The organism is Streptacidiphilus sp. PB12-B1b, from assembly GCF_014084125.1.
GTDB lineage: Bacteria > Actinomycetota > Actinomycetes > Streptomycetales > Streptomycetaceae > Streptacidiphilus.
Genome location: NZ_CP048405.1, coordinates 1,136,799 through 1,193,119, shown reverse-complemented (window position 1 = coordinate 1,193,119; position 56,321 = coordinate 1,136,799). Strand labels below are relative to the sequence as shown.

The following is a 56,321-nucleotide window of genomic DNA, read 5'->3' as shown; positions in this document are numbered from 1 at the left end:
GAACGGCTGCGGCAGCCAGTAGCCCGGTGCGTCCGGGCACCCGCCCGAGCGTACGAAGGCAGGCCCCGATGAGCAGCAACCACCCCTCCCCCCACCGCCGCAGGCAGAAGCCGCAGGCGGGCCGCCGCGATCCGCGCCGACAGCGCCGGCTGACCGGCAAGGGCGTACTGCTGCGGCGGATCGCGCTGGGGTGCGGGCTGGTGGTGGTGCTCGGCTGCGTCGGCGGCTGGGGCTACGTGTCGTACCTGGACAGCAACATCCGGCACGGCGCGCTGAGCTTCGGCGACCAGGGCGAGGAGCAGCCGGACGCGGCGGGCGACATGCCGCTGAACATCCTGCTGATCGGCTCCGACACCCGGGACACGGCGGCCGACCTGAGCCTGGGCGGTTCGCGCTCGTCGGTGAACGGCCCGGCCCACGCCGATGTGGAGATGCTGCTGCACGTGTCGGCGGACCGCAGCAACGCCTCGCTGATCAGCATCCCCCGGGACACCATGGTGGACATCCCGGCCTGTACCGATCCGGCGACCGGTCGGCACTATCCGGAGGCGCCGCACGAGCAGATCACCGACAGCCTGGCGCACGGCGGTCCGGGCTGCACCGTCTACACCTGGCACGAGTTGACGGGCATTCACATCGACCACTACATGATGGTCGACTTCAGCGGCGTGGTCAGCATGGCCGACGCGGTGGGCGGGGTGCCGGTGTGCACCACCGCCAACGTCGCCGACCCGTACTCGCATCTGCGGCTGACCAAGGGCGACCATGTGATCAAGGGCGTCCAGGCGTTGGAGTGGCTGCGCTCACGGCACGGCTTCGGCGACGGCAGCGACCTCTACCGCACCCAGGTGCAGCACATGTATCTCACCTCGCTGATGCGGCAGTTGCGCTCGGCCGGGACGCTGACCGACCCGGCCCGGATGCTGACCCTGGCGGACGCCGCCACCCGGGCGCTGACGGTGGACGACGGCCTCGACAGCGTCAGCAAACTGCTCTCCCTGGCAAGCCAGTTGAAGGGCATCCAGCCGGACCGGCTGACGACCGCGACCATGCCGTACGCGGCCGACCCGTCCAACCCGACGGCCTGGGTGATCCCCAAGCCGGGCGACGCCGAGGAGTTGTTCGCCATGGTCCGGGGGGACGTCCCGCTGGACGCGCACGGACGCATCCCGGCGCAGGCCGCGCCGTCGACGTCCGCCGATCCGCAGCCGCCGGTCCCGGCCCTCGCGCCGGGGGGCGTCCGGATCACCGTGGAGAACGGCAGCGGGGTGCCGGGCCGGGCGGCGCAGCTGACCGGGGTGCTGCGCGGGCTGGGCTTCACCCTGGCCCGCAACGGCCTGAACGCGCCGATGCCGCAGCACTACACGACCGTCCGCTACGACCCGGCCGACCCGCAGGGGCGGGCCGAGGCGGTCGCGGTGGCGGACGCGCTGCACCTGCCGCCGAGCGCGCTGCGGCCCTCGCCCTTCCACCGGCGGCCGGTGCTGGTGATCGGCTCGGACTGGCCCGCCGGGGAGACCTTCCCGGTGATCGCGCCGCCCTCGGCCGGCGCGGTGCCGACGTCCGCGCCGCAGCAGAGCGGCAACCAGGCCAAGTGCGCCCGGGTGAACCCGGTCTACAGCTGGTGAGCAGGGGCCGCCCGCAGCCCCGTACGCGGGCTGCGGGCGGCCTCCCGGCCGGTCCCGGTCAGATGTGGACGGTCGCCGGGGGCACCGGCGTGGGCCGGGCGGTGCTGGCGATGACCCGGCGGGCCAGCGAGCGGGGGCTGGTGAGGAAGCCCCAGCCCCAGGACATGTGCATGGTCACCAGGGCCACCGGCAGCTGCGCCCGGGCCGCCGGGCCGAGCCCCCGGCCCTCCCGCAGCGAGCCGGCCAGGATCGCCGCCAGGTAGCCGCCGGGGGCCAGCAGCAGCCAGGGGCTGAGCGCGGCGCCGCCGACCAGGCCCAGGCCCACGGCCAGCACCGCCGCCGGGGGCGCCAGGTAGCGCAGGTTGACCGAGCCCCGGTGGTAGCGGGTGACCACCCGGCGCCAGCGGCCGTAGTCGCGGTACTGCCTGGCCAGCGCCCGGACGGTGGGGCGCGGCCGGTAGGTGACCCGCAGCTCGGGGGTGAACCAGATCAGCCCGCCGTCCTGGCGGATGCGGTAGTTCAGCTCCCAGTCCTGGGCGCGGATGAACTCCTCGTTGTACCCGCCCTGCTTCTCCAGCACCTCGCGGCGGAAGACGCCCAAGTAGACGGTGTGCGCGGGGGCGGCCTGGCCGCCGGTGTGGAAGGCCGCGTTGCCCACGCCGATCTTGGACGTCATGGCGGCGGCGACCGCCTTCTCCCACTCGGTCTCGCCCTCGGCGTGCATGATCCCGCCGACGTTGACCGCGCCGGTCTCGTCCAGCAGCCGGACGGCCGTGGCGATGTAGCCGGGGGTGAGCAGGCCGTGGCCGTCGACGCGGACGATCACCGGGTAGCGCGAGCCCTGGATGGCCGCGTTCAGCCCGGCGGGGGTGCGCCCGGTCGGGTTGGGCACGGTCCGGACCTCGCGGGCGGTGCCCGCGGTCTCGGCGACCAGCGCCGCGGCGATCTCGTCGGTGTCGTCCCCGGAGGGGCCGAGCGCGATGACCACCTCGACGGCCGCCGGGTACTCCTGGTCGAGGATCCGCTGGACGGACTCCCGCAGGTGCCGCGACTCGTTCAGCACCGGCATGACCACCGACACGGCGGGAGGTGTCGGGAGCGGCGCCCCACCGGGCGCCGAGGAGGTGGGGATGGCGTTCATATGCAGGAAACCGTACCGCCGGTGGCCCAGGGACGCCGAACCGGCCCGGCCGGGGACAGCACGCTCCGGCACCGGTGCTGCGGCCCGCGAAGTTTACCGGCGCGTTCACCGGAGTGCACCAACTCGGCAACAGGCCGCCCCACGGGCGGGTCGGCGTGGCTTGACCCGGCGCGGACAGGGCATTCTCGGCTGCATGAGCACGTACAGGGGTTCGCGGCAGGCCGGGTTCGAGCAGCGGGACGGGGCCGGGAGCGGCAGAGCGGTCGACGGCGGTGCGGTCGGCGGGGCGGCGGTCGGTACCGAGCCGCCGCTGCCGCCCGAGCTGAGCCCGCGGCTGCGCGAGCTGCGGGCGCAGGAGGAGCGCGCCGAGGAGGCCCGCACCGACCCGCGCAGCCTGCTGCCCGCGGCGCGGCGCCCGGAGCCGCAGCGGCGGCTGCCGGAGCCCCCGCTGCCCCGGCGGCTGAACCCGCGCGGACCGGACGCCGCAGGCCCGGCGGGCACGGGCGGCGGCACGGCCGGTACCGGCGGCAGGACCGGCACGGGCAGCACGAGCAGCACGAGCGGCACCGGCGGCAGGACCGGTACCAGCGGCGTCGGCGGCTCCGCTGCGGCCCCGGCCCGGGCGGACCGCCCGGCCACGGGCGGCGCCGCACGCACGGGCGCCGCCGCGGGGGCGGCAGCCGTGGCACCGGGGGCGGCCGGGCCGGGCCGTCGGCGCTGGTCGCGCCGCCGCCGGCTGCGCTTCACGCTGTTCCTGCTGGTCACCGCACTGCTGCTGGTGGGCGCGGGGGCGTACGCCTGACCGGTGCTCAGCCCGGGTGCCGGACCAGCTGGTTGGAGCCAATGGAGTTGGCGATGGCGAAGCTGACCGTGCCGGAGCGGTAGCGGTCGTCGGACCACTCGATCGGGCGACCGGCGTGCGTGGTGGTGACCCGGCGGATGCGCAGCAGCGGGCCGCCCCGGCGGATGCCGAGCAGTTCGGCGTCCTGGGTTCCGGCGGCGACGGCGTCGATGACGTGCTCGCCGTAGGCGAAGATGATGCCGATGTCCTCGTAGAGCGCGTGGACCACGGATTCGCAGTCGGCCGGGATGCGCTCCACCGCCTCGGCCACCCAGAGCGGGTAGACGTTGCGCTCGACCAGGACGAGCTCGCCGTCGAGGCCGCGCACCCGGAGCACCTGCAGCACGTCCTCCCCCGGTGTGATCATCAGCCGTTCGACGTCCTCCGGGGTGGCCGGGCGTCTGTGCTGGTCGATGACGTGCCCGCTGGCGACCCGGCCCATGGCGCGGGCCCACTGGGCGAAGCTGCGCAGCTCGGCGAAGCTCTGGCTGCGGCGGTTGCCCAGGACGACCCGGCGGGCCCCCTGGCGCGAGCCGATGCGGCCCTCCGCGGTGAGGGCGGCGACGGCCTGACGGACCGTCCCCCGGGAGACCTCGTACCGGGCGGCGAGCTCGCTCTCGGTCGGCAGGGTGCCGCCGACCGGATACCCGCCCCGGTCGATGGCTTGGCGCAGTTCCTCGGCGATCTCCTCGTGGCGTGCGGCCACAGTAGGACCTCCTGGTCGGACGGACCCGGTGCGCGAGGGGCCGCGCGGGGCGGATTGTGCACAGTCCGGTCGCATGCGGAGCGAGACGCACAGGGCGCCCCAGCAGCGGGTGGGCAGAGCGGACGAAGCGGCGTGATCGTACCGTTATCCGGAGCGCCTAGCGAAACCCGGACCAAACCGATGGGATACCGACGGGCAAAGGAACGCAGTTGTAAACGCTGTGTTCACCATCCCGTCACCCGACTCGGGCGTACTGTCATCAACTTGTCCGAACAAGTAGTCCGAGGGTTCTCCCCCTCGGCCCCTCCTTCAGACGCCCTTCCTTCAGGAGCCATCGTGACCTCCTCCCGTTCCCGGGCCGCTGCCCTCACCGGCTGCCTGGTGGCCGCAGCGCTTACCCTCAGCGCCTGTGGTTCCGCGACATCCAGCACGACGAGCACCGCCAAGGGTGGTGCGAGCGCCGCGACGGCCACCTCCGCCGCCCAGTTCGGCGGAATGGACGCCCTGGTGAAGGCCGCGCAGAAGGAGGGTCAGCTCAACGCGATCACCCTCCCGAGCAACTGGGCCAACTACGGCGTGATCATGGCTGCCTTCACCAAGAAGTACGGCATCAAGATCAACGACGAGAACCCCGAGGGTTCGAGCCAGGACGAGATCAACGCGATCACCACCCGCAAGGGCCAGGACCGCGCCCCCGACGTGGTCGACATCGGCAGCGCCTTCGCCTCCAGCGGCGCCCAGCAGGGCCTGTTCGCCCCCTACAAGGTCGCCACCTTCGGCGACATCCCGGCGGGCCAGGCCGACCCGAACGGCGAGTGGTACAACGACTACGGCGGCTACGTCTCCATCGGCTGCAACGCCTCCAAGGTCAAGTCCTGCCCCTCGACCTTCGCCGACCTGCTGAACCCGGTCTACAAGGGCGAGGTGGCCCTGGACGGCGACCCGACGCAGGCCAACGCGGCCTTCTCCGGCGTCTTCGCCGCGGCCCTGGCCAACGGCGGCAGCCTGGACAACATCCAGCCCGGCCTGGACTACTTCTCCAAGCTGAAGAAGTCCGGCAACTTCAACCCGGTCCAGGCCACGCAGTCCACCGTCGAGTCCGGCGAGACCCCGATCACCATCGACTGGGACTACCTCAACGCGGGCTACGCCTCGGCGTTCAAGTCCAAGGGCATCAACTGGGTCGTCACCGTCCCGGCCGACGGCGTCTACGCCTCGTACTACAACCAGGCCATCAACAAGTGGGCGCCGCACCCGGCCGCCGCCCGCCTGTGGGAGGAGTTCCTCTACAGCACCGAGGGCCAGAACGACTTCCTCGGCGGCTTCGCCCGCCCGGTCGAGTACGCGGCCCTGCAGAAGGCCGGCACGCTGAACGCCGCCGCCAACGCCGCGCTGCCCACCGTCTCCGGCACGGTCAGCTTCCCGACCCAGGCCCAGATCACCGCGGCCAAGGCCGTCGTGGCCTCCGGCTGGGCCAAGGCCATCGCGGGGTGAGCACCATCGACCCGATAGCCCCCGCCGGGGCCGCAGGGTCGGACCGCCCCCGCCGCCGCCTGCGCAGCTCGCTGCGCCAGGCGGCGGCGGGGCGGCTCGCCGTCCTGCCGCTCATCCTCTTCGTTGCCGTGGCCTTCGGCGTGCCCGCGCTGGCCATGGCCTACGGCGCGTTCACGACCTACGCGCCCGGCCAGCCCACCAGCTACACCGGTGGCAACCTGTCCGCCTCGCTCTCCGGCGGCTACCTGACCGCCCTCGAGGGCAGCGTCAAGCTGTCCGCGACCGCGGCCCTGATCGCCACCGTCGCCGGGCTGCTGCTCGCCCAGGCCGTGGTCACCTCGCGCTTCGAGGTGCTGCGCCACGTCGTGCTCAGCGCCTCGGGCGTGCTCGCCAACTTCGGCGGCGTGCCGCTGGCGTTCGCGTTCGTGGCCACCCTGGGCAACGCCGGCGTGCTCACCACCCGGCTGCACCTGACCGGCGCGGGCTGGTCGCTGTACACGTTCTGGGGCCTGGTCCTGGTGTACCTGTACTTCCTCATCCCGCTGATGGTCCTGTCGGTGATCCCGTCCCTGGACGGGCTGCGCCGCCAGTGGCGCGAGGCCGCCCAGAACAACGGCGCCAACCTGGTGCAGTACTGGCGCTTTGTGGCCCTGCCGGTGCTGGCGCCGTCGCTGCTCGGCGGCTTCGTGCTGCTGTTCGGCTCGGCGTTCGCCGCGTACGCCACCGCCGCCGCGATGGTCGGCGCCTCGGTGCCGCTGATCACCCTGCAGATCGCGGACGCCCTCAACGGCAACGTCTCCGCCAGCGCCAGCAACGTCGCGCTGGCCATGAGCCTGGACATGGTCGTCATCTCGGTCCTGGTCATGGCCCTGTACCTGCCCCTGCAACGCCGGAGCGCCCGATGGCTGGTGTGACCACCCTGCCCGACCCGACCACCGCCGCCCCCGGGCGCAGCCGCCGCAAGTCCCCCCGCGAGGCCGTGCGCCGCCGCCCGGGCCGCGCCGCGATCATGATCATCGCCGCGGTGTACTTCGTCGGCCCCCTCCTCGGGTCCTTCGTGTTCACCGTGGACGACCCGGTCAAGGGCTTCAACCTCAGCGCCTACACGCAGATCTTCAGCGTCAGCGGCCTGTGGCCCGCGCTGCAGCTGTCGCTGCTGCTCGCGGTGGCCACCATCGCCCTGGTGTTCCTGCTGCTCATCCCCACCGTGATCGCGGTGCGGCTGGGCACCCCGCGGCTGCGCTCGGTCGTGGAGTTCGTCTGCATGCTGCCGCTGGTGGTGCCCTCCATCGCGCTGACCTCGGGCATCAACATCCTGCTGCGCTGGGGCACCGACAACCTCGCCTCCACCCCCTTCTGGGACACCCTGCTGGCGATCCAGAACGCGAACTTCCCGGTGGTGCTGCTGCTGGCCTACGTGGTCATGGCGCTGCCGCTGGCGTTCCGCACCCTGGACGCGGGCATGCGCGCCCTGGACGTCCGCACGCTGCTCGAGGCCGCCCAGAACAACGGCGCCGGTCGGGTGCGCGCGATCGTGCTGGTGATCCTGCCGAACCTGCGCGGCGCCATGCTCAACGCCGCCATGCTCACCCTGGCCCTGGTCCTGGGCGAGTTCACGGTCTCCTCGATCCTGGGCTACACCCCCTTCGCGGTCTGGATCGTCAACGGCAACTCCGCGGGCGACGGGCCGGTCACCACCGCCGTCTCCCTGGTCAGCATGGTCCTCACCTGGGCCGTCCTGCTCGCCCTCTCCGTCACCGGACGCCGCAAGTCCGGCGCCACCCCCGCCTGAATCAAGGGAGCCACCCCTCATGTCCAATGCGGCCCCCACCGTCGCCTCCGTCATACCACCCGCCACCGACAAGAGCGCCACCGTCGAGTTCCGGCAGCTGCGCCGCAGCTTCGGCCAGGCGACCGCGCTGGACGGGCTCGACCTGACCGTCCGCCCGGGCGAGCTGCTCGCCCTGCTCGGCCCCTCGGGCTGCGGCAAGACCACCGCCCTGCGGATGCTGGCCGGCTTCGAGACCCCCGACTCCGGCGAGGTGCTGCTGGACGGCAAGGACATCACCGGCGTGCCCGCGCACCAGCGCGACGCCGGGATGGTCTTCCAGTCCTACAGCCTCTTCCCGCACCTCAACGCCCGTGACAACGTCGCCTTCGGGCTGCGGATGCGCGGCACCGGCACCGTGGAGCGCCGCAAGCGCGCCGACGAGCTGATGGAACTGGTCGGCCTGCCCCAGCACGGCGACCGCTACCCGCACCAGCTCTCCGGCGGCCAGCAGCAGCGCATCGCCCTGGCCCGCGCCCTGGCGCTGCGCCCGCGGGTGCTGCTGCTCGACGAGCCGCTGTCGGCGCTGGACGCCAAGGTCCGGCTCAGCCTGCGCGAGGAGATCCGCCGGCTCCAGCAGGAGCTGCGGATCACCACCCTCTTCGTCACGCACGACCAGGAGGAGGCGCTGTCCATGGCCGACCGGGTCGCGGTCATGCACAACGGCCGCCTGGAGCAGTGCGCCACCCCGGCCGAGCTGTACGCCAGGCCCACCACAGCGTTCGTCGCGGAGTTCGTCGGCACCATGAACCGGATCCCCGGCCACATCGCGCACGACCCCACCGTCGTCTCCGTCCTCGGCCAGCGGCTGCCCGTCGACGGCACCCCGCTCGCGGTCGACACCGACGTGGACGTCCTGGTGCGCCCGGAGAACCTGCTGCTGGAGGCCGGCGGCAACGGCTCGGCCGTGGTCACCGGCAGCACCTTCCTGGGCGCGGTCACCCGGCTCACCGTCCGCCTGGCCGACGGCTCGGCGCTCAAGGCCGACCTGTCCACCCACGACGCCGCCGCCCTGCCCGCCGGCAGCCCGGTCACCGTCCGCCTCCCGGAACGCCCCGTCCTGGTGGACATCCGCACCGCGGGCTGACCCCGCACCGGACCCGCCACCGACACCCCGACAGAAAGCAGCGCCCCGTGCCCACCCGCACCGCCGCCACATCCCGGACCCTGCACGCCGTCCTGTTCGACATGGACGGCACCCTCGTGGACACGGAGGAGCTGTGGCGGCATGCGGTGGAACGGGAGGCCGAGCTGCTCGGCCTCGAACTCGGCGAGGACGACGAGCAGCACATCCTCGGCCGCCCGGTCGACCACACCGCCGCCCACCTGCACCGCGCCAGCGGCACCAGCCGCTCGCTGGACTCGGTCGCCACCGCCCTGGACCGCCGCTTCACCGGCCTGGTCGAGGCCCAGGTGGTACCGCTGCCCGGCGCGCTGGAGCTGCTGGACGCCGTCCAGGCCGCCGGGCTGAAGACCGCCCTGGTCTCCGCCTCGCCGCGGAACGTCGTGGACACCGTCCTGGACGCCCTCGGCCGGCGCCGCTTCAGCGTCTCCTTCGCCGCCGGGGAGACCGCGCAGACCAAGCCCGCGCCCGACCCCTACCTCGCCGCCGTCAACGCCCTGGAGCTCAGCGCCGACTGCTGCGTGGCCGTCGAGGACACCCCGGTCGGGGTCGCCTCCGCCGAGGCCGCGGGCTGCTCCGTGCTGGCCGTGCCCTCCGCCGCCGCCATCCCGGCCGCGCCCGGCCGGGTCGTCGTCCGCAGCCTGCTGGACGTGGACCTGGCGCTGCTGCGGACCCTCGTCGCGGGCGGGTGAGGACCGAAGGGAGCGTCTGCCACCATGCCCTACCTGTTCCTGGCCCTGGCGATCTCCAGCGAGATCTGCGCGACCGTCTCGATGAAGTACAGCGAGGGCTTCACCAGACTGCTGCCCAGCATCGTGGTGGTGGTGGGCTACGTCTTCTCGTTCGCCATGCTCAGCCAGGCACTGAAGCACATCCCGGTGAGCACCGCGTACGCCATCTGGTCCGGGGCGGGCACGGCCGTGGTGGCCGCCATCGGCTTCTCCTTCCTCGGCGAGGGCCTGAACACGCTGAAGGTGGTCGGGATCTCGCTGATCATCGCGGGCGTGGTGGCGCTCAACCTGGGCGGCGCCTCGCACTGACGTGCGGGGCTTGGGCGAACAGCTGAACGATTGCCATACTCCTGTGCCAGCAAGGTCCATGGCGGTGCTGATCCGCGGCGGTGCCGGTCCGCAGCGGTGCCGGTCCGCGGCGGTCCGCGACCGCCGTGGCGCCGGGCGGGACCGCCCAGGCCCTGACGGAAGGCATCCCGCAGCCCATGACGCCCCCCAGCATCACCCTCGACGGCAGCTCGCTCACCGCCGCCCAGGTGACCGCCCTCGCCCGCAGGGCGGCCCGGCCCGCCGTCGACCCGGCCGCGCGCGAGCGGATGGTGCGGGCCCGGGCCGCCGCCGAAGCCGTCGTCGCCCGCCGCCGGGTCTACGGCCACACCACCGGCGTGGGCGCCAACCGCACCACCGACCTGCCGGACGGCACCGCCGCCGACGGCCACGGCATGCGGCTGCTGCGCAGCCACAGCGGCGGCATCGGACCGCTGGTCCCGGTCGAGCAGACCCGGGCCATGCTCGCCGTCCGGCTGAACCAGATACTCGGCGCGGGCTCCGCGCTGTCCGCCGCCGTCGCCGACCGGCTCGCCGAGGCGCTGGCCTCCGGCCACGTGCCCGTGGTGCACGCCCTGGGCTCGGTCGGCACCGCCGACCTATCCGCCCTCGCCGAGCTGGGCCTCACCCTGGCTGGTGAGCAGCCCTGGCGCAAGGACGCCGACGAGCCGCTCCCCGGCCCCGCGCCCGCCCCGATCACCCTGGACGGCTGGGACGCCCTGCCGCTGATGTCCAGCAGCGCGTTGACCACGGGCCAGGCGGCCGTCGCCCACACCGACCTGCTCGCCCTGCTGGAGCGCCTCCCGGCGGTGGCGGCGCTGTCGCTGGCGTCCGTCCACGGCTCGACCGAGCCGTACGCGGCCGTGGTGCACGCCCGCCGCCCGCATCCGGGGGCGATCCGCACCGCCGCCCGGATGCGCGCCCTGCTGGAACCGCCGGCCTGGACCCCGCCGCTGGTCCAGGATCCCTTCGGGTTCCGCTGCCTGCCGCAGGTGCACGGCGCGGCGCTGGACGCGGCGGACGCCCTGGAACGGGTGCTGGACGTCGAGATCAACGCCGCCGCCGAGAACCCGCTGCTGGCGCTGGCCCCGGCCGACTACCACCACCACGGCGGCTTCCACCAGGCGTCCCTGGCGCTGGCGCTGGACCAGCTGCGGCTGGCCGTGCTCGGCACCGCCCAGCTGTCCGCCGCCCGGCTCGGGGTACTGGTCTCGCCCGCCTTCACAGGCCTGGCGCCGTTCCTCGCGCACGACGCGGACGGCAGCAGCGGCATCATGATCGTCGAGTACGCGGCCCAGTCCGCCCTCGCCGAGCTGCGCGGCGCGGCGCAGCCGGTCACCCTCGGCCACGCGGTGCTCTCGCGCGGCGTCGAGGAGCACGCCAGCTTCGCCGCCACCGGGGCGCGGCGGCTGCTGGAGGTCGTCGGGCAGCTGCGGCTGGTGCTGGCCTGCGAGCTGCTGGCCGCCGTCCGCACCCTGCGGATGCGCGGCGCGGTGCTGGACCCGGCCACCGACCTGGGCAGGCTCCAGCGCGACGCCGCCGCCGTCCTGGACCCGGACACCGAGGACCGCAAGCTCACCGCCGACGTCGAGGCGGCGGCGCGCCTCCTCGACCGATGGGTCTGACCGGCCCCCGCCCGCTACGATTCCCCGGTCGGTCGCACACCTGAACCAGCGGCGCGGCCCCGCGTCCGTACGTCCGTCCGGGCCGTCGGCAGCACGAATTACCGGCACCGCGATCCACCGGCACCGCGCTCCACCGACAGCACGAACCACCGAAAGGGAACCAACCCATGGCGAAGGGCTCCCCGCCCGCCGCGGGCCTGCCGCAGCGTCCCTCCCCGCGCTGGAGCCCGTCCTCGCCGGTCCCGGCCCGGCTGGCCCGGCGCTGGGGCCCGGCCGCCGGGGAGTGGGCCGTCGGCCTGGCCGTCGCCCTGCTGTTCACCTGGTGGGCGCGCACCGTCGACGACAACCCGGTGGTCCGCTCCGGGCAGATCGCCGGGCTGGCCGCCCTGCAGTTCCGGCTCGCCGTGCTGGGCATCCCGCTGCTGGCGCTGGTCGGCTGGGCCGTGGTGCGCGGCGGCGCCCGGCTCCGGGAGTGGGGCGTAAGGCTCGGCGCGGCCGGCGTCGCCGGGCTGGTCAGCGGATTCCTCGCGGGCGGCCAGGTGTTCATGCTGCGCGGCACGCCCTGGCCGATCAACGGCCTCGGCGGGGACACCGGCAGCCTGGACTACTGGGCCCAGTCGGTGGTCCGCACCGGAACCTTCCACAACGTCTACTCGCCGGGGATACCCCACCTGGTGGCCTGGCTGGCCGAGCAGTTCTACCACGGCAACGCCGGGCTGGTCTTCAAGCCGCTGCTGATCGTGCTGACCGCGCTGACCTGCCCGCTGGTGTACCTGGCCTGGCGGATGGTGCTGCGCCCGCTGCCCGCGCTGGGCGTCGCGGTGCTCTGCGGGGTGTCCCAGTACATGCCCTACAAGCAGTACAGCCCGCTGATCCTGCTGCTGCTGGTGCCGGTGATCGCCAAACTGGCGCAGTGGCTGCGCGGCTCGCCGGCCTTCACCGCCTGGGGCGCGGTGCTGCGCGGGGCCTGGCTGGGCGTCATGCTCGGCGTGCTGTTCATCACCTACTCCGGCTGGCACGTGTGGTCGTTCCCGGGCGCGGTCGTCCTGGTGCTGGCGCTGTTCCCGTGGCGGCGGGCCGGCGGGCGGGTGCGCGGGCTGCTGCTGCTCGGCGGCACCGCCGTGGCCTTCCTCGCCATCGGCGGCGACTACACGCTGAAGATGCTGGGCGCGAGCAACACCAAGGACCTCTGGTGCTCGCAGATCACCCTGACCCAGCCCGCCTACCTGGGCGAGCTGCCGTTCTCGGCGGTCAACTGGAACCAGCCGGGCGTCTTCCCCAACGTCGTCGGCACCTTCGCCGGCCTGGACTTCTGGACGGTCGCCATGATCGCCGGGCTGGGCCTGGCGGTCGCCCTCGGGCTGCGCCGCCCGGCCGTGCTGGGCCTGGTGGCCTGCTTCGGCGGCTCCTGGCTGCTGCGGTTCGGCTTCGCCGAGCGCATGGTCAGCGACCAGAACATCCGGCTGTTCCCGCACACCACCTTCGAGATCCAGTACACGCTGACCGCGCTGGCGGTCGTCGGCTGCGTCCTGGTCGCCGAGCGCCTCGGCGACCTCACCCGGGCCGTCGCCGCGCTGGCGTCGGAACGCGCCGCGGCCACCCCCGGCCTGCCCGCCCTGCCCCGACTGCCCGCCGTCCGCTTCACCGCCGTCGGCGCGCTGCTGGCCCTGCTGCTGGCCGGCGGCATGGCGGCCTCCGCCATCACCGACCAGTACCTGCCGGCCCCGCCCAGCGAGCACACCGGCGGCAGCCTCGCCTGGGCCGCCCACCAGCTCCGCAAGCCCGACGGCGCCTGCCCCCGCTACGCCCACAACGGCACGTGCACCGCCCCGCCCACCCCGCCGGAACCCCCCATGCCCACCACCGGCACCATCATCTGCCACCAACTCTGGGACGAGTGACGCGGACGACCCCCGGCATCGTGCCGGGGGTCGTCCTTCGTGCGGGGCGAAGCCGTGGCTACGGGAGGTTGCGGGCCATGACGATGCGCTGGACCTGGTTGGTGCCTTCGTAGATCTGGGTGATCTTGGCGTCGCGCATCATGCGCTCCAGCGGGTAGTCGCGGGTGTAGCCGTAGCCGCCGAGGAGCTGGACGGCGTCGGTGGTGATCTCCATGGCGGCGTCGGAGGCGAAGCACTTGGCGGCGGCGCCGAAGAAGGTCAGGTCGTTGTCGCCGCGCTGGGAGCGGGCGGCTGCCGCGTAGGTGAGCTGGCGGGCGGCCTCCAGCTTCATCGCCATGTCGGCGAGCATGAACTGGATGCCCTGAAACTCGGCGATGGCCTTGCCGAACTGCTTGCGTTCCTTGACGTAGCCGGAGGCGTAGTCGAGGGCGCCCTGGGCGATGCCGAGGGCCTGGGCGGCGATGGTGATGCGGGTGTGGTCCAGGGTCTTCATGGCGGTGGCGAAGCCGGTGCCCTCGGCGCCGATGATGCGGTCGGCGGGGATGCGCACGTTGTCGAAGTAAACCTCGCGGGTGGGCGAGCCCTTGATGCCGAGCTTCTTCTCCGGGGCGCCGAAGCTGACGCCCTCGTCGCCCTTCTCGACCACGAAGGCGGAGATGCCCTTGGAGCGCTTCTCCGGGTCGGTCACGGCCATGACCGTGTAGAACTCGCTGACACCGGCGTTGGTGATCCAGCGCTTGACGCCGTTGAGGACCCAGGAGTCGCCGTCGCGCACCGCGCGGGTCTTCATGCCCGCCGCGTCCGAGCCGGCGTCCGGCTCGGAGAGGCAGTACGAGAACATGCCCTCGCCGCGCGCCAGCGGGGCCAGGTACTTCTGCTTGAGCGCCTCGTCGCCGGAGAGGATCACCGGCAGCGAGCCGAGCTTGTTGACGGCCGGGATCAGCGAGGAGGACGCGCAGACCCGGGCCACCTCCTCGATGACGATGACGGTCGCCAGGGCGTCCGCGCCCGCGCCGCCGTACTCCTCGGGGACGTGGACGGCGTGCAGGTCGTTGGCGAGCAGCGCGTCGAGCGCCTCCTGCGGGAATCGGGCCTGCTCGTCGACCTCGGCCGCGAAGGGCCCGATCTTCGCCTCGGCGAGGGAGCGGACCGCGTCGCGGAGCATCTCGTGCTCCTCGGAGATCCGGAAAAGGTCGAAGTCTGCGGAACCGCTGGACGCCACGCGCCTCACCCCAGGTTATCTACTGTTAAGTAACATTCGGCTACATCTGAATTCTAAAGCTTCCGGGCCCTCCGCCGTCGCGTGACGTGCACAACAGGCCCCGGAGCCGGGCGTACGATCGCAGGGCCGGTCGCCCCGATCACCCGGCGTCACCGCCCGGCGGAAGGGACAGCAGCCATGAGGATCACCGTCATCGGCACCGGCTACCTGGGGGCCACCCACGCCGCCTGCATGGCCGAACTGGGCCACGAGGTGCTCGGCCTGGACATCCTGCCGGAGAAGGTCGCCGCGCTGTCCGCCGGGAACGTCCCGATGTACGAGCCGGGGCTGGAGGAGCTGCTGCGCGGCCACCTGGCCGGGATGGAGGGCTCCACCGGGCGGCTGCGGTTCACCACCTCCTGGGAGGAGGTCGGGGCGTTCGGCGAGGTCCACTTCGTCTGCACCAACACCCCCCAGCGGCGCGGCGAGTTCGCCTGCGACATGTCGTACGTGGAGTCCGCCTTCGACCTGCTGGCGCCGCACCTGGACCGGCCGGTCCTGGTCGTCGGGAAGTCCACGGTGCCGGTCGGCAGCGCGGACCGGCTGGCGCTGCGGCTGGCCGAGCGGGCACCGGCCGGGGAGGCGGCCGAGGTCGCCTGGAACCCGGAGTTCCTGCGCGAGGGCTACGCCGTCGAGGACACCCTGCACCCCGACCGGCTGGTCATCGGCGTCCGCAGCGACCACGCCGAGGAGGTGCTGCGCGAGCTGTACGCGCCGCTGCTGGAGCAGGGGACGCCGCTGGTGGTCACCGACTTCCCGACCGCCGAGCTGGTGAAGACCGCCGCCAACTCCTTCCTGGCGACCAAGATCTCCTTCATCAACGCCATGGCCGAGGTCTGCGAGGCGTCCGGCGCGGACGTCGTGCAGCTCTCCGGGGCGCTCGCCTACGACGCCCGCATCGGCGGCAGGTACCTCAATGCCGGGCTGGGCTTCGGCGGCGGCTGCCTGCCCAAGGACATCCGGGCGTTCATGGCCCGGGCCGGGGAGCTGGGCGCGGACCAGGCGCTGACCTTCCTGCGCGAGGTCGACTCGATCAACATGCGGCGGCGCTCGCGGATGGTGGAGCTGGCCCGGGAGCAGTGCGGCGGGGGCTTCCTCGGCCGCCGGGTCGCCGTCCTCGGCGCGGCCTTCAAGCCCGACTCGGACGACGTCCGCGACTCCCCCGCGCTGAACGTCGCCGGTCAGATCCAGCTCCAGGGCGCCCAGGTCACCGTCTACGACCCCAAGGCCATGGACAACGCCCGCAAGCTGTTCCCGTCGCTCTCCTACGCCGACAGCGCCCTGGAGGCCGCCGAGGGTGCGCACGTGGTGCTGCACCTCACCGAGTGGCAGGAGTTCCGGACGATGGACCCGGAGGCGCTGGGCCGGGTCGTCGGCGAGCGGCGGATCCTGGACGGGCGGAACGTGCTGGACCCGGTGGTGTGGCGCGGCGCGGGCTGGACCTACCGGGCCCTGGGCCGCCCGTCCTGAGCCAGGTGCGCGGCGGCGACGGCGGCCGGCTCAGGACGGTTCGGGCAGCAGCGGGATCTCGATGGCCGGGCAGCGGTCCATGACCATCTCCAGGCCGGCCGCCGTGGTGCGCGCGTAGGCGGCCTCGTCGACGACGCCCAGCTGGAACCAGACGGCCCGGGCGCCCGCCGCCACCGCCTGGTCGGCGACGGCCCCGGCCAGGCCGCTGTTGACGAACACGTCCACCACGTGGACCGGGAACGGCACCGCGTCCAGGCTCGGGTAGCCGGGCTCGCCGAGCACGGTCTCGGCCTTGGGGTGGACCGGGACGATCCGCTTGCCGTGGCGCTGGAGCACCCGGGCGACCCCGTAGGCGGCCCGCCGCTGGTTGTTGGACAGGCCGACCACCGCCCAGGTGTCGCCGGTGTCCTGAAGGATCCTGCGCACCGTCTCGTCGCTGCCGTACATGGCGTGCCTCCTCGCCGATCCGGACCGCATCCGACCCCGCCTGCTCTGACGGCTCAACGCGGCGCGCGGCCGGGGGAATTCCCCCGGCCGCGCGGCGGTCGTGCAGGTGGTGCAGGCGGTGGGCTCAGACCGCGTCGGCCGGCTCGCCGCCGAAGCGGGTGCGGTACTCCGCCAGGTCCTCGTCGGTGATCTTGGCGAAGAGCACCGGCGGGACGGTGAACGGCGTACCGGCCGGGACCAGGGCCAGCGCCCGGGCCTCGTCGGCGGTGATCCAGCTGCGGTCGTCGCTCTCCAGGGCGAAGGCCGAGCGCATGGCGGCGCTGCTGGCCGGGATGAACGGTTCGGAGACCACCGCGTACAGGTGGATCAGGTTCATCGCCGTGCGCAGCGTCAGCGCGGCGCCCTCCGGGTCGGCCTTGACCTCCAGCCAGGGGGCCTTCTCCTCCAGGTAGGAGTTGCCCGCGCTCCACAGCGCGCGCAGCGCCTGGGCGGCCTTGCGGAACTGCAGGGCGTCCAGCTGGCCCTCGTACTCGGCCAGCAGCTCGGCGGTCAGCGCGCCCAGCCGCTGCTCGGGCTCGCCCGGCTCGCGCCCGGCCGGGACCTCGTCGCCGAAGCGCTTGCGGGAGAAGGAGAGCACCCGGTTGACGAAGTTGCCGAGGGTGTCGGCCAGGTCCTTGTTCACCGAGGAGGTGAACAGCTCCCAGGTGAAGTTGGTGTCGTCCGACTCGGGGGCGTTGGCCATCAGGAAGTAGCGCCAGTAGTCGGCCGGGAGCAGCCCCAGCGCCGCGTCGGTGAAGACGCCGCGCTTCTGGCTGGTGGAGAACTTGCCGCCGTAGTAGTTCAGCCAGTTGAAGGACTTGAGGTAGTCGACCTTCTTCCAGGCATCACGGGTGCCCAGCTGGGTGGCCGGGAACATGACCGCGTGGAAGGGGACGTTGTCCTTGGCCATGAACTGGGTGTAGCGGACGGTGTCGTCGGCCTGGTACCACCAGGACTTCCAGTCGCCGTTGCCCGCGTCCGACCACTCCTTGGTGGCGCCGATGTACTCGATCGGGGCGTCGAACCAGACGTAGAAGACCTTGCCCTCGGCGGCCAGCTCCGGCCAGACGTCGGCCGGGACCGGGACGCCCCACTCCAGGTCGCGGGTGATCGAGCGGTCGTGCAGGCCCTCGGCCAGCCACTTGCGGGCGATCGAGGAGGCCAGGACCGGCCAGTCCCTGCCGTGCTCGTCCACCCAGGCCTCGACCTCGCCGGCCAGCTTCGACTGGAGCAGGAACAGGTGCCTGGTCTCGCGGACCTCCAGGTCGTCGCTGCCGCTGATGGCGGAGCGCGGCCCGACCAGGTCGGTCGGGTCCAGCACCCGGGTGCAGTTCTCGCACTGGTCGCCGCGCGCCTTGTCGTAGCCGCAGTACGGGCAGGTGCCGACGATGTAGCGGTCCGGCAGGAAGCGGCGGTCGGCGTTGGAGTAGACCTGCCGGATCGAGCGCTCCTCGATGAAGCCGTTGGCCTGCAGCTGCCGGGCGATGGCCTGGGTGATCTCGATGTTCTGCGGCGAGGAGCTGCGGCCGAAGTAGTCGAAGGACAGCCCGAAGCCGTCGTAGATCGCCTTCTGCGCGTCGTGCTGCTGGGCGCAGAACTCGGCGACCGGCAGCCCGGCCTCCTGCGCGGCGAGTTCGGCCGGGGTGCCGTGCTCGTCGGTCGCGCAGATGAAGAGCACCTCTTCGCCGCGCAGCCGCAGGTAGCGGCTGTAGACGTCCGCCGGGAGCATGGACCCGACCAGGTTGCCCAGGTGCTTGATCCCGTTGATGTAGGGAAGCGCGCTGGTGACCAGCTGGCGAGTCATCCTGGGATGCTCCGAATTCTCCGGCGGACACCGCGAGGGATGCCGCATGGGGTGGGTGTCGGGTCGGCCGAGAGGCCGCTGTCATCCTACCGCCGCTCCCCGCGCCCCCTGCGCCGCTGGTCAGCAGGCGGAACGGGGACGACGGGAAGGCCCACGGCGGACGCCCGGCGGGCACCCGTCCGGCCCGGCCTCAGCCCTCGGCGGGGTCCGTGCCGTCGAGCCGGCCGATGGTGGCGATCGAGGGCGGGGTGTCCCGCAGGCCCGCCGCCACGCTCTCGGCGTCGCGCAGCACCCGGACGGCGTTGCTCCAGGTCAGCTTGGAGAGGTCGGCCCGGGACCAGCCCCGGCCCAGGAGCTCGGCGATCAGGTTGGGGTAGCCGGAGACGTCCTCCAGGCCCTGCGGGGTGAAGGCCGTCCCGTCGTAGTCGCCGCCGATGCCGATGTGGTCGACGCCGGCGACCTCGCGCATGTGGTCGAGGTGGTCGGCGACGGTCGCCGCGGTGGCGGCCGGGCACGGCTCGGCGGCCTCGAAGGCGCGCTGCACCGCCATCGCCTCCGGCGTGGTGTCCAGCGGGTGCAGCCCGTGGGCGATCATGTTGGCGTCGGCGGCCCGGGTCCAGGCGATGGCCTCGGGCAGGATGAACTTGGGCACGAACGTCGCCATGGCCACCCCGCCGTTGCCGGGCAGCTGCTCCAGCACGTCGTCCGGGATGTTGCGGACGTGGTCGCAGACGGCGCGCGCCGAGGAGTGCGAGAACAGGACCGGCGCGCGGGTGACCCGCAGCGCCGCCCGCATGGTGTCGGCGGAGACGTGCGAGAGGTCCACCAGCATGCCGAGCCGGTTCATCTCCCGGACGACCTCCTCGCCGAAGCGGGTCAGCCCGCCCGCGACCGGCTCGTCGGTGGCGGAGTCCGCCCACGGCAGGTTGTCGTTGTGGGTGAGGGTCATGTACCGCACGCCCAGGGCGTACAGGGCGCGCAGGGTGGCGAGCGAACTGTTGATGGAGTGCCCGCCCTCGGCGCCCATCAGCGAGGCGATCCGGCCCTCGGCGCGGGCCGCCTCCATGTCGTCGGCGGTGAACGCCAGCCGCAGGTGCTCCGGGTAGCGCGCGGCCAGTGCCCGGACGCAGTCCATCTGCTCCAGGGTGCCGCTGACCGCCCGGTCCCCGGCGTAGTCGCTGCGCACGTACACCGACCAGAACTGCGCGCCCACGCCCCCGGCCCGCAGCCGGGCCAGGTCGGTGTGCAGGTAGGCGCTCTGGTCGGCGGCGATGTCGCGCCGGTCGAGGTCGTAGCCGACCTGGCCGCGCAGCGCCCAGGGCAGGTCGTTGTGACCGTCCACGACCGGGTACTCGGCGAGCAGCTCCCGGGCCCGGGCCAGGAGTTCGGGAGCACGGTCGGTGGCGGCGGCGGCAGGCCGGCTCACCCGCTCAGCCCCCGAAGCCGAAGGCGCTGCCGCCGCTGACCTTGGCCCGCAGCTTCTTGCCCTTGGCGGTGGCCTGGGCGTTCAGCTCCTGCTGGAAGGCGGCCATCCGCTCGGCCAGGTCGGCGTCGAAGGCGGCCAGCTGGCGGACGGCGAGCAGCCCGGCATTGCGCGCGCCGCCGACCGAGACGGTGGCGACCGGCACGCCCGCGGGCATCTGCACGATCGACAGCAGCGAGTCCATGCCGTCCAGGTACTTCAGCGGCACCGGCACGCCGATGACCGGCAGCGTGGTGACCGAGGCCAGCATCCCGGGCAGGTGGGCCGCGCCGCCCGCGCCCGCGATGATGGCCTTCAGGCCGCGCCCGGCGGCCTGCTCGCCGTAGGCGACCATCTCGCGCGGCATCCGGTGCGCGGACACCACGTCCACCTCGTAGGCGACCTCGAACTCGTCGAGTGCCTGTGCGGCGGCCTCCATCACCGGCCAGTCGGAATCGGACCCCATGACGATGCCGATCAGCGGCTGCTCGCTCATTCGCTGCTACCCCTCACGCTGGTACCCCTCAACTACGTACGTGGCCACTCGGCGCCGGTCGCCCGGCACCGGTCACTCGGTGATGTCGCCGCGCAGGTACGCGGCCGCGTGCCGGGCCCGCTCCCGGACGTCGTCCAAGTCGTCGCCGAACACGGTGACGTGGCCCACCTTACGTCCGGGCTTCACGTCCTTGCCGTACATGTGCACCCGCAGCCCGGGATCGCGGGCCATGCAGTGCAGGTAGGCGCGGTACATGTCGGGGTAGTCGCCGCCGAGGACGTTCACCATGACCGTCCAGCGGGCGCGCGGGCGCGGATCGCCGAGCGGCAGGTCCAGCACCGCCCGCAGGTGGTTCTCGAACTGCGAGGTCACCGCGCCGTCGATGGACCAGTGGCCGGAGTTGTGCGGGCGCATGGCCAGCTCGTTCACCAGGATGCGGCCGTCGCGGGTCTCGAACAGCTCGACCGCGAGGTGGCCGGTGATGTCCAGCTCGCCGGCGATGCGCAGCGCCAGCGCCTGGGCCTGCGCCGCCAGTTCCGGGCTCAGCTCGGGCGCGGGGGCGGTGACCTCGTGGCAGATGCCGTCCTTCTGCAGGGACTCGACCACCGGGTAGGCCACGGCCTGCCCGTGCGGGGAGCGGACGACGTCCGCCGCCAGCTCGCGGACGAAGTCCACCTTCTCCTCCGCGAGCACGGGCACGCCCGCGCGGAACGGCTCGGCGGCTTCGGCCTGGTCGTGGACGACCCACACGCCCTTGCCGTCGTAGCCGCCGCGGGTGGTCTTCAGCACCACCGGCCAGCCGCCGTCACCCTCGGCACCCTCGGCACCCTCGGCACCTTCGGCGGCGAAGGCGGCCACGTCGGCCGGGTCCGCGACCAGCCGGTGCCGGGGGCAGGGCACGCCGAGCGAGTCGAGCTTGGCCCGCATCAGCCCCTTGTCCTGCGCGAACACCAGCGCGTCCGGGCCGGGGCGGACGACGACGCCCTCGGCCTGGAGCGTCCGCAGGTGCTCGGTGGGGACGTGCTCGTGGTCGAAGGTGACCACGTCGCACCCAGCCGCGAACCGGCGCAGGGTGTCCAGATCCCGGTAGTCGCCGAGGACCACGTCACCGACGACCAGGGAGGCGGAGTCCTGCGGGGTGTCCGCCAGGAGCCGCGTCCTGATGCCGAGCGGGATCGCCGCCTGATGGGCCATACGGGCGAGCTGCCCGCCTCCGATGATGCCGACCGCTGGAAAAGTCACACCTGCAGGATATCCGGCTCCCGGGCGGCGGATTCCCGCAGGCCAGCCGCTGCCCGCACGGCCCCGCAAGGTAAGGGCGGCGGTGAAGCCCCGGCACCGGGCGGATGCTTCGGGTGGGTGGGCCGCCCCGGCTCCGACTACGCTGACGAGGTAGCGGGGCGTACGACCTATGGCTTGCTTGAGAGTCACATGAGATGTGCACGCCTCGGCCCCGCGCGGCGGTAGGTACGGGGCTAGCATGTCCAGCGCTCCCAGAGCCACCGAAGAGACGGACCCACATGAGCCCCAACGAGTCGGCACCCGCACCCGGCATCCTCCGCCGCCTGGCGAACGAGATGGCGAAGTTCGGTGTCGTCGGGATAGTCGGCGTGGTCATCCAGATGCTCGCGCTCACCGTGCTGCTGGACGTCATGCCGGGCGCGACCGTGCGGGCCAACATCATCGCCACGCTGATCGCCATCGGGACCAACTACATCGGCTACCGGTACTGGGTGTACCGCGACGCCGACGCGCAGACCCGGGCCCGCGAGATCACCCTGTTCCTGATCTTCAGCGGTTTCGGCCTGGTGATCCAGAACGCCGTGCTCTACGCCCTCACCTACGGCCTGGACCTGCACCAGAAGTCGCTGGCGCTGCTGTTCACCATGATCGGCATCGGCGTGGCCACGCTGTTCCGCTTCTGGGCGTACCGCACCTTCGTCTTCACCGGCGCGGGCTCCGTCACCCAGGCGGAGCAGATCCTGGCCGAGCAGGCGCCCGCCCCCGCGGCCGCGCCCGCCGCGCAGGCCGCCCCGGCCGAGCAGTTCGGCACCCCCGGGCCTGACGAGCGAGGCGCCCCCGGGCGCCGGGCCTGACGGGCGAGGCGCCCCCGGGAGCCGGGCTCAGTCCCCGACCTGGCGGCCGAGGCTGTGCCGCTCAGTCCCCGACCTGGCGGCCGAGGCTGTGCCGCTCAGTCCTCGACCTGGCGGCCGAGGAACAACGCGAACACCGGCGGCCGCTGGGACAGCAGGTCCAGTCGGCCGCCGTCCGCCTCGGCCAGGTCGCGGGCGACGGCCAGGCCGATGCCGGTCGAGTTGTGGCCGCTGACGGCGCGCTCGAAGACCCGCGCGCCCAGCTCACTGGGGACGCCCACGCCCTCGTCCTGCACCTCCAGCACCGCCGAGCTGCCGCGCACCCGGGTGCGGATGGTGACCGAGCCGTCCCCGTGCATCAGCGAGTTCTCGATCAGCGCCGCCAGCACCTGGGCGACCGCGCCCGGGGTGCCGATGGCCTGGATGCCGGGCGGCCCCTCCAGGTAGAGGGTGCGGCCGTAGCGGCGCAGCGCCGGGCGCCACTCCTCGACCTGCTGCTTGATCACCTCGTCCAGGTCGAAGGCGACCGCCGAGGCGTTGCGCTGGTCGCGGCTGTTGGTCAGCAGCCGCTGGACGACGTCGGTCAGCCGCTCCACCTGCACCAGGGCGATCGCGGCCTCCTCCCGGACGGTGTCCAGGTCGTCGGTCTCGGCGATCTCCTCCAGCCGCATGGACAGCGCCGTCAGCGGGGTCCGCAGCTGGTGCGAGGCGTCGGCGGCGAGCCGGCGCTCGGCGGTCAGCATCCGGGCGATCCGCTCGGCGCTGGAGTCCAGCACCTCGGCGACCCGGTCGAGCTCCACGATGCCGTAGCGGCGCTGGCGCGGCCGGGGGTCGCCGGAGCCGAGCCGCTCGGCGGTCTCGGCCAGGTCGACCAGCGGCTGCGCCAGCCGCCGGGACTGCCAGACCGCGAGCAGCGCGGCGGCCACCACCGTCAGCAGCGTGACGCCGACGAGCAGCAGCAGCATCGCCCGGATCTCGCGGTCCAGCGGCTGCCGGGACTGCTGCACCAGCGCCCGCTCGCCGTGGGCCCCGGTGGCCCGCGCGGTCAGCGGATCGTCCCCGGAGGGCCGGGTGCCCAGGACGATCGGCGCCTGCCCGGGGACGGTCACCACGGCGTAGCGCTGGGCGTTCTGGTCGGCCAGGCCGGACAGCGACTCGGAGTCGATGGGCTCGCCCGCGACGATCCGGTTCTCCACCACGCCGACGAGGTGCTGCGCCTCCGCGGTGACCAGCCCCTGGGCGTTGCCCTCGATGCTGCGCTTCTCGACCAGCCCGAGCGGCACGCAGAACAGCGCCACCACGACCAGGACGACGGACAGCGTGGCGTTGATCAGCCTGCGCTTCACGGAACCGGCTCAGCTCTTCTCGAAGCGGAAGCCGACGCCGCGGACGGTGGTGATGTAGCGGGGGCTGGCGGCGTCGTCGCCGAGCTTCTTGCGGAGCCAGGAGATGTGCATGTCGAGGGTCTTGGTCGAGGTCCACCAGGTGGTGTCCCAGACCTGGCGCATGATCTGCTCGCGGGTGACGACCCGGCCGGCGTCCCGGACCAGGACCCGGAGCAGTTCGAACTCCTTGGCGGAGAGCTGGAGTTCCTCCTCGCCGATCCAGGCCCGGTGCGACTCGATGTCGATCTTGACGCCGTGCGCGCCGGTGGTGAGGTCCACGCTGCCGCGGCGCAGCAGGGCCCGGACCCGGGCCAGCAGCTCGGCCAGGCGGAAGGGCTTGGTGACGTAGTCGTCGGCCCCGGCGTCCAGGCCGACGACGGTGTCGACCTCGTCGGCGCGGGCGGTGAGCACCAGCACCGGGAAGCCGTGGCCCTCGGCGCGCAGCCGTCGGCAGACCTCCAGGCCGTCCATGCCGGGCAGCCCGAGGTCCAGGACCAGCAGGTCGATGTTGCCGCCCTCGAGGCCGGCTTCGAGCGCGGACGGGCCGTCCTCGCGTACCACGACCTCGTAGCCCTCCCGGCGGAGCGCGCGTGCCAGCGGCTCCGAGATGGCGATGTCGTCCTCGGCGAGCAGTACACGGGTCATGCGCTGATCGTAGTGCGCCGGAGCTGCCGCTCCGTCGAACAGGGCGGTTCAGACCTCGCGGACACCGGCCCGCCAGACCGCCGAGACCAGCGGGACGCCGGGCCGGTAGGCGAGGTGGACGTGCGAGGGGGCGTCCAGCAGGGCCAGATCGGCGCGGGCGCCCACGGCGACCCGGCCCACGTCGGTGCGGCGCAGGGCGGCGGCGCCGCCCGCCGTGGCGGCCCACAGCGCCTCGTCCGGGGTCATCCCCATCTCGCGGACGGCGACGGCGATGCAGAACGGCACGGAGGTGGTGAAGCTGGAGCCGGGGTTGCAGTCGGTGGACAGGGCCACGGTCGCGCCCGCGTCCAGCAGCCGGCGCGCGTCCGGGTAGACGGCGCGGGTGGAGAACTCCGCGCCGGGCAGCAGCGTGGCCACCGTGTCCGAGGAGGCCAGGGCAGTGACGTCGGCGTCGCCGAGGTGGGTGCAGTGGTCGGCGGAGGCGGCCCCCAGCTCGACCGCCAGCTGCACGCCGGGGCCCTCGGTGAGCTGGTTGGCGTGGACCCGCGGCACCAGGCCGCGGGCGGCTCCGGCGGCGAGCACGGCCCGGGCCTGGTCGCCGTCGAAAGCGCCGCGCTCGCAGAAGACGTCCACCCAGCGGGCGTGCGGCGCGCAGGCGTCCAGCATCGGGCCGGTGACCAGGTCGACGTAGCCGGCCGGGTCGTCGGCGTACTCGGGGGCGACGACGTGCGCCCCCAGGTACGTCACCTCGTCGGTGTGACGTCCGGCCACGCGCAGCGCCCGGGCCTCGTCCTCGACGGTGAGGCCGTAGCCGGACTTGCACTCCAGCACGGTGGTGCCCTGGCGCAGGGCCTCGCGGACGAAGCGGGCCACGTTGGCGTCCAGCTCGGCGTCGGTGGCGGCGCGGGTGGCGGCGACGGTGGTGCGGATGCCGCCGGCGGTGTACGCCCGGCCGGACATCCGGGCGTTGAACTCGGCGGTGCGGTCCCCGGCGAAGACCAGGTGCGCGTGGGAGTCCACGAAGCCCGGGACGACGGCCCGGCCCCCGGCGTCCACCGCCTCGTCGGTGCCCTCCGGCGCGGAGCGGGCCGCGCCCACCCAGGCGACCCGGTCGCCCTCGACGACCACCGCGGCGTCGGTCAGCAGGCCCAGCGGCGAGCCGTCCACGGCCGGGTCGTTGGTGACCAGGCTGCCGATGTTGGTGAGGAGGGTGCTGCGGCGGCTCATGGATCGCTCCGGGGTGGGGGGTGGCGGTCGGTCCGGCGCGGGCGCCGGTGCTGCTGCGCGGTCGGAAGGCCGGGCGGTCGGTCAGACCGTCACGGCGGCGATCGCGGCGGCGAGGGCCTCGCCGACGGCGGGGACGGTGGCGTGGACGCCGTCGCGGACGACCGTGCGCCCGCCGACCACGACATCGCGCACGTCGGAGGCGGTGGCGGCGAACACCGCCGTCTCGGCGCCGAGCACCGGGGCCGGGCCTGCCGTGCGCGGGGTGTCCAGGGCGACGGTGCAGAAGTCGGCCAGCGCGCCCGCGGCGAGCCGTCCGGCCTCGGGCCAGCCGAGGGAGGCATGGCCGTCCTCGGTCGCGGCGCGCAGCAGCGCCGCCGCCGTCCAGTGGCCGCGCTGCTGGGTGGCCAGCCGCTCGTTCAGCTCCAGGGCGCGGGCCTCCTCGAACGGGTCGACCACGGCGTGGCTGTCGCTGCCGAGCGAGATGGCGCAGCCGTCGTGGGCGAGCCGCCGGGCCGGGCCGATGCCGTCGGCGAGGTCGCGTTCGGTGGTCGGGCACATGCAGATGACCGTGGAGGAGGCGCTGAGCAGGTGGATGTCGGCGTCGGTGAGGTGGGTGGCGTGGACGGCGGAGGTGCGCGGCCCCAGCACGCCGTGCGCGGCCAGCAGCTGGGTCGGGGTGACCCCGTGCGCGGCCAGGCAGGCGTCGTTCTCGGCGACCTGCTCGGAGAGGTGGACGTGGAGCGGGGCGCGGCGCTCGTCGGCCCAGGCGGCGACGGTGGCCAGCTGGTCGGCCGGGACGGCGCGCACGGAGTGCACGGCCGCGCCCACCCGGGCGTGCGCGCGGGGCTTGAGCTCGCCGGCGCGCGCCGCCCAGGCGTCGGCGTCGCCGTCGCTGAACCGCTGCTGGTGCTGGTTGGGGGGCTCGCCGAAGCCCGCCGAGAGGTAGCAGGTGTCGAGCAGGGTGATCCGGATCCCGGCCCGGGCGGCGGCCTCGATCAGCGCCTCGCCCATGGCGTTGGGGTCCTGGTAGCGGCGGCCGCCGGAGCCGTGATGCAGGTAGTGGAACTCGCCGACGGCGGTGATCCCGGCCAGGGCCATCTCCGCGTAGGCGGCGGTGGCCAGCGCCAGGTAGCTGTCCGGGTCGAGCCGGTCGGCCACCCGGTACATGGCGTCCCGCCAGGTCCAGAAGGTGCCGCTGCCGACCTGGACGGAGCCGCGCAGGGCCCGGTGGAAGGCGTGCGAGTGGGCGTTGGCCATGCCGGGCAGGGCCAGGCCGGTGAGCACGGCGGCCCCGGCGGGGGCCGGGCCGCTGTCGGGGGTGACGGCGGTGATCCGGCCGTCCGCGACGGTGATCAGGACGTCCCGTTCGACGACCGGGTCGATCCAGGCGTACGGGGCCCAGAACGAGCCGTCCGGCTGCGCGGCTACCTGCATGTCAGCTCCTCCAGGACGTCGGCCAGGGCGGCGACCCCGGCCAGGCAGTCGGTCTCGGCGGCGCTCTCGCTGGGCGAGTGCGAAACCCCGGTGGGGTTGCGGACGAACAGCATGGCGGTGGGCACCACGGCGGAGAGGATGCCCGCGTCGTGGCCCGCGCCGGTCGGCAGTACCGGGGTGCCCGGGCCGAGCCGGGCGGCGAGCCGGTCGCGCAGCGGCGCGTCGAAGTCGACCACCGGCGTGTAGGACTCGCGGACCACCTCGGCGCGCACGCCGTCGCGCTCGGCGCGCTCGCGGGCGGCCTGGGCGATCTCCTCGACCAGCGCGGTCAGGGTGGCCTCGTCGGCGGCGCGGGAGTCCAGCCAGCCGCGCACCAGCGAGGCGATGGCGTTGGTGCCGTTGGGCTCGACGGCGACCTTGCCGAAGGTGGCCAGCGCGCCGTGCAGCCGGGCCTTCTTGCGGGCCGCGAGGACGGTGGTGGCGTAGCTCAGCATGGGGTCGCGGCGGTCCTCCAGGCGGGTGGTGCCCGCATGGTTGGCCTCGCCGTGGAAGTCGAACCGCCAGCGGCCGTGCGGCCAGATCGCCGAGGCGACCCCCACCGGGTGCGGGGTGTCCGCCAGGAACCGGCCCTGCTCGACGTGGAGTTCGACGTACGCGGCGACCCGGGACAGCCGCTCGGCGTCCTCGCCCAGGGTCGACGGGTCCTGCCCGGCCGCCTCCATGGCGTCGGGCAGCCGCACGCCCTGGGCGTCCCGCAGCGCGTACGCCTGATCCTGCGCCAGCACACCTGCGCTGAGCCTCGATCCGACGCAGGCGACGCCGAAGCGGGCGCCCTCCTCGTCCACGAAGTTGGTGAGCGCCAGCGGGCGCACGGGAGTTGCCCCGCGCTCCAGCAGGGCGTCCAGCGCCGCGAACGAGGAGACCACGCCCAGCGGGCCGTCGTAGGCGCCGCCGTCCGGCACCGAGTCCAGGTGCGAGCCGGTGACGATGGCGCCCTCGCCGTGCGGATCGCCGTACCAGGCCCACTGGTTGCCGTTGCGGTCCACCTCGTAGGCCAGGCCGCGGGCGGCGGCCTGCTCGGCGAACCAGGCCCGGCACTCGGCGTCGGCGGAGGTCCAGGCGTGCCTGCGGTAGCCGCCGGACGCGTCGTAGCGCCCGGCGGGGAGCAGCTCGGCCCACATCCGGCGGTAGCCGTCGGCGGCCGGGCCGAGCTGCTCCTCCCACGGCGCGGGAGCCCTGTCGGTCACGTCTTACTCGCCCTCGCGCATCGGGACGCGCACGCCGCGCTCGGTGGCGACGTCGGCGGCGATGTCGTAGCCGGCGTCCACGTGCCGGATGACGCCCATGCCGGGGTCGTTGGTGAGCACCCGGCGGATCTTCTCGCCGGCCAGCGCGGTGCCGTCGGCGACGGTGACCTGCCCGGCGTGGATGGAGCGGCCGATGCCGACGCCGCCGCCGTGGTGGATGGAGACCCAGGACGCGCCGGAGGCGACGTTGACCATGGCGTTGAGCAGCGGCCAGTCCGCGATCGCGTCGGAGCCGTCGAGCATGGCCTCGGTCTCGCGGTAGGGGGAGGCGACCGAGCCGCAGTCGAGGTGGTCGCGGCCGATGACCAGCGGCGCGGAGACGGTGCCGTCGGCGACCATCTGGTTGAAGCGCTCGCCGGCCTTGTCGCGCTCGCCGTAGCCGAGCCAGCAGATGCGGGCGGGCAGGCCCTGGTAGTGGACGCGCTCGCCGGCCATCTTCATCCAGCGGGCCAGCGACTCGTTCTCCGGGAACAGCTCCAGGATGGCCTTGTCGGTGGCGGCGATGTCCTTGGGGTCGCCGGAGAGCGCGGCCCAGCGGAACGGGCCCTTGCCCTCGCAGAACAGCGGCCGGATGTAGGCGGGGACGAAGCCGGGGAAGTCGAACGCCCGGGTGTAGCCGGCCAGCTTGGCCTCGCCGCGGATGGAGTTGCCGTAGTCGAAGACCTCGGCGCCCTTGTCCTGGAAGCCGACCATGGCCTCGACGTGCCTGGCCATGGACTCGCGGGCGCGGTCGGTGAACTCGGCCGGCTTCTCGACGGCGTAGGAGGCCATGTCGGCGAAGTCGACGCCGACGGGCAGGTAGGCCAGCGGGTCGTGGGCGCTGGTCTGGTCGGTGACGATGTCGATCGGCGCGTCCATCGCCAGCAGCTGCGGGACAAGCTCGGCGGCGTTGCCGAGCAGGCCGATGCTGAGCGGCTTGCGCTGGTCGCGGGCCTCGACGGCCAGCTCCAGGGCGTGCTTGAGGTTCTTGGCCTCGACGTCCAGGTAGCGGTGCTCGATCCGGCGGGTGATCCGGGACTGGTCGCAGTCGATGCAGATGGCGACGCCGTCGTTCATGGTGACCGCGAGCGGCTGGGCGCCGCCCATGCCGCCGAGGCCGGCCGTCAGGGTGATCGTCCCGGCCAGGGTGCCGTTGAACTTCTTGGCGGCGACGGCGGCGAAGGTCTCGTAGGTGCCCTGGAGGATGCCCTGGGTGCCGATGTAGATCCAGGAGCCGGCGGTCATCTGCCCGTACATGGTCAGGCCGAGGTGCTCCAGGCGGCGGAACTCCTCCCAGTTGGCCCAGTCGCCGACCAGGTTGGAGTTGGCCAGCAGCACCCGCGGGGCCCACTCGTGGGTCTGCATCACGCCGACCGGGCGGCCGGACTGGACCAGCATGGTCTCGTCCTGCTTGAGCGTCTCCAGGGTGCGGACCATGGCGTCGAAGGAGCGCCAGTCGCGGGCGGCCTTGCCGGTGCCCCCGTAGACGACGAGCTTGTCGGGGTGCTCGGCGACCTCGGGGTCGAGGTTGTTCATGAGCATCCGCAGCGCGGCCTCCTGCTGCCAGCCCTGCGTGGTGAGCGCGGTGCCCCGCGCAGCCCGAACCGTGCGCGGGCCGCTCTGCTGCTGCGTCATGACTCTCCCGACCTCCTCATGGATACATCCATTCAGTCTTGCGTCCCTTGAAGATACTCAATCATCGGGGACGCCGCCAGAGCCGGATGGCGGCTTATGGTGTTCTTCATACAGATATGGACGATATGCCGTTCGAAGCGCCCGTGCTGCGGCGCGCGCCTGCGGGGCGGGGCAGGACGCGGTGCGGGCGCACCCCGGAGCCCTCCCGGTGGTGCGCCCGCCGCCCGTCGGACCGGTCTAGCCCCGGGCGTAGCGCCGGGCCGCTCCGCGCACCACCGGGCGGACGTAGCCGGCCGCCGGGCCGGTGAAGGCCAGCTCGCCGATCCGGCTGCGGCGGCCGAGCAGCCGGCCGTCCTCGGTGCGGGCCCACAGCAGCGTCTCGTGGGCGCGCTCCCAGCGGGCCTGCGACCACACCGCCAGCTGCATGCCGAAGCCGTAGCCGAAGACCAGCAGGCCCGCGGCCGGACCGGCGACCAGGCCGAGCGCGCAGGTCAGCATCGCGCCGAGGAGCAGCCACAGGCTGTTCATCCGGGCCATCCGCAGCCGGGTCTCGCGCGGCGGCTCCAGCGTGACGGCGAACGGCGCCTTGGCCGCCTCCCGCGCGCGCCGGGCGTACCAGCGGCGGCGGCCCAGCAGCCCGCCGAGCGCGGCGAGGACGAACAGGCCGATGCCGATCAGCCCGCCGTGCCGGCGGCCGGTCAGGGTCGGCTCCAGCAGCCCTGCCGCCGCGCCGACCAGCCCGGCCCACATCAGCGCGCGGGCGACAGCGCCGCGGATGACCACCACCCGGGCCCGCGCATACGTACCACGCATCCCTGACCTCCTGACGTATGGAAGCTCTCGCTGTGCCTGCAACTGGCGGGACCTTAGCCCCGATCCGTGAGAACCGGGTGAAACCCGCAACCGGCGTGGCGCCGGGGGCGCGTGGGGCCCGTGGGGCGCGCACCGGAGGCCGGGAGGGGCGCTCCCGGGGGCCGCGCGCCCGGCGATTCGGGTGAACCGGCCGGGCTACGGGCATCACCGGTCGGCCCCGGCAGTTCTCCTGGCGGAGACCGTTCGTCGTCACGGGAGAGTTGAAGCCATGTCAGATGTCCGACTGCGTCTGGTCGCCGCCCCGGCGCTCACCGCGGCAGCGTTCGCGGTGCTGGCCGCCCTCGCCGGGCCCGCGGCGGCGGCCGCCCCGGCCCCCGGCTCCGACCAGGCCACCGCACAGGCCGCGCAGAGCGTCTCGCAGAACGAGGCCGGGCTGGCCGCGCAGGACGCCGGGCAGACGGCGGGGCGCACCACCGGGGCCGCCCCGCACGCCGACGCGGCGCGGCTGGCCGACGTCCACGGCGTGGGCCTGCTCGGGCTGGGCAGCGCGGGCACCCGCAGCCTGCCGGAGCCCGCGGTCCGGCAGCGGGGCCTGCCCGGGCGCATCGTCCGCCCGTACGGGGTGCCGCTGTACGCGCTGCCGCTGCACGCCCGTCCGGACGGCGCCTCGGCGGTCGTCGGGCGGCTGGACCGGGGGGACCGCTTCACCACCCGCCAGAGCAGCGGCGGCTGGACGTTCATCCACGACCGCACCAGCCGGGCGGAGGGCTGGGTGCACTTCGCCCACCCGCACCACACCGCCCCGGCCGGGCGCCTCCCGCTGCGCCTGCCCGACGCCGCCCCCGGCCACGACTGAGGCGGCACGCGGGGCAGGCCGGGCGGCGGCGGCCTCAGCCGACGAACAGGCCCCGGGAGGCGGCCGCCGTCTCGAACGCCTCCAGCCGGGCCACCGAGTCCGGCAGCTCGTCGCACATGGCCTGGAGCAGCACCCGGCCCAGCATCATCGGCGCGCAGGCGGTGTCGAAGACCAGGCTGGAGCCGACGGCGGCGGGCAGCATCAGGTCGGTCAGCTCGGCGACCGGCGCGAACGCGCTGTCCGCGACGGTGATCACGGTCAGGCCCGCCCGCTTGGCGGCGCTCAGCATCTCGACCAGCTCGCGCGGGTGGCGCGGCAGCGCGAAGCAGATCAGCGTGGTCGCACCCGCCTGGACGGCCTGCTCGATCCGGTCCAGCGCCATGGTGCCGCCCTCGGCCAGCAGCCGGACATCGGGGTGGACCTTGGCCGCGAAGTAGGCGAAGCCGTGCGCCTGGGCCGAGGCGGCGCGCAGGCCCAGCACCACCAGTGGGCGCGAGGCCGCCAGCAGCCTGGCCGCCTGCAGCACCGGCTCGGGGTCGGCCAGCACCGCCGCCAGGTGCTGCAGGTTGGCGATCTCGGAGAGCACCGCCTGCTGCTGCTCGTTGCGGACGGCGTCGCGCGCCGTCTCCTGCCCGTTGCCGGGGTCGCCGGGATCGGCCGGCCCCAGCTCGCGCAGCCGGCGGCGCAGCGCCGGGTAGCCGTCGAAGCCCAGCGCCACCGCGAAGCGGGTCACCGAGGGCTGGCTGACGCCCGCCAGCTCGGCCACCTCGACGCTGGAGAGGAACGGGGCGTCGGCGGCGTGCCGGACCAGGCAGTGGGCGATGCGCCGCTGCGTGGGCGTCAGCCGGTGCCCGTCGAACAGGCTGAGCAGCCGCCCGGACGGCCCCGGGGTGACGCCCTCGGCGATGGCGGGCGGTGTCGCACTCATCGTCGGACACCCTGCCTTTCACTTGGCTGGAGCACGGTGACGGGAGCGCGTCGGCCGGAGCACGCCGGCGGGAGCACGTCGGCCGGAGCCGCCTGTCGAGCGCTCATGGGCTGCGACTCTGCATGAGCCCATGCAGAGTCGGCAAGTGGCGTCCACACCCTGATCCGTCGGCCGGGCACCCGGGCGGGCGCCCGGCCGACGGAAGGGGCGGGGACGAAGGACCGGACCGGCCGGTCTCAGGCCAGGCGGCCGGTGACCGCCTCGACGGCCGCGACCAGGCCGCCGCCGGCGACCAGCCGGGCGGCGGCCTCCAGGTCGGGGGCGAGGAAGCGGTCGGTGCCGGGGCCGGCCACGCCGGCCGCGCGGGCGGCCTCGACGGCGGCGGCGGTCGCCGGGGCGAGCGGGCCGCTGCCCAGGGCGAGCCGGATGTCCAGGGCCCGGGCGGAGGCGGTCAGCTCGACGGCCAGGATGCGGGCCAGGTTGTCCACGGCCGTCCGCAGCTTGCGCGCGGCGGACCAGCCCATGGAGACGTGGTCTTCCTGCATGGCCGAGGAGGGGATGGAGTCCACCGAGGCCGGGTTGGCCAGCCGCTTGTTCTCGCTGACCAGCGCGGCCTGGGTGTACTGGGCGATCATCAGCCCGGAGTCCAGGCCGGGGTCGTCCGCCAGGAACGGCGGCAGGCCGTGCGAGCGGTTCTTGTCCAGCAGCCGGTCGGTGCGGCGCTCGGCGATGGAGCCGAGGTCGGCGGCGGCGATGGCGAGGAAGTCCAGCACGTAGGCGACCGGCGCGCCGTGGAAGTTGCCGTTGGACTCGACCCGGCCGTCGGGCAGCACCACCGGGTTGTCGACGGCGGAGGCCAGCTCGCGGTCGGCGACCAGCTCGGCGTGGGCGAGGGTGTCCCGGCCCGCGCCGGCGACCTGCGGGGCGCAGCGGATGGAGTAGGCGTCCTGGACGCGCGGCGCGTCGTCCTGGTGGTGGCCGGTCAGCCCGGAGCCCTGGAGCACCTTGAGCATGTTGGCGGCGCTGGCGGCCTGGCCCGGGTGCGGGCGGATGGCGTGCAGCTCGGGCTGGAGCACCTTCTCGGTGCCCAGCAGCGCCTCCAGCGACATGGCGGCGGTGATGTCGGCGGTGGTGAACAGCCGGGCGAGGTCGGCGATGGCCATGACCAGCATGCCGAGCATGCCGTCGGTGCCGTTGATGAGGGCCAGGCCCTCCTTCTCGGCCAGCTCGACCGGGGTGATCCCGGCCTCGGACAGCAGCTCGCCGGCCGGGCGGACCACACCGTCCGGGCCGTACGCCTCGCCCTCGCCCATCAGGGTGAGCGCGCAGTGCGACAGCGGCGCCAGGTCGCCGGAGCAGCCGAGCGAGCCGAACTCGCGCACGACCGGGGTGATGTCGGCGTTGAGGATGGCGGCCATGGTCTCGGCGACGACCGGACGGACGCCGGTGCGGCCCGAGGCCAGGGTCTTCAGCCGCAGGAACATCAGCGCGCGGGTGACCTCCCGCTCGACCTGCGGGCCCATACCGGCCGCGTGCGAGCGCACCAGCGAGCGCTGCAGCTGGGCGCGCAGGGGGCGGTCGATGTGGCGCACGGCGAGGGCGCCGAAGCCGGTCGACACGCCGTAGACGGGGCGCGGCTCGGCCGCGAGGGCGTCGATGCGGGCACGGGAGCCCGCCATCTCGGCGAGGGCGTCCTCGGAGAGGGTGATCCGGGCGTTGCCGCGGGCGACGGCGATCACATCGGCCGGGGCGACGTTGGCCTTGCCGACGACGAGGGAGTCCACAGTGTCATCCACCACGTTGTGCATATCCATATACCGAATCAGATCAAATGAATGGCTGTATGACAACCGGCCTGCGCAGGTGCCGTGCACCACACCACCGTACGGGCGTACGAACGCGTAGGGTCGAGCTGCCGCCGTACCAGACCCACCTTTTGCAGGAGCACCCATGGCCCGGGCGACCGAACGCCGCCGTACCGTCCGCCTCCAGGACGGGCAGCGCAGCGTCCGCCCGGACAGCCTGGCCGCCGAGGAGCCGCTGGAGATCCGGATCAACGGGACCGCGCTCACCGTCAGCATGCGCACCCCCGGGGACGACTTCGACCTGGTCGCCGGGTTCCTGGTGGCCGAGGGCATGGTCGCAGGCCCGGACGGGCTGGCCGGGCTGCGCTACTGCGCGGGCGCCACCGACGAGGGCGTCAACACCTACAACGTCATCGACGCCGCGCTGCGCCACCGCGCCGCCGCGCCCGCCACCCTGCACCGCAACCTGCTGACCTCCAGCGCCTGCGGCATCTGCGGCCGGGAGACGATCGAGGCGATCCGCACCAAGGTCCCGTACGACCTGGCGGCGGACGGGCTGCGGATCGACCCGGACACCCTCTACGGGCTGCCGGACGCGCTGCGGGCCGCGCAGAAGATGTTCGACTCCACCGGCGGGCTGCACGCGGCCGGGCTGTTCACCGCGGGCGGCGAGCTGCTGTGCCTGCGCGAGGACGTGGGCCGGCACAACGCCGTGGACAAGGTGGTCGGCTGGGCGCTGCGCGAGGGGCGGCTGCCGCTGCGCGGCCATGTGCTGATGGTCAGCGGGCGGGCGTCGTTCGAGCTGACCCAGAAGGCCGCGATGGCGGGCATCCCGATGCTGGCCGCCGTCTCCGCGCCGTCCTCGCTGGCGGTGGACCTGGCCGAGGAGCTCGGCCTGACCCTGGTCGGCTTCCTGCGCAACCGCAGCGCCAACGTCTACACCGGCGCGGAGCGGATCAGCGCTCCGGACGGCGACTGACCGGTCACGGCGCCCGGGCCGGTCACGGCGCCCGGGCCATTCAAGGCGGTCGGGCCGGTCACGGCGGGGAGGCCGGGCCGGAGAGGGCGATGGCGACCACGGCGCGCAGGGTGGGCCCGAGCGCCGAGAGCGGCAGGGTGGAGTCGTCCGCGAACAGCTCCAGCAGCCAGCCCCCGGCGGCGTTGCTGCCGCCCGCCGCCAGCACCGCCCGGTAGCCGCCGACCAGCAGCACCGCCTCCTCGGCCGGGTCGTTGCCGGGCACCCCGGTGCGCAGGCTGAAGGCGTTGCCGCGCACGGCCCGGGCGGTGAGCGGGTAGGAGCGCAGGTCGAAGACGGCGTCCGGGGCCTCGTTCATGGCGCGCTGGGCCTGCGCCCGGATGCTGCCGGGGCCGCGGGTCATCCGCCGGACGCCGTAGTGGACGGTGCGCATCAGGTCGGAGCCGGGCGGCACGTAGGAGATCCACCAGGCCACCGCATCCAGCATGCGGGAGGTGGTCTCGGCGACCAGCTCCAGCCGTCCGACGGTGTCGGCCGGGTGCACCTGGCGGATCGGCTGCTCCTCGTCGAGAGCGCCGAACACCGCCGAGAGCAGCTGTCCCGGGTCGGCGCTGTGCCGGGCGCCGCGGAAGCGCCGCCGCTCGTTGCGGCGGCCCCCGCGCGGGCCGCCGTTCTCGGCCAGCCGCACGGTGGCGTCCGGCAGCCCTCCGCGCCCCGCCACCACCGGGTGCGCGGCCTGCCCGGACTTGGCCCGGTACTGGGCCGCGTCGGCGAGCCGGAACAGCCGGTCGGCGGTGGTCACCGGGCCGATCGGGTCGCCGGTGGAGGCAACGCCGCAGGCCACCCCCTCGCCCATGTCCAGGGTGAGCGCCTGGGCGCACACCTCCTCGGCCACCCGCACCACCTCGTCCGCCGAGGCGCCCTCCGCCACCAGGCAGAACTCGTCCCCGCCGAGCCGCCCGGCGACGCTGCCGGAGAGCATGGCGCCGCACATCGAGAGCTGGTGGGCGAAACGTTCCAGCAGACGGTCGCCCACCTCGTGGCCCTGCTCGTCGTTGACCCGTTTGAGGCCGTTGACGTCGCAGACCACCAGCGAGACCACGGTGCCGTCGCGGCGGTGCGCCTCCAGCGCGGCGTCCAGCCGGGCGTCCACGGCCCGGCGGTTGGCCAGCCCGGTGAGCGGGTCGGTGAAGGCCAGCCGGCGCACCTCCTCCAGCTCCTCGCTCTGCGCCAGCCCGGCCGAGATCTGGGCGGCGAGCACGGTGGCGAAGGCCGCCTCCTCGTCGGTGAACGGCGAGCGGCCCAGCGTCCGGGCGAGGTACAGCTCGCCCCAGGCCCGCCCGCGCAGCAGCACCGGGGCGACCAGGCAGCTGCCGCGCCCGCGCCGGCGCAGCGAGGCCGCCCGCGCCCTGCAGGCCGGGCCGTTGCCGGGGGCGTCGTCCTCGGCCGTCTGCCGCCAGGCCCGGGGCAGGCCGTCGTCGGACCAGGGCTCGCCGAGGCCCCGCTGCTCCAGGAACCTGGCGATCTCCGGGTAGTCCGCCAGCTGGTACGCCTCGTCCTCCGGCAGCTCCACCTCGCCCGGGGCGAGCAGACCGTTGTTGACCAGGACCCGCAGCCGCCCGCTCTCGCGCTCCCAGACCGAGACCGCGGCCATGTCGGCGTCCAGCGACAGCCGTGCCCGCACCGCCGCCGCCTGCACGGCCTCGCCGCGGGTCTCCGCCTTGGACATCGCCTGCGCCAGGCCGACCACCGCCCGCAGCCTGGCGTCGGAGTCGACCGCCGGCTCGCTCCCGACCTGCACGCCCATTGCCGCCTCTCCGCAGACCGACCTCGGACCCACTCCGGACCCGCCTCGGGCCGACCGCGCGGGGCAGACCGCCCCGCGAATCCTCAGCCTAGGGATATTCCGGACAAAAGGATCGCTCCCGGGGACATGTCCGGGCCGGTGTCAGCCCCGGAACCCCTCGGACGCCTCAGACCGGCGGCGCAGCAGCCAGGGCTCGACCAGGCCCAGGCCGCGCACCGGCCGGCGCCACATCGGCTGCAGCTGGAAGCGGTACGGCAGCGCGTCCTCGTCCACCTCGGCCGGGCGGTCCTGCGGATCGATGCCGACCGAGGCCACCGCCGCCAGCGCGTCGGCCGCGCCCGGCGGCAGCCCCAGCGCTCCCCCGGCCCCGGCCGGGGCCACCACCGACTCGCGCTCCAGCGCCGCCGCCATCTCGCCGTCCACCAGCACGGCGTCCTTGGGCGCGATCGAGGTCAGCCGGCTGGCGAGGTTCACCGTGGTGCCGAAGACATCGCCCATCCGGGTCGTGACCGCGCCGAAGGCCATGCCCACCCGCAGCGCCGGCATGGAGTCGTCCTTGCCCAGCGTCTCCACCAGGGCCAGGCCGATGTCGGCGGCGGTCGCCGCCTCGTCCGCCACGTAGAGGATCTCGTCGCCGAGGGTCTTCACCAGCCGCCCGCCGCGCCCGGCGACCAGGTCGGCGCAGGTGATCTCGAAGTTCTCGACCAGCTCGCCGAGCTCCTCGTCCTCCAGCCGGCGCGACAGCCGGGTGAAGCCGACCAGGTCGGCGAAGCCCACCGCGAGCCGGCCGCTCTGCATGTCGACGTCCTCGGCGGCCTGGACGACCCGCCCGGTCACCGCCGCCAGCTGCCGCCGCCAGACGTACACCAGGAACTGCTCCAGCTCCGGCAGCAGCAGCTCGACCAGCGGGTACGCCACCTCGGCCCGGGTCAGCCCGGGCTCGGAGGCGGCGGTGAGGTGCTCCAGGAAGGTGTCGATCTGCCACTCCGCGAGCCGGGCCGTGGTCTGCCCGGTGGAGCGGGCCACCTGGATCGCCATGGTCTCGCTCAGCAGCCCCGCCTCGACCAGCCCGGCCAGCCGGCGCAGGGCGATCACGTCGGCGTCGGTCAGCGCCCGCGACTGGCCGATGTCGGCGAAGCCCATGGCCCGCCAGAAGCGGGAGGCCAGCTCCATCGACACGCCCGCCTGCCGGGCCGCCTGGAAGGGGGTGTACTGGCGGCCGGAGTCCAGAATCAGCTGCTCCAGCTGCATCGGCACCGAGTCCGGGCCGTCAGCGACCGGGGGCACCGGGGCCTGGGCCGGGGCCGGGGCCTGCTCCGGGCCGGACGGCCGGTCCGGCTCCGCGGGCGGCGCCTCGTCCCCCTCCGGCAGCGCATCGGCATCCCACTGCCCGGCCGCCCGATCCTCGTCGCCCACCAGTCCATCCTCGCGTCCATGCATCACAGCACTCGGCTGCTGTGTCCTTGCTCACACCGCCGCCCGAATCCTCGCACGGATTCATCCTTCCAGGGGCTTCGCCCCCGGGCGTACGTGCACGACATCGCCCGCTCCGACCGGCCGCTCCTCGCCGGACGCGGTCCGGACCACCAGCCGGCCGACCCCGTCCACGTCCACCGCCTCGCCCAGCAGCTCCCGCCCGCCCGGCAGTTCGACCCGCACCCGGCGGCCCAGGGTGGCGCACTGCGCCGCGTAGGCCCGGCGCAGCCCGCTGGCCTCCGGATCGCCGCCGGCCGAGCGCCACTCCTCGTACAGCTCGGCGAAGGTGCGCAGCAGCGACCGCAGCAGCGTCTCCCGGTCGGTGACGGCGGCCCCGGCCAGGGCCAGCGAGGCGGCGGCGGGCACCGGCAGCTCCCGGGCGCGCAGCGTGACGTTCAGCCCGATGCCCACCACCACTGCGTCGGCGTCCCCGCCGCTGCCCGCCAGCTCGGCCAGGATGCCGCCGGTCTTGCGCTCCTCGCCGTCCACGGTCACCAGCAGGTCGTTGGGCCATTTGAGCCGCAGCTCGATCCCGGCGGTCTGCCCGAGCGCCGCCCCGGCCGCCACCCCGACCAGCAGCGGCAGCCAGCCCCAGTGCTCGCGCGGCACCCCGCCGGCCCAGGCCACGCCGCCGGCCGCCTCGCCCGGGACTCCGTCGCTGTCCGCATCCGGCAGGTCCGGGGCGTCGCCGTCCACGCCGGGGCGCAGCAGCAGCGAGAGGAACAGCCCCGACCGGGCCGGGGCGCTCCAGCTCCGGTCGAGCCGCCCGCGCCCGGCCGTCTGCTCCTCGGCGACCAGCACCGCGCCGCCCGGCGCACCGGCCCTGGCCTGCGCCATCAGGTCGCTGTTGGTCGAGCCGGTGGCGTCCACCACTCGTACGGATGTCCAGAGGCCACCGGGCCGTACCAGGGCTCGTTCCAACGCGGCGGCGCGCAGCGGCGGCCGCTCCAGGTCGCTCCAGGGAGAAGTCACTACCCCAGCCTATGACGCCGGTCACTTGGCGTATCCGACACGCTGCTGTCATGGCTACGCTACTGAGCAGAAACCTCACCCGTTGCTGCTGCCGGGAATCCCTCCTCCCCGGCCGCACCACCCCCTCCTGACGGGAGTCGCGCCGGTCATGTCCCAAGCCGAGATCGCCAACGAGGGCGCAGCGAGCCACACCACCGCCGGGAAGATCGCCGAGCTGCAGCGCCGGCTGGACGAGGCAGCGCACTCCGGCTCCGCGCGCGCGGTGGAGAAGCAGCACGCCAAGGGCAAGCTGACCGCCCGCGAGCGGGTCGCGCAGCTGCTCGACGAGGGCTCCTTCGTGGAGTTCGACGAGTTCGCCCGCCACCGCTCCACCAACTTCGGCCAGGAGCAGACCCGTCCCTACGGCGACGGCGTCGTCACCGGCTACGGCACCGTCGACGGCCGCCAGGTCGCGGTCTTCGCGCAGGACTTCACCGTCTTCGGCGGCTCGCTCGGCGAGGTCTTCGGCGAGAAGATCGTCAAGGTGATGGACTTCGCGCTGAAGACCGGCTGTCCGATGATCGGCATCAACGACTCGGGCGGCGCCCGGATCCAGGAGGGCGTCGCCTCGCTCGGCCTGTACGGCGAGATCTTCCGCCGAAACGTTCTGGCGTCCGGGGTGATCCCGCAGATCTCGCTGGTCATGGGCCCCTGCGCGGGCGGCGCGGTGTACTCCCCGGCGATCACCGACTTCGTCGTGATGGCCGACCGGACCTCGCACATGTTCATCACCGGCCCGGACGTCATCAAGACCGTCACCGGCGAGGACGTCGGCATGGAGGAGCTGGGCGGGGCGCGCACCCACAACTCGCGCTCCGGCAACGCGCACCACCTGGCCTCGGACGAGAAGGAGGCCATCGACTACGTCAAGGCGCTCCTCTCCTACCTGCCCTCCAACAACCTGGAGGAGCCCCCGGCCTACCCCGAGGAGGCCGACCTCGGCGTCACCGCGCTCGACCTGGAGCTGGACTCGATCGTCCCGGACTCCGCCAACCAGCCCTACGACATGCACACGGTCATCGCGCACGTCCTGGACGAGGGCGAGTTCCTGGAGACCCAGTCGCTGTTCGCGCCCAACATGATCACCGGCTTCGGCCGGGTCGAGGGCCACGCCGTGGGCATCGTCGCCAACCAGCCGATGCAGTTCGCCGGCTGCCTGGACATCGACGCCTCGGAGAAGGCCGCGCGCTTCGTGCGCACCTGCGACGCCTTCAACGTCCCGGTGCTGACCTTCGTCGACGTACCCGGCTTCCTGCCCGGCACCGGCCAGGAGTGGAACGGCATCATCCGCCGCGGCGCCAAGCTGATCTACGCCTACGCCGAGGCCACCGTGCCGCTGATCACCGTGATCACCCGCAAGGCGTACGGCGGCGCGTACGACGTCATGGGCTCCAAGCACCTGGGCGCGGACCTCAACCTGGCCTGGCCGACCGCGCAGATCGCGGTGATGGGCGCGCAGGGCGCGGTCAACATCCTGCACCGGGCCACCCTGGCGGCCGCCGAGGATCCGGACGCCAAGCGCGCCGAGCTGATGGAGGCGTACGAGGACACCCTGCTGAACCCGTACATCGCGGCCGAACGCGGGTATGTGGATGCTGTGGTGATGCCGTCCGAGACGCGTCGGCACATCGTCCGGGGACTGCGGGCGCTGCGCAACAAGCGCGAGGTGCTGCCGCCCAAGAAGCACGGCAACATCCCGCTCTAGCCGGGCCCCGCACCCGTCCCTCAGCACCGGCCTCCAGCACCGGCCCCCTCAGAGGAGGAGAGCGCAGATGGCACCGATCAGGGTCCTGCACGGTCAGCCCAGCCCGGAGGAGCTCGCCGCCGTCCTGGCAGTGGTCTCCGCCCGGGCGGCGGCATCGGCCGCCCGGTCCGAGGACGCCGCCCCGGCGTCGCTCTGGTCCGACCGCGCCCGCGCGATGAACCGCCCCCCGCGCCCCGGCGCGCACGCCTGGCGCACCTCCGCCTGGGCGCACTGACACCCGCCGCCGACACCGCCGTCCCGGGGCCGGGCCGGATCCGTGAACTGAGTACGCGTACTCAGGCGCGGGACCGGCCCGCAGGAGCACGCTGGAAGGCATGCTGTGGTCCGACCCCGTGGACGACGCCGCTCAGGAGCGGAACCGCGTGAACGCGCTGCTGCGCCGTCTCGGCGCGCTGGTCGCGGTCTTCGCGGTGCTGCTGCTCGTCCTGGTGACGGCCTGGCCCCGGTGACGGGCGCCCGTGGCGACAGCCGGGGGGGTGACGGCGGGATGACGGCCGGGGTGACGGCCCGGCGCGGGCGGCGCCGCTGCGGGCCTCTACGCTGGTCGCCATGGATCAAGCAGCCGCCCCCGCCCTCGTCCTCGCCTCCGCCTCCCCCGCGCGCCTGGGGCTGCTGCGGCAGGCCGGGCTCGACCCGCGGGTGATCGTCAGCGGGGTGGACGAGAGCGCGCTGACCGCGCCCACCCCGGCCGAGCTGGCGCTGCGGCTGGCCGAGGCCAAGGCCGCCGCCGTCGCCGCCACCCTGGACGGCCCGCAGGGCCCGGAGGCCGCCCTGGTCATCGGCTGCGACTCGGTGCTGGAGCTGGACGGCCAAGCGCTGGGCAAGCCCGCCGACGAGGCCGAGGCGCTGCGCCGCTGGCAGGCGATGCGCGGGCGCAGCGGGGTGCTGCAGACCGGCCACTGCGTGATCGACACCCGCAGCGGCCGTCGGGTCTCGGCGACCGCCTCCACCACCGTCCGCTTCGGCACCCCGAGCGACGCCGAGGTCGCCGCCTACATCGCCACCGGCGAGCCGCTGCACGTGGCCGGGGCGTTCACCCTGGACGGTCGCTCGGCGCCGTTCGTGGACGGAATCGACGGCGACCCGGGCAATGTCATCGGGCTGTCGCTGCCGCTGCTGCGGTCGCTGCTGGCCGAGTTGGGCGTCGGCATCACCGACCTGTGGGCCTGAGCCCGGGCCCCGCCGGGCCCCCGGCCGGAGCCGCCCCGGGCCGTAGTCACGGGAACGCTGACGGACTGTCCGACCCGGCCGCTAACGTGTCCCCCGGATCACCTGGGGAGGGGGGCACGTGGACGGCAGTGTGCTCAACATCGTTCTGGGCGTGGTGTCGAGCGCGGTGAGCGCCGCGCTGGCGTGGGTGGTGCAGGCGTCCCTGCGCCGCCGCAGCCTGGAGCGCAAGCGGGCGTTCTTCGGCATGCGGGCCGGCACCGAGTGCCTGATCGTCGCGCCGCGCAAGGCGGGCACCACCGCCGAGGACCGGGTCATCGCCCAGCGGGACGTCTACGCGATGATGGAACTGGCCGCACTGGTCCGCGAGTGCGGCGCGGAGGCGGAGATCATCGGGGCCAACGAGGTCCGTCAGGGGGTGGGCGGCCGGGCCGAGTTCAGCATAGGCGGGCCGTCCGCGAACGAGCGGACGGCGGCGCACCTGCGCTGGCGGCTGCCGGGCGTCGTGTTCCGGGGCGACTGGGAGGCCGGCATCAACGAACTGGTCATCGGCGACCGCGTCTACGCCCGGGAGAAGGGCGTGGTGGAGTACGTCCTGCTGGCCCGGATCACCGGCGGCGAGGGCGAGCGCCCGACGTTCCTCGTCTGCGGCCAGACGGCCAACTCCAACCTCGCGGCGGTGCGCGTGCTCGCGCGCCGCTACCGCGAGCTGATCCGCGCCCACGGGCCGCACGGGACCTTCGCGCTGATGCTGCGCGTGATCCAGCCCGGCTCCTACGGCGCGGACGTGGTGGAGTTCGTCGGGGACGTCACGGCACAGGCGTCGGCGCCGCGTCCGGTGCCAGGAGCTGCCCCGGGCCAGGAGCCGGCTGATGCGGCGTGAACAGCAGCAGCACCAGCAGCGTCAGGGTCACGGCCAGCACCGCGAACGCCGACACGCCGGACAGCGCCAGCAGCCCGGCCGCGAGCACCCCGTGGAGCACCGCACAGACAATCAGCAGAATCCTTGTGGGCCGCCCCATCGACCGGCCGCGCAGAGCCGTGCGCGCGACCGCCGCGGCGGTCACCAGCAGGAAGACCGCCAGCGCCCCCAGTCCGACCCATGCCCCGACGGCCATGGCCCGGGGCGCCAGGCCCCCGAAGGACATGTTCTGCCTTGTCACCGCATCACCGAGGACCGCGCCGACCAGGCCCGAGGCCAATGCCTCCAGCACCAGCAGCACGACCGCCGCACCCGCCGTCCACCTCCGCATGAGCGCACCTTACTGATTGGTAATCACGTACGGAAGGGGCGGGGCGAACCCCTCGTCCCGACAGCCCGGCGTACCGTTGGGCGGAAGGAATCACCCTCCGTGTGGGCAAGCTCACCACGGGAACCGACTCGGCAGCGGCCCCGCGGAGTCCATAAACTCATCCACGGTTCAAGAAGGGAGCCATTGTGCGCAAGGTGCTCATCGCCAACCGCGGAGAAATCGCAGTCCGCGTAGCCCGGGCCTGCCGAGACGCAGGTATCGCCAGCGTCGCCGTGTACGCCGAGCCGGACCGGGACGCGCTGCACGTCCGCGCGGCCGACGAGGCCTTCGCCCTCGGTGGCGACACCCCGGCCACCAGTTACCTGGACTTCGCCAAGGTACTGAAGGCCGCAGCCGACTCCGGCGCGGACTCGATCCACCCCGGCTACGGATTCCTGTCCGAGAACGCCGAGTTCGCCCAGGCCGTGCTCGACGCCGGCCTGATCTGGATCGGCCCGCCGCCGCAGGCCATCCGCGACCTCGGCGACAAGGTCGCGGCCCGTCACATCGCCCAGCGCGCGGGCGCGCCGCTGGTGGCCGGCACCCCCGACCCGGTCTCCGGGCCGGACGAGGTGGTGGCCTTCGCCCGCGAGCACGGCCTGCCGATCGCCATCAAGGCGGCCTTCGGCGGCGGCGGGCGCGGCCTCAAGGTCGCCCGCACCCTCGAAGAGGTGCCGGAGCTGTACGACTCGGCGGTCCGTGAGGCCGTCGCCGCCTTCGGCCGGGGCGAGTGCTTCGTCGAGCGCTACCTCGACCGGCCGCGCCACGTCGAGACGCAGTGCCTGGCCGACACCCACGGCAACGTCGTGGTGGTCTCCACCCGCGACTGCTCGCTCCAGCGCCGGCACCAGAAGCTGGTCGAGGAGGCCCCGGCGCCGTTCCTGACCGAGGTCCAGAACGCCGAGCTGTACGCGGCCTCCAAGGCCATCCTGCGCGAGGCGGGCTATGTCGGCGCCGGCACCTGCGAGTTCCTGGTCGCCGTCGACGGCACCATCTCCTTCCTGGAGGTGAACACCCGGCTCCAGGTCGAGCACCCGGTCACCGAGGAGGTCACCGGGCTGGACCTGGTCCGCGAGCAGTTCCGGATCGCCGACGGCGAGGAGCTCGGCTACGGCGACCCCGAGCTGCGGGGTCACTCCTTCGAGTTCCGCATCAACGGCGAGGACCCGGGCCGAGGCTTCCTGCCCGCCCCGGGCACGGTGACCGCGTTCGCGGCGCCGACCGGCCCGGGCGTCCGGCTGGACTCCGGCGTCGAGGCCGGCTCGGTGATCGGCCCGGCCTGGGACTCGCTGCTGGCCAAGCTGATCATCACCGGCGCCACCCGCAAGCAGGCGCTGCAGCGGGCCTCCCGGGCACTGGCCGAGTTCCAGGTCGAGGGCATGGCCACGGCCCTCCCGTTCCACCGCGCGGTCGTCACCGACCCGGCGTTCGCCCCGGAACTGCAGGACAGCGACGAGCCGTTCACGATCTACACCCGGTGGATCGAGACCGACTTCGACAACACCATCCCGCCGTTCGCCCCGAGCGGCGCGGAGGCCGAGGAGCCCGACGCCCGGGAGACCGTGGTGGTCGAGGTCGGCGGCAAGCGCATCGAGGTGTCGCTGCCGTCCGGCCTGGGCGCGGTGGCCTCGGCGAAGCCCGCCGCCGCCAAGTCCAAGCGCCGGGCGGTGAGCGGCAAGTCCGGCTCTGCGGCGTCCGGCGACAGCCTGGCGTCGCCGATGCAGGGCACCATCGTCAAGGTCGCGGTCGAGGAGGGCCAGACCGTCGCCGAGGGCGAACTGGTCGTCGTCCTGGAGGCGATGAAGATGGAGCAGCCGCTGAACGCGCACAAGGCGGGCACCGTCGTCGGCCTGAGCGCGGCCATCGGCGCGACCGTCACCAGCGGCGCGGTGATCTGCGAGATCAAGGACTGACGCAGGCCCGCCCCGCGGCCCGCACCCCGGCTGCCCCCTGCCCGCCGTCACCGCGGGCAGGGGGCAGCCGCCGTCCGGGCCCGGCGATGGCGGGAGGGGGCAGCCGGGGGCTAGGCGGTGCCGGTGCGGCCGCGCAGCACCGGGGCGGCGACGGGTGACCGCCGCTGCGCCGGGAACGGGCCGCGCAGGGGCGCTCCGCCCACCGGGGCACCCGGCCCGCCGGGGCCGCCCGCGGGCCCGGCCGGGCCGGAGGGCCCGGCCACCGACGGCAGCACCACCATCGGGACGGCCCCCGGGCTGCCCTGGACGGCCGGGGCGACGCACACCTGGACGCCCCGGTCCGCCAGCGCGTCCAGCTCCCGTACGGCGGGCTCCGAGGCCGTCGCGGCCTCGTTGGTCACCAGGTAGGCGATGCCGTCGGTGCCGACCGTCTGGAACATGGTGTCGCTGCCGAGCTTGGCGTGGTCGGCCAGGACCACGACCTCGGCGGCGGCGGCCACCAGGGCCCGGTCCACGCTGGCGGAGAGCATGTTGGTGGTGGACAGGCCGCGCTCGGCGGTCAGCCCGCTGCCGGAGACGAAGGCCCGGGACACCCGCAGCCCCTGCAGGGACTGCTCGGCCCCGCTGCCCACCAGGGCGTAGTTGGAGCCGCGCAGGGTGCCGCCGGTCATCACCACCTCCACCCGGTTGGCGTGCGCCAGCACCTGGGCGACGAGCAGCGAGTTGGTGACCACGGTCAGGCCGGGCACCCTGGCCAGCCGCCTGGCCAGCTCCTGCGTGGTCGTGCCCGCCCCGACGACGATGGCGTCGCCCTCGGCGACCATCGACGCGGCGAGGTCCGCGATCGCGCTCTTCTCGGCGGCGGCGAGATGGGTCTTCTGCGGGTATCCGGGCTCCCGTGAGAGACCGCCGGGGAGCACCGCGCCCCCGTGCCGGCGGTCGAGGAGGCCCTCGGCCTCCAAAGCGCGTACGTCACGGCGCACGGTCACTTCGGAGGTCTGGACGACTCGTGCGAGCTCCCGGAGCGATACCGCTCCGTTGGCGCGCACCATTTCGAGGATCAACTGGCGACGTTCTGCTGCGAACACGAAACAGACGGTAACGTGCATGACCGTCTGCTTTCAGGCGTTTGCACCTAGTAGCCGAAGTTGTCCACCAGCCAGCGGCGCGCAGCGCTACAATTCGCGCCGCCCGCACCGGCCCCCGCTCCCCCGTACGGGGGAAAGCGGGGCCGGACGGGCCGTCAGGACTGGTCGGCGCGTTTGCGGATGTGCAGCTGGCGCGCGGCCTCGGCGACCGAGCCGGACACCGAGGGGTAGACCGTGAACGCGCCGGAGACCTGCTCCACGGTCAGGTTGAGCTCCACCGCCAGCGAGATCGGGTGGATCAGCTCGCTGGCGCGCGGCGCGACGATCACCCCGCCGACGACGATGCCGGTGCCGGGGCGGCAGAACAGCTTCACGAAGCCGTCCCGGATGCCCTGCATCTTGGCGCGCGGGTTGCCGCGCAGCGGCAGCTTGACGCAGACCGCGTCCATCTTGCCGCACTCGACGTCGGCGGCGCTGTAGCCGACCGTGGCGATCTCCGGGTCGGTGAAGACGTTGGCGGCGACCGTCTTCAGGTTCAGCGGCTGCACCGCGTCGCCCAGCGCGTGGTACATGGCGATGCGCCCCTGCATGGCGGCGACCGAGGCCAGCGCCAGCACGCCGGTGCAGTCGCCGGCCGCGTACACGCCCGGGGCGGAGGTCCGGGACACCCGGTCCACCTTGACCTGGCCGCCGTCGGTCAGCTTGACCCCGGCCTCCTCCAGGCCCATGCCCGCGGTGTTGGGGATGGAGCCGACCGCCATCAGCACGTGCGAGCCGGTGATCACCTGGCCGCCGGTCAGCGTCACCTCGACCTTGTCGCCGACCCGCCGGGCCGCCTCGCCGCGCGAGCGGGAGATGACGTTCATGCCGCGCCGCTTGAAGACGTCCTCCAGCACCGCGGCGGCGTCCGGGTCCTCGCCGGGCAGCACCCGGTCGCGGCTGGAGACCAGCGTCACCTTGGAGCCGAGGGCCTGGTAGGCGCCGGCGAACTCGGCGCCGGTGACGCCGGAACCGACCACGATCAGCTCGTCCGGCAGCTCGTCCAGGTCGTAGACCTGAGTCCAGGTGAGGATGCGCTCGCCGTCCGGCTTGGCCTCGGGCAGCTCGCGCGGGCGGTTGCCGGTGGCGATCAGCACGGCGTCGGCGCGCAGCGTCTGCGTCCCGCCGTCGACCAGGTCGACCACGACGGCGCGCGAGCCGTCGATGTCCTGGCCGCCCTCCAGCCGGCCGAAGCCGCGCAGCAGGGTGATCCCGGCCCGGGTGACGGACTGGGTGATGTCGTGCGACTGGGCGACCGCGAGCCGCTTGACGCGTCGGTTGACCTTGCCCAGGTCCACCCCGACCACGCGGGCACTGGACGGGTCCGCCGCGACCTTGATGCCCAGCTCCTCGTAGGAGCTGTCGAAGCTGGTCATCACCTCGGCGGTGGCGATCAGCGTCTTGGAGGGCACGCAGTCGGTCAGCACCGCCGCCCCGCCGAGGCCGTCGCGGTCGACGACGGTCACCTCCGCGCCGAGTTGAGCGGCGACGAGTGCCGCCTCGTAGCCGCCGGGTCCGCCACCAATGATCACAATGCGAGTCACATGAGCCATTGTCCCGCACCGCGAGGGGTGGGCGACACCACGGCTCCGCCCGCGTACCGGCGGCTCCCGTAGGCTATGCCGCATGTCGCTCTATGCCGCCTACGCCAGCAACCTCGACGCGCGGCAGATGAGCCGCCGCGCCCCGCACTCCCCGCTGCGCTGCACCGGCTGGCTGGACGGCTGGCGGCTGACCTTCGGCGGCGAGCAGTTCGGCTGGGAGGGCTCCATCGCCACCGTGGTCGAGGACGAGAAGGACCAGGTCTTCGTCGGCCTCTACGACATCGCCCCGGGCGACGAGGCCGGGCTCGACCGCTGGGAGGGCCTGCCGCTGGGCTTCTACCGCAAGGTCCGGGTGCGGGTGCACACCCTGGAGGGCGACCTCACCGCCTGGACGTACGTCCTCAACGACTACGAGGGCGGCCTGCCCTCGGCGCGCTACCTCGGCATCATCGCCGACGCGGCGGAGTCCGCGGGCGCCCCGCACGACTACGTGATGGAACTGCGCAAGCGCCCCTGCTAGGCCCTGCCGGGCGGGCGCGGCATTCTGTCCGCTTTCCTCCTCAATCGATACCCGTCCGACGCCGGTCCGGGCGTCCATCTGACGGACCTCGGGATGGACCAGACGGTGCCAAACCGGGACCATCGGCCCGGACCACTTCTACGCGCGTAGGTTTCGTGGTTATCCTCGTCGCGTGAACGCATACCTTCAGTCGGTCATCACCGATCCCTACGCCGCCGCCAAGGACGCCGCCGCAGCCGTGCGCGCCCTCACCGGTGTGGAACAGCACGACGTGGCTCTGGTGATGGGCTCCGGCTGGGTTCCGGCAGCCGACGAGCTCGGCGCCCCTGCCTGCGAGTTCCCGGTCACCGAACTCCCCGGGTTCCCACCGCCCGCCGTCGCCGGCCACTCCGGCAAGGTCCGGTCGCTCCAGATCGGCGGCACCCGCGCCCTGGTCTTCCTCGGCCGCACCCACTACTACGAGGGGCACGGCGTCGCCGCCGTCGCCCACGGCGTCCGCACCGCCGTCGCCGCCGGATGCCGCACGGTGGTCCTCACCAACGGCTGCGGCGGCCTGCGGGCGGGCATGACGCCCGGCCAGCCGGTGCTCATCAGCGACCACCTCAACCTGACGGCGGCCTCGCCCATCGTCGGCGCCAACTTCGTCGACCTCACCGACCTCTACTCGCCGCGCCTGCGCGCCCTGTGCCGGGAGGTCGACCCCGGCCTGGAGGAGGGCGTCTACGCCCAGTTCCCCGGCCCGCACTACGAGACCCCGGCCGAGATCCGGATGGTCCGGACGATGGGCGCGGACCTGGTCGGCATGTCCACCGTCCTCGAGGCCATCGCCGCCCGCGAGGCGGGGGCCGAGGTCCTCGGCCTCTCCCTGGTCACCAACCTCGCCGCGGGCCTGAGCGGCGAGCCGCTCAACCACGCCGAGGTGCTGGCCGCAGGCCAGGCGTCCGCCTCCCGCATGGGGGCGCTGCTCGCCGACGTCCTGCAGCGGCTGTGACCACCGGCTGACCGGCGCCCGCCGCCCGCCGCCGGGCCACCCCCGGAGACCAACGGCGAACACCACCGGACGACCACCCCGGCCACCGAGGCGCCGGACAATGAACGGAACGGATGACTCCATGACGCCGATCCCCGCCACCGACCTGCTCTCCCGGGCCCGGAGCTGGCTCGCCGAGGACCCCGACCCGGACACCCGGGCCGAGCTGTCCGCCCTCCTCGCCGCCGCCGAGTGCGGCGAGGGCGACGGCTCCGAGGACGAGGCCCGGGCCTGGTCCGAGCTGGCCGAGCGGTTCTCCGGGACGCTGCGGTTCGGCACCGCCGGGCTGCGCGGCGAGATGGGTGCCGGGCCGACCCGGATGAACCGCGCCGTGGTGCTGCGCACCGCCGCCGGGCTGGCCGCCTACCTGCGCCAGGACTCCCCGGACGGCCTGGTGGTGATCGGCTACGACGCCCGGTACAAGTCGCGCGACTTCGCCCTGGACACGGCCGCCGCCGTGGTCGGGGCGGGGCTGCGGGCCGCGCTGCTGCCCGGCCCGCTGCCCACGCCGGTGCTGGCCTTCGCCATCCGCCACCTGGGCGCGGTGGCCGGGGTGATGGTCACCGCCAGCCACAACCCGGCCCGGGACAACGGCTACAAGGTCTACCTGGGCGACGGCGCGCAGATCGTCCCGCCGCAGGACGCCGACATCGCCGCCCGGATCGACGCCATCGGCTCGCTGGCGGACGTCCCGCGCGCCGCCGGGGGCTGGCAGGTGCTGACCGGACAGCAGATCGTCGAGCCGTACCTGGCCCGCGCGCTCACCACCCTGGACCCGGCCACCCCGCGCGACCTGAGCGTCGTCTACACCCCGCTGCACGGCGTCGGCCGGGACACGCTGCTCGCCGCCTTCGACCGCGCGGGCTTCCCGGCCCCGCTGACGGTGGCCGCCCAGGCCGACCCCGACCCGGACTTCCCCACCGTCGCCTTCCCCAACCCGGAGGAGCCGGGGGCGATGGACCTGGCCATCCGCACCGCGGCCGAGCAGGGCCCGCCCGGACAGCCCGACCTGATCATCGCCAACGACCCGGACGCCGACCGCCTCGCCGTCGCCGTCCGCGCCACCGACGCCGGTACCGCCGACGCTGACGACGCCGGCTGGCGGATGCTGCACGGGGACGAGGTGGGCGCCCTGCTCGCCACCCACCTGGCCGCGCGCGGCGCGCAGGGGGCCTTCGCCACCACCATCGTCTCCTCCTCACTGCTGTCGCGGATCGCCGAAGCCGCCGGGCTGCCCTACGCCGAGACCCTCACCGGCTTCAAGTGGATCTCCCGCGCCCCCGGACTGCGCTACGGCTACGAGGAGGCGCTCGGCTACTGCGTCGACCCGCAGGGCGTGCGCGACAAGGACGGCATCACCGCCGCCCTGGCCGTCGCCGAACTCGCCGCCGTCCTCAAGGCCGACGGCCGCACCCTGAACGACCTGCTGGACGAGCTGGCCGTCCGGCACGGGCTGCACGCCACCAGCCAGCTGTCGGTGCGGCTGACCGACCTGAAGCTGATCGACGCGGCCATGGCCCGGCTGCGGGAACAGCCGCCGACCGCGCTCGGCGGGCTGGCCGTGGACCAGGCCGACGACCTGGACCAGGGGGTGGGCGGGCTGCCGCCCACCGACGGCCTGCGCTACCGGCTCAGCGGCGACGCGGTCGCCGCGGCCCGGGTGGTGGTCCGCCCGTCCGGCACCGAGCCCAAGCTCAAGTGCTACCTGGAGGTCGTCCTCCCGGTCGCCTCCGCCTCCGGCCTCGCCCCCGCGCGCGCCCGGGCGGCCGACCTGCTGGCCGACCTCACCCGCGACCTCTCCGCCGCCGCGGGCCTGTGACCCCCGCTCCGCCCGGGCCCCGCAGTCGGCGGGGGCCGGGTGGAGCGGAGCGCCCGCGCCCTAGGGTGGCGGCCATGGAGACCACCGACACCCCCGCCATATCCGCTGCCGGCGCGCTGACCGGCAGCGAGCGCCTGCTGGACGTCCCCGGCGTGCACAACCTGCGCGACGTCGGCGGGTTCGCCGCCGCCGACGGCCGACGGGTGCGCGCGGGCGCGCTCTACCGCTCGGGCGCGCTCGGCGAGCTGACGCCCGAGGGTGCCGAACGCCTGGCCGAGCTGGGCCTGAACACCGTTGTCGACCTGCGCAGCGAGCCCGAGATCCGGCGCTGGCCGGACCTGTCCCACGGGCTGCCGTTCAGCTCGGTCAACCTGCCGACCCTGCCGCCGTTCGAAGCCACCTCCGGCAACCCGGACTCGGCCGTCGACGCCTCCCCCGACGCCTCCCTCGACGGCGAGCCGGACGCCGACGGGCAGGGCGGGGCCCCGGCCGCCCCGCACCACCCGCTGGAGCCCATGTACGCCTTCATGGCGGACGTCGCGGGCCCGCCGATCCTCGCCTGCGTCCGGCGGCTGCTGGAGCCCGGCGCGCTGCCCGCGCTGCTGCACTGCGCCGTCGGCAAGGACCGCACCGGGGTCACCGTGGCCGTCATCCTCTCCGCCCTGGGCGTGGACGAGGCCGACATCACCGACGACTACGTCCTGTCCAACCTTGGCCTCGGGCTGCTCGGCGAACCGGTGCACTACCTCGACGAACACGGGGTGGACCGGATCTCCCGACCGGTCCACCCCGACCTGCTCGCCCTCTTCCTCCGCCGGACGTCCGGCCGCTACGGCAGCATGCAGGCGTACCTGCGCCACCTCGGGCTGACCTCGGAGGAGCTGCGGCGGCTGCGGGAGCTGCTCACAGAGAGCGCCTGAGCACCCGCCGCCGGAGCAGCAGCAGCCCGGCGCCGCCGCCGAGCGCCACGGCGGCGGCGCCGCCGATCAGCAGCGTGCCCTCGCCGGAGACGCCGGTGGCGGCCAGCTCCGGCCGGGCGCCGCCGTGACCGTCACGGCCGTCCCAGCCGTCGTGGCCGTCCCGCCCGCCGTGGTCGCCGCGGTCGCTGTGGTCGCCGTCGCCGTCCTGGCCGCCGCGACCGGCCCAGCCGGCGCCGCTCCCGTCGGCGTCGGCGGCCTGACCGCTCCAGCCGCCGTCCTGGTTCCCGGCGCCGCCACGGCCGCCGCTGTGCGCGACCGCGTCCAGCCCGACCGGCACGGCGGCGTCCGTCCCGCCGTGGCCGCCCTTGCCGCCGCCGTGGCCCTTACCGCCGTGGCCCTTCCCCGCGCCGTGGCCGTGGCCGCCCTTGCCCTTGCCGCCCTTGCCGGTCTCCCCACGGCCGTCCCCGCCCGCGCTGCCCCCGGCCTGCGGCTGCGTCCCGTGCGGTGCTGCGTGCGGTGCTGCGTGCGGTGCTGTGTGCGCCGCCGCGCGGGCTGGGTGCGGGTCCACCGCCGCAGCCGCCGCCACGGCCGCTGCCGGAGCCGCTGCCGTCCGGAGGTCGACGGCCCGGGCTCCCGTCGCCGGGGCGATCCGGACGGGCCGCTGCGGCCGCGGGCGGACCGCGCTGTCGGCCGCCGGGCGGGCGCTGTCGCAGCCCGGGTCGGCCCGGCTCTGCGACGGGTGCCCGGTGGTGGAGGCGTGGCCGCCCGCCGGGCTCGTGCGGTGCGACTGACGGGGTCTCACGGCGGGCTGGGCGCTGTCGTGCGAGGCCCTGCTGACGGCCCCGCAGGCCGCCGCCTCCGGCGCGGCGGCGCGTACCGCCCCGCCCGCCCGTGCCGTCGTCGCGGTCGCCGTCGCCGTCGCGGCCGCGTGGGCCATGCCCGCCGTGCCCATCGCCCCCAGCGGCCCGGCCACCAAGGCGGCCAGGCCCAGTCCTATCGTCCTGCGCATGCGTGTTGTAGTAGTCACTTTTTGAATCTGACACGCCACCAGTCGTCACGCTCGGCGACGACGACCGGGTACCGCCATTCCGGTGCCGGGCCCCGTTCCGAGCCCCTTCCGGCGCTGGGGCAGACTCTCGGGCATGGACATCGTCATCCGCCCCGCCCTCGCGTCCGAGCTCGACGCCGCCGGGGATCTCACCGCCGAATCCTTCATCGGCGACGGCCACACCGCGCGCGACAGCGCCAACGCGGCGCGCCTGCGCGACGGCCGCGACCGGGCCCGGCGGGCCGAGCTGCTGGTCGCCGTGGACCCGCTCTCGGGGGCGCTGCTGGGGTCGGTGACCTTCGCGCCGCCGGGTTCTCCGTACGCGGATCTGGCGCAGGGGCAGGAGGGCGAGTTCCGGATGCTGGCGGTCTCGGCGGAGGCGCGCGGGCGGGGCGCGGGCGAGGCGCTGGTGCGCGCCTGCATCGAACGGGCGCGCGAGCGGGGCCTGCCGAGGCTGGTGATGTCGACCCAGCCGGCCATGGTCCGCGCGCACCGGATCTACGAACGGCTCGGCTTCGTACGCACCCCGGCCCGCGACTGGTCCCCCGCCCCGGGAGTCGAACTGATGACCTATGCATTGGAACTAGTCCAGTGAATCTGCTCACGCCCGACACAACATCTGGTGGTGCTTCCAGCCAGCGCCACCAGATGTATGCTCACTCTCGCTGTCGAAGCAGGGGAACCCGGTGCGAATCCGGGACTGCCCCGCAGCGGTGAGCGGCTGCGCCCCGAGCGTCCCGACCCTTCCGGTCGCCCGGAATCGCGCCCGCAAGTCCGATTACCTGCCGACGGCATGACTTCCGGGCCCCGAGGGTGGGCCGAGGATGTGCTGCGCGCTGCCGTCTTGCGCTTTCGCACGCCTCGCTCCGCCCGAGGCGGCCCCTCGCCGACCGGCCGCCGCCAACGAGGAGCGAACGTGACTGACACAGCAACCGCCACCCTGCCTGCCCAGGCCGGTGCACCCGGCACCCCTGACGGCCCCGGCGCTGCCCTGCTGCGTACGCTCACCGAGCGCTCCGCCGACCTCCCCGAGGTGGACCCCGGACGGGTCGCCGCCGCCGCCCTGCGCGGCCGCAGCGGCGGCGCGGACTACGCCGAACTGCGCGGGCTGGCCACCGAGGCCGCCGCCGCGCTCATCGCCGAGGACCCGCAGTACTCCCGGCTCGCGGCCCGCCTCCTGGCCGAGGAGATCCGCGAGGAGGCGGCCGGCCAGGGCTCCACCTGCTTCGCCGCCTCGATCACTGTCGGTCACCGCGAGGGGCTGATCGGCGACCCCACCGCCGCGTTCGTCGCCGCCCACGCCGCGGCCCTGGACGCGGTGGTCGACCCCGCCGGGGACGACCGCTTCGAGTACTTCGGGCTGCGCACCGTCTACTCCCGCTACCTGCTGCGCCACCCGATCACCCGTCAGGTCATCGAGACCCCGCAGCACTTCATGCTGCGCGTCGCCTGCGGGCTGCAGATCGGCGGGGACACCGGCTCCGTGGCCGAGGTCGCCGAGCTGTACCGGCTGATGAGTCGGCTGGAGTACCTGCCCTCCTCGCCGACCCTGTTCAACTCCGGCACCCGGCACCCGCAGATGTCCTCCTGCTACCTGCTGGACTCCCCGCTGGACGAGCTGGACTCGATCTACGCCCGCTACGCGCAGATCGCCCGGCTCAGCAAGCACGCGGGCGGCATCGGCCTGTCGTACAGCCGGATCCGCTCGCGCGGCAGCCTGATCCGGGGCACCAACGGCCAGTCCAACGGCATCGTGCCGTTCCTGCGCACGCTGGACTCGTCGGTGGCGGCGGTCAACCAGGGCGGCCGGCGCAAGGGCGCCGCCTGCGTCTACCTGGAGACCTGGCACGCGGACATCGAGGAGTTCCTGGAGCTGCGCGACAGCACCGGCGAGGAGGCCCGGCGCACCCACAACCTCAACCTGGCGCACTGGATCCCGGACGAGTTCATGCGCCGGGTCGAGGCCGACGCCGAGTGGTCGCTGTTCTCCCCCGGCGACGTCCCCGAACTGGTCGACCTGTGGGGCGCGGAGTTCGACGCCGCCTACACCAAGGCCGAGGCCGCCGGGCTGGCCGCCCGCACCGTCCCGGCCCGCTCCCTGTACGCCCGGATGATGCGCACCCTGGCGCAGACCGGCAACGGCTGGATGACCTTCAAGGACGCCTCCAACCGCGCCGCCAACCAGACCGCGCTGCCCGGCCGCACCGTCCACTCGTCCAACCTGTGCACGGAGATCATCGAGGTCACCGACGACTCCGAGACCGCCGTCTGCAACCTCGGCTCGGTCAACCTCGGCGCGCACCTGCTGGCCGACGGCTCGATGGACTGGGAGCGGCTGGACGCCACCGTCCGCACCGCCGTGACCTTCCTGGACCGGGTCGTGGACATCAACTTCTACCCGACCCCCGAGGCCGCCGCCTCCAACTCCCGCTGGCGGCCGGTCGGCCTGGGCGTCATGGGCCTGCAGGACGTCTT

At 74.0% G+C, this 56,321-nt stretch carries 51 protein-coding genes and 1 riboswitch (2 of these 52 cut by a window edge); of the genes, 27 read left to right on the top strand and 24 right to left on the bottom strand.

Annotated elements, in window-relative coordinates; all coding sequences use genetic code 11:
- Positions 1-22, top strand: the final stretch of a protein-coding gene (locus tag GXW83_RS05530) for a LytR C-terminal domain-containing protein (protein ID WP_182441781.1). Its footprint begins 875 nt before the window's first position; the window shows 22 of its 897 coding nt (coding positions 876-897); its start codon lies off the left edge, out of view; the stop codon is at positions 20-22.
- A 46-nt stretch (positions 23-68) separates the two neighbouring features.
- Positions 69-1,628, top strand: a complete 1,560-nt coding sequence (locus GXW83_RS05525; RefSeq protein ID WP_182441780.1) for an LCP family protein — start codon at positions 69-71, stop codon at positions 1,626-1,628.
- A gap of 58 nt (positions 1,629-1,686) precedes the next feature.
- Here the strand turns inward: GXW83_RS05525 and GXW83_RS05520 are convergent, their stop codons facing one another.
- Positions 1,687-2,769 (bottom strand): glycosyltransferase family 2 protein, encoded by a 1,083-nt coding sequence (locus GXW83_RS05520; RefSeq protein ID WP_182441779.1) that lies wholly within the window; start codon positions 2,767-2,769, stop codon positions 1,687-1,689.
- A gap of 193 nt (positions 2,770-2,962) precedes the next feature.
- Here GXW83_RS05520 and GXW83_RS05515 point away from each other — a divergent pair, with 193 nt between their 5' ends.
- Entirely contained in the window at positions 2,963-3,571 is a 609-nt protein-coding gene (locus GXW83_RS05515) for a hypothetical protein (protein WP_182441778.1), read from the top strand.
- Positions 3,572-3,578: 7 nt separating this feature from the next.
- Here the strand turns inward: GXW83_RS05515 and GXW83_RS05510 are convergent, their stop codons facing one another.
- Positions 3,579-4,316 (bottom strand): GntR family transcriptional regulator, encoded by a 738-nt coding sequence (locus tag GXW83_RS05510; protein ID WP_182441777.1) that lies wholly within the window; start codon positions 4,314-4,316, stop codon positions 3,579-3,581.
- Positions 4,317-4,652: 336 nt separating this feature from the next.
- On the opposite strand from GXW83_RS05510, the gene GXW83_RS05505 reads away from it, so the two are divergent.
- From GXW83_RS05505 to GXW83_RS05470, 8 genes are all read left to right on the top strand, one after another.
- Positions 4,653-5,810: an ABC transporter substrate-binding protein gene (locus GXW83_RS05505; protein ID WP_182441776.1), complete on the top strand. Its 1,158-nt coding sequence runs from the start codon at positions 4,653-4,655 to the stop codon at positions 5,808-5,810.
- Between the two features lie 59 nt (positions 5,811-5,869).
- Positions 5,870-6,724 carry an ABC transporter permease subunit gene (locus tag GXW83_RS05500; protein WP_225447438.1) on the top strand — a complete coding sequence of 285 codons (855 nt, stop codon included), beginning with the start codon at positions 5,870-5,872 and terminating at the stop codon, positions 6,722-6,724.
- A gap of 95 nt (positions 6,725-6,819) precedes the next feature.
- A complete protein-coding gene (locus GXW83_RS05495; RefSeq protein WP_370466863.1) occupies positions 6,820-7,602 on the top strand; it encodes an ABC transporter permease in 783 nt (260 codons plus the stop codon).
- A 19-nt stretch (positions 7,603-7,621) separates the two neighbouring features.
- Positions 7,622-8,725 (top strand): ABC transporter ATP-binding protein, encoded by a 1,104-nt coding sequence (locus GXW83_RS05490; RefSeq protein ID WP_182441774.1) that lies wholly within the window; start codon positions 7,622-7,624, stop codon positions 8,723-8,725.
- Between the two features lie 47 nt (positions 8,726-8,772).
- Positions 8,773-9,453 carry an HAD family phosphatase gene (locus GXW83_RS05485; protein ID WP_225446769.1) on the top strand — a complete coding sequence of 227 codons (681 nt, stop codon included), beginning with the start codon at positions 8,773-8,775 and terminating at the stop codon, positions 9,451-9,453.
- Between the two features lie 24 nt (positions 9,454-9,477).
- On the top strand, positions 9,478-9,801 hold the full coding sequence (locus tag GXW83_RS05480; RefSeq protein ID WP_182441773.1) for a multidrug efflux SMR transporter: 324 nt from the start codon (positions 9,478-9,480) through the stop codon (positions 9,799-9,801).
- A 176-nt stretch (positions 9,802-9,977) separates the two neighbouring features.
- Positions 9,978-11,444 (top strand): aromatic amino acid lyase, encoded by a 1,467-nt coding sequence (locus GXW83_RS05475; protein WP_182441772.1) that lies wholly within the window; start codon positions 9,978-9,980, stop codon positions 11,442-11,444.
- A gap of 167 nt (positions 11,445-11,611) precedes the next feature.
- On the top strand, positions 11,612-13,345 hold the full coding sequence (locus tag GXW83_RS05470) for a hypothetical protein (protein WP_182441771.1): 1,734 nt from the start codon (positions 11,612-11,614) through the stop codon (positions 13,343-13,345).
- 58 nt (positions 13,346-13,403) lie between these two features.
- Here the strand turns inward: GXW83_RS05470 and GXW83_RS05465 are convergent, their stop codons facing one another.
- Positions 13,404-14,567: an acyl-CoA dehydrogenase gene (locus GXW83_RS05465; RefSeq protein ID WP_255431285.1), complete on the bottom strand. Its 1,164-nt coding sequence runs from the start codon at positions 14,565-14,567 to the stop codon at positions 13,404-13,406.
- 177 nt (positions 14,568-14,744) lie between these two features.
- Between GXW83_RS05465 and GXW83_RS05460 the strand changes: the two genes are divergently transcribed.
- Positions 14,745-16,076, top strand: a complete 1,332-nt coding sequence (locus GXW83_RS05460) for a UDP-glucose/GDP-mannose dehydrogenase family protein (protein ID WP_182441770.1) — start codon at positions 14,745-14,747, stop codon at positions 16,074-16,076.
- Between the two features lie 30 nt (positions 16,077-16,106).
- On the opposite strand, the gene GXW83_RS05455 is transcribed toward GXW83_RS05460, so the two are convergent.
- From GXW83_RS05455 to GXW83_RS05435, 5 genes are all read right to left on the bottom strand, one after another.
- A complete protein-coding gene (locus GXW83_RS05455) occupies positions 16,107-16,523 on the bottom strand; it encodes a CoA-binding protein (RefSeq protein WP_182441769.1) in 417 nt (138 codons plus the stop codon).
- 124 nt (positions 16,524-16,647) lie between these two features.
- Positions 16,648-18,366 carry a methionine--tRNA ligase gene (gene metG, locus GXW83_RS05450; protein WP_182441768.1) on the bottom strand — a complete coding sequence of 573 codons (1,719 nt, stop codon included), beginning with the start codon at positions 18,364-18,366 and terminating at the stop codon, positions 16,648-16,650.
- 190 nt (positions 18,367-18,556) lie between these two features.
- The gene (locus tag GXW83_RS05445; RefSeq protein ID WP_182441767.1) at positions 18,557-19,792 is read right to left on the bottom strand and encodes a dipeptidase; all 1,236 of its coding nucleotides are present in this window, start codon (positions 19,790-19,792) and stop codon (positions 18,557-18,559) included.
- A 4-nt stretch (positions 19,793-19,796) separates the two neighbouring features.
- Complete coding sequence (purE, locus tag GXW83_RS05440) at positions 19,797-20,324, bottom strand: 5-(carboxyamino)imidazole ribonucleotide mutase (protein WP_182441766.1); 528 nt, start codon at positions 20,322-20,324, stop codon at positions 19,797-19,799.
- A 72-nt stretch (positions 20,325-20,396) separates the two neighbouring features.
- Positions 20,397-21,566 (bottom strand): 5-(carboxyamino)imidazole ribonucleotide synthase, encoded by a 1,170-nt coding sequence (locus GXW83_RS05435; protein ID WP_182441765.1) that lies wholly within the window; start codon positions 21,564-21,566, stop codon positions 20,397-20,399.
- Positions 21,567-21,844: 278 nt separating this feature from the next.
- Between GXW83_RS05435 and GXW83_RS05430 the strand changes: the two genes are divergently transcribed.
- On the top strand, positions 21,845-22,420 hold the full coding sequence (locus tag GXW83_RS05430) for a GtrA family protein (protein ID WP_182441764.1): 576 nt from the start codon (positions 21,845-21,847) through the stop codon (positions 22,418-22,420).
- 95 nt (positions 22,421-22,515) lie between these two features.
- Here GXW83_RS05430 and GXW83_RS05425 read toward each other — a convergent pair whose 3' ends face one another.
- The 7 genes from GXW83_RS05425 to GXW83_RS05395 all read right to left on the bottom strand — a co-directional run bounded on the left by GXW83_RS05425 (position 22,516) and on the right by GXW83_RS05395 (position 30,842).
- A complete protein-coding gene (locus GXW83_RS05425) occupies positions 22,516-23,763 on the bottom strand; it encodes a HAMP domain-containing histidine kinase (RefSeq protein WP_182441763.1) in 1,248 nt (415 codons plus the stop codon).
- Positions 23,764-23,772: 9 nt separating this feature from the next.
- Positions 23,773-24,447 (bottom strand): response regulator transcription factor, encoded by a 675-nt coding sequence (locus GXW83_RS05420; RefSeq protein WP_182441762.1) that lies wholly within the window; start codon positions 24,445-24,447, stop codon positions 23,773-23,775.
- A gap of 48 nt (positions 24,448-24,495) precedes the next feature.
- Positions 24,496-25,674, bottom strand: a complete 1,179-nt coding sequence (hutI, locus tag GXW83_RS05415; RefSeq protein ID WP_182441761.1) for an imidazolonepropionase — start codon at positions 25,672-25,674, stop codon at positions 24,496-24,498.
- A gap of 81 nt (positions 25,675-25,755) precedes the next feature.
- Positions 25,756-27,108, bottom strand: a complete 1,353-nt coding sequence (locus GXW83_RS05410; protein ID WP_182441760.1) for a formimidoylglutamate deiminase — start codon at positions 27,106-27,108, stop codon at positions 25,756-25,758.
- Positions 27,099-28,289 carry an allantoate amidohydrolase gene (locus tag GXW83_RS05405; RefSeq protein ID WP_182447098.1) on the bottom strand — a complete coding sequence of 397 codons (1,191 nt, stop codon included), beginning with the start codon at positions 28,287-28,289 and terminating at the stop codon, positions 27,099-27,101. The genes GXW83_RS05410 and GXW83_RS05405 overlap by 10 nt, the downstream gene beginning before the upstream one ends.
- 69 nt (positions 28,290-28,358) lie before the next feature.
- A complete protein-coding gene (gene hutU, locus GXW83_RS05400) occupies positions 28,359-30,029 on the bottom strand; it encodes a urocanate hydratase (RefSeq protein ID WP_182441759.1) in 1,671 nt (556 codons plus the stop codon).
- Positions 30,030-30,266: 237 nt separating this feature from the next.
- Positions 30,267-30,842: a hypothetical protein gene (locus GXW83_RS05395; RefSeq protein ID WP_182441758.1), complete on the bottom strand. Its 576-nt coding sequence runs from the start codon at positions 30,840-30,842 to the stop codon at positions 30,267-30,269.
- A 268-nt stretch (positions 30,843-31,110) separates the two neighbouring features.
- On the opposite strand from GXW83_RS05395, the gene GXW83_RS05390 reads away from it, so the two are divergent.
- Positions 31,111-31,698: an SH3 domain-containing protein gene (locus GXW83_RS05390; RefSeq protein ID WP_182441757.1), complete on the top strand. Its 588-nt coding sequence runs from the start codon at positions 31,111-31,113 to the stop codon at positions 31,696-31,698.
- Between the two features lie 34 nt (positions 31,699-31,732).
- Here GXW83_RS05390 and GXW83_RS05385 read toward each other — a convergent pair whose 3' ends face one another.
- Together GXW83_RS05385 and hutH are read right to left on the bottom strand one after the other, a co-directional pair.
- Positions 31,733-32,626, bottom strand: coding sequence for a MurR/RpiR family transcriptional regulator (locus GXW83_RS05385; RefSeq protein ID WP_182441756.1), 894 nt, complete (start codon positions 32,624-32,626; stop codon positions 31,733-31,735).
- Between the two features lie 236 nt (positions 32,627-32,862).
- The gene (gene hutH, locus GXW83_RS05380; RefSeq protein WP_182447097.1) at positions 32,863-34,410 is read right to left on the bottom strand and encodes a histidine ammonia-lyase; all 1,548 of its coding nucleotides are present in this window, start codon (positions 34,408-34,410) and stop codon (positions 32,863-32,865) included.
- A gap of 166 nt (positions 34,411-34,576) precedes the next feature.
- Here hutH and fdhD point away from each other — a divergent pair, with 166 nt between their 5' ends.
- Entirely contained in the window at positions 34,577-35,410 is an 834-nt protein-coding gene (gene fdhD / locus GXW83_RS05375; protein WP_182441755.1) for a formate dehydrogenase accessory sulfurtransferase FdhD, read from the top strand.
- A 58-nt stretch (positions 35,411-35,468) separates the two neighbouring features.
- On the opposite strand, the gene GXW83_RS05370 is transcribed toward fdhD, so the two are convergent.
- The 3 genes from GXW83_RS05370 to GXW83_RS05360 all read right to left on the bottom strand — a co-directional run bounded on the left by GXW83_RS05370 (position 35,469) and on the right by GXW83_RS05360 (position 39,662).
- A complete protein-coding gene (locus GXW83_RS05370; RefSeq protein ID WP_370466561.1) occupies positions 35,469-37,214 on the bottom strand; it encodes a GGDEF domain-containing protein in 1,746 nt (581 codons plus the stop codon).
- A 141-nt stretch (positions 37,215-37,355) separates the two neighbouring features.
- Positions 37,356-38,465 carry an adenylate/guanylate cyclase domain-containing protein gene (locus tag GXW83_RS05365; RefSeq protein WP_370466862.1) on the bottom strand — a complete coding sequence of 370 codons (1,110 nt, stop codon included), beginning with the start codon at positions 38,463-38,465 and terminating at the stop codon, positions 37,356-37,358.
- 246 nt (positions 38,466-38,711) lie between these two features.
- Entirely contained in the window at positions 38,712-39,662 is a 951-nt protein-coding gene (locus GXW83_RS05360; RefSeq protein WP_182441753.1) for a biotin--[acetyl-CoA-carboxylase] ligase, read from the bottom strand.
- A gap of 148 nt (positions 39,663-39,810) precedes the next feature.
- Here GXW83_RS05360 and GXW83_RS05355 point away from each other — a divergent pair, with 148 nt between their 5' ends.
- The 5 genes from GXW83_RS05355 to GXW83_RS05340 all read left to right on the top strand — a co-directional run bounded on the left by GXW83_RS05355 (position 39,811) and on the right by GXW83_RS05340 (position 43,516).
- Positions 39,811-41,406: an acyl-CoA carboxylase subunit beta gene (locus GXW83_RS05355; RefSeq protein WP_182441752.1), complete on the top strand. Its 1,596-nt coding sequence runs from the start codon at positions 39,811-39,813 to the stop codon at positions 41,404-41,406.
- Positions 41,407-41,473: 67 nt separating this feature from the next.
- Positions 41,474-41,680 (top strand): acyl-CoA carboxylase subunit epsilon, encoded by a 207-nt coding sequence (locus GXW83_RS05350; protein ID WP_182441751.1) that lies wholly within the window; start codon positions 41,474-41,476, stop codon positions 41,678-41,680.
- A gap of 100 nt (positions 41,681-41,780) precedes the next feature.
- Positions 41,781-41,915 (top strand): morphogenic membrane protein MmpB, encoded by a 135-nt coding sequence (gene mmpB / locus GXW83_RS34785; RefSeq protein WP_255431284.1) that lies wholly within the window; start codon positions 41,781-41,783, stop codon positions 41,913-41,915.
- Between the two features lie 100 nt (positions 41,916-42,015).
- Positions 42,016-42,636, top strand: coding sequence for a nucleoside triphosphate pyrophosphatase (locus tag GXW83_RS05345; protein ID WP_182441750.1), 621 nt, complete (start codon positions 42,016-42,018; stop codon positions 42,634-42,636).
- A 118-nt stretch (positions 42,637-42,754) separates the two neighbouring features.
- Entirely contained in the window at positions 42,755-43,516 is a 762-nt protein-coding gene (locus GXW83_RS05340; RefSeq protein WP_182441749.1) for a hypothetical protein, read from the top strand.
- Here GXW83_RS05340 and GXW83_RS05335 read toward each other — a convergent pair.
- On the bottom strand, positions 43,443-43,856 hold the full coding sequence (locus GXW83_RS05335; RefSeq protein WP_225446768.1) for a hypothetical protein: 414 nt from the start codon (positions 43,854-43,856) through the stop codon (positions 43,443-43,445). The two genes, GXW83_RS05340 and GXW83_RS05335, sit on opposite strands and share 74 nt — an antisense overlap.
- A gap of 215 nt (positions 43,857-44,071) precedes the next feature.
- Here GXW83_RS05335 and GXW83_RS05330 point away from each other — a divergent pair, with 215 nt between their 5' ends.
- A complete protein-coding gene (locus GXW83_RS05330; RefSeq protein ID WP_182441747.1) occupies positions 44,072-45,838 on the top strand; it encodes a biotin carboxylase N-terminal domain-containing protein in 1,767 nt (588 codons plus the stop codon).
- Between the two features lie 110 nt (positions 45,839-45,948).
- Here GXW83_RS05330 and GXW83_RS05325 read toward each other — a convergent pair whose 3' ends face one another.
- Both GXW83_RS05325 and GXW83_RS05320 read right to left on the bottom strand, forming a co-directional pair.
- Positions 45,949-46,890, bottom strand: coding sequence for a DeoR/GlpR family DNA-binding transcription regulator (locus GXW83_RS05325; protein ID WP_255431349.1), 942 nt, complete (start codon positions 46,888-46,890; stop codon positions 45,949-45,951).
- A 191-nt stretch (positions 46,891-47,081) separates the two neighbouring features.
- On the bottom strand, positions 47,082-48,518 hold the full coding sequence (locus GXW83_RS05320; RefSeq protein WP_182441745.1) for an NAD(P)H-quinone dehydrogenase: 1,437 nt from the start codon (positions 48,516-48,518) through the stop codon (positions 47,082-47,084).
- 73 nt (positions 48,519-48,591) lie between these two features.
- Between GXW83_RS05320 and GXW83_RS05315 the strand changes: the two genes are divergently transcribed.
- The 4 genes from GXW83_RS05315 (at position 48,592) to GXW83_RS05300 (ending at position 52,798) form a co-directional block, all read left to right on the top strand.
- Positions 48,592-49,029, top strand: coding sequence for a gamma-glutamylcyclotransferase (locus GXW83_RS05315; protein ID WP_182441744.1), 438 nt, complete (start codon positions 48,592-48,594; stop codon positions 49,027-49,029).
- Positions 49,030-49,201: 172 nt separating this feature from the next.
- Entirely contained in the window at positions 49,202-50,020 is an 819-nt protein-coding gene (locus tag GXW83_RS05310; protein ID WP_182441743.1) for a purine-nucleoside phosphorylase, read from the top strand.
- Positions 50,021-50,141: 121 nt separating this feature from the next.
- A complete protein-coding gene (locus GXW83_RS05305; RefSeq protein ID WP_182441742.1) occupies positions 50,142-51,878 on the top strand; it encodes a phospho-sugar mutase in 1,737 nt (578 codons plus the stop codon).
- Positions 51,879-51,952: 74 nt separating this feature from the next.
- Entirely contained in the window at positions 51,953-52,798 is an 846-nt protein-coding gene (locus GXW83_RS05300) for a tyrosine-protein phosphatase (RefSeq protein ID WP_182441741.1), read from the top strand.
- Here GXW83_RS05300 and GXW83_RS05295 read toward each other — a convergent pair.
- Positions 52,782-53,807: an LPXTG cell wall anchor domain-containing protein gene (locus GXW83_RS05295; RefSeq protein WP_182441740.1), complete on the bottom strand. Its 1,026-nt coding sequence runs from the start codon at positions 53,805-53,807 to the stop codon at positions 52,782-52,784. The genes GXW83_RS05300 and GXW83_RS05295 overlap by 17 nt on opposite strands.
- Positions 53,808-53,940: 133 nt before the next feature.
- Between GXW83_RS05295 and GXW83_RS05290 the strand changes: the two genes are divergently transcribed.
- The gene (locus GXW83_RS05290) at positions 53,941-54,441 is read left to right on the top strand and encodes a GNAT family N-acetyltransferase (RefSeq protein ID WP_182441739.1); all 501 of its coding nucleotides are present in this window, start codon (positions 53,941-53,943) and stop codon (positions 54,439-54,441) included.
- An 11-nt stretch (positions 54,442-54,452) separates the two neighbouring features.
- Positions 54,453-54,651, top strand: a riboswitch (cobalamin riboswitch).
- 111 nt (positions 54,652-54,762) lie between these two features.
- On the top strand, positions 54,763-56,321 hold the 5' portion of the coding sequence (locus GXW83_RS05285; protein ID WP_225446767.1) for a ribonucleoside-diphosphate reductase subunit alpha. The gene runs 871 nt beyond the window's last position; 1,559 of the gene's 2,430 nt are visible here — the first part of the coding sequence; the start codon lies at positions 54,763-54,765; its stop codon lies off the right edge, out of view.

What these genes read in the sequence shown, in the direction of transcription:
- GXW83_RS05320 (WP_182441745.1), bottom strand. Translation starts at nt 48,518, where the DNA reads ATGGCTCATGTGACTCGCATTGTGATCATTGGTGGCGGACCCGGCGGC.
- GXW83_RS05455 (WP_182441769.1), bottom strand. Translation starts at nt 16,523, where the DNA reads ATGTACGGCAGCGACGAGACGGTGCGCAGGATCCTTCAGGACACCGGC.
- GXW83_RS05520 (WP_182441779.1), bottom strand. Translation starts at nt 2,769, where the DNA reads ATGAACGCCATCCCCACCTCCTCGGCGCCCGGTGGGGCGCCGCTCCCG.
- GXW83_RS05295 (WP_182441740.1), bottom strand. Translation starts at nt 53,807, where the DNA reads ATGCGCAGGACGATAGGACTGGGCCTGGCCGCCTTGGTGGCCGGGCCG.
- GXW83_RS05480 (WP_182441773.1), top strand. Translation starts at nt 9,478, where the DNA reads ATGCCCTACCTGTTCCTGGCCCTGGCGATCTCCAGCGAGATCTGCGCG.
- GXW83_RS05495 (WP_370466863.1), top strand. Translation starts at nt 6,820, where the DNA reads ATGATCATCGCCGCGGTGTACTTCGTCGGCCCCCTCCTCGGGTCCTTC.
- GXW83_RS05345 (WP_182441750.1), top strand. Translation starts at nt 42,016, where the DNA reads ATGGATCAAGCAGCCGCCCCCGCCCTCGTCCTCGCCTCCGCCTCCCCC.
- GXW83_RS05430 (WP_182441764.1), top strand. Translation starts at nt 21,845, where the DNA reads ATGAGCCCCAACGAGTCGGCACCCGCACCCGGCATCCTCCGCCGCCTG.
- GXW83_RS05525 (WP_182441780.1), top strand. Translation starts at nt 69, where the DNA reads ATGAGCAGCAACCACCCCTCCCCCCACCGCCGCAGGCAGAAGCCGCAG.
- mmpB (WP_255431284.1), top strand. Translation starts at nt 41,781, where the DNA reads ATGCTGTGGTCCGACCCCGTGGACGACGCCGCTCAGGAGCGGAACCGC.
- purE (WP_182441766.1), bottom strand. Translation starts at nt 20,324, where the DNA reads ATGAGCGAGCAGCCGCTGATCGGCATCGTCATGGGGTCCGATTCCGAC.
- fdhD (WP_182441755.1), top strand. Translation starts at nt 34,577, where the DNA reads ATGGCCCGGGCGACCGAACGCCGCCGTACCGTCCGCCTCCAGGACGGG.
- GXW83_RS05325 (WP_255431349.1), bottom strand. Translation starts at nt 46,890, where the DNA reads ATGGTGCGCGCCAACGGAGCGGTATCGCTCCGGGAGCTCGCACGAGTC.
- GXW83_RS05370 (WP_370466561.1), bottom strand. Translation starts at nt 37,214, where the DNA reads ATGGGCGTGCAGGTCGGGAGCGAGCCGGCGGTCGACTCCGACGCCAGG.
- GXW83_RS05515 (WP_182441778.1), top strand. Translation starts at nt 2,963, where the DNA reads ATGAGCACGTACAGGGGTTCGCGGCAGGCCGGGTTCGAGCAGCGGGAC.
- GXW83_RS05490 (WP_182441774.1), top strand. Translation starts at nt 7,622, where the DNA reads ATGTCCAATGCGGCCCCCACCGTCGCCTCCGTCATACCACCCGCCACC.
- GXW83_RS05395 (WP_182441758.1), bottom strand. Translation starts at nt 30,842, where the DNA reads ATGCGTGGTACGTATGCGCGGGCCCGGGTGGTGGTCATCCGCGGCGCT.
- GXW83_RS05420 (WP_182441762.1), bottom strand. Translation starts at nt 24,447, where the DNA reads ATGACCCGTGTACTGCTCGCCGAGGACGACATCGCCATCTCGGAGCCG.
- GXW83_RS05365 (WP_370466862.1), bottom strand. Translation starts at nt 38,465, where the DNA reads ATGCAGCTGGAGCAGCTGATTCTGGACTCCGGCCGCCAGTACACCCCC.
- hutU (WP_182441759.1), bottom strand. Translation starts at nt 30,029, where the DNA reads ATGACGCAGCAGCAGAGCGGCCCGCGCACGGTTCGGGCTGCGCGGGGC.
- GXW83_RS05350 (WP_182441751.1), top strand. Translation starts at nt 41,474, where the DNA reads ATGGCACCGATCAGGGTCCTGCACGGTCAGCCCAGCCCGGAGGAGCTC.
- GXW83_RS05290 (WP_182441739.1), top strand. Translation starts at nt 53,941, where the DNA reads ATGGACATCGTCATCCGCCCCGCCCTCGCGTCCGAGCTCGACGCCGCC.
- GXW83_RS05390 (WP_182441757.1), top strand. Translation starts at nt 31,111, where the DNA reads ATGTCAGATGTCCGACTGCGTCTGGTCGCCGCCCCGGCGCTCACCGCG.
- GXW83_RS05385 (WP_182441756.1), bottom strand. Translation starts at nt 32,626, where the DNA reads ATGAGTGCGACACCGCCCGCCATCGCCGAGGGCGTCACCCCGGGGCCG.
- GXW83_RS05405 (WP_182447098.1), bottom strand. Translation starts at nt 28,289, where the DNA reads ATGTGGGCCGAGCTGCTCCCCGCCGGGCGCTACGACGCGTCCGGCGGC.
- GXW83_RS05470 (WP_182441771.1), top strand. Translation starts at nt 11,612, where the DNA reads ATGGCGAAGGGCTCCCCGCCCGCCGCGGGCCTGCCGCAGCGTCCCTCC.
- GXW83_RS05355 (WP_182441752.1), top strand. Translation starts at nt 39,811, where the DNA reads ATGTCCCAAGCCGAGATCGCCAACGAGGGCGCAGCGAGCCACACCACC.
- GXW83_RS05300 (WP_182441741.1), top strand. Translation starts at nt 51,953, where the DNA reads ATGGAGACCACCGACACCCCCGCCATATCCGCTGCCGGCGCGCTGACC.
- GXW83_RS05460 (WP_182441770.1), top strand. Translation starts at nt 14,745, where the DNA reads ATGAGGATCACCGTCATCGGCACCGGCTACCTGGGGGCCACCCACGCC.
- GXW83_RS05315 (WP_182441744.1), top strand. Translation starts at nt 48,592, where the DNA reads ATGTCGCTCTATGCCGCCTACGCCAGCAACCTCGACGCGCGGCAGATG.
- hutI (WP_182441761.1), bottom strand. Translation starts at nt 25,674, where the DNA reads ATGAGCCGCCGCAGCACCCTCCTCACCAACATCGGCAGCCTGGTCACC.
- GXW83_RS05410 (WP_182441760.1), bottom strand. Translation starts at nt 27,108, where the DNA reads ATGCAGGTAGCCGCGCAGCCGGACGGCTCGTTCTGGGCCCCGTACGCC.
- GXW83_RS05305 (WP_182441742.1), top strand. Translation starts at nt 50,142, where the DNA reads ATGACGCCGATCCCCGCCACCGACCTGCTCTCCCGGGCCCGGAGCTGG.
- GXW83_RS05475 (WP_182441772.1), top strand. Translation starts at nt 9,978, where the DNA reads ATGACGCCCCCCAGCATCACCCTCGACGGCAGCTCGCTCACCGCCGCC.
- metG (WP_182441768.1), bottom strand. Translation starts at nt 18,366, where the DNA reads ATGACTCGCCAGCTGGTCACCAGCGCGCTTCCCTACATCAACGGGATC.